At 71.0% G+C, this 53,136-nt stretch carries 50 protein-coding genes; 28 read left to right on the plus strand and 22 right to left on the minus strand.

What is annotated here, in order from left to right; all coding sequences use genetic code 11:
- Nucleotides 1-267 precede the first annotated feature (267 nt).
- The gene (locus tag VHW64_RS18200) at nt 268-861 is read left to right on the plus strand and encodes a hypothetical protein (protein WP_329651993.1); all 594 of its coding nucleotides are present in this window, start codon (nt 268-270) and stop codon (nt 859-861) included.
- A gap of 4 nt (nt 862-865) precedes the next feature.
- On the opposite strand, the gene VHW64_RS18205 is transcribed toward VHW64_RS18200, so the two are convergent.
- Nucleotides 866-1,930 (minus strand): class I SAM-dependent methyltransferase, encoded by a 1,065-nt coding sequence (locus tag VHW64_RS18205; RefSeq protein WP_329651994.1) that lies wholly within the window; start codon nt 1,928-1,930, stop codon nt 866-868.
- Nucleotides 1,931-1,985: 55 nt separating this feature from the next.
- Here VHW64_RS18205 and VHW64_RS18210 point away from each other — a divergent pair, with 55 nt between their 5' ends.
- Nucleotides 1,986-2,381, plus strand: a complete 396-nt coding sequence (locus VHW64_RS18210; RefSeq protein WP_329651995.1) for a DUF3054 domain-containing protein — start codon at nt 1,986-1,988, stop codon at nt 2,379-2,381.
- Nucleotides 2,382-2,655: 274 nt separating this feature from the next.
- Here the strand turns inward: VHW64_RS18210 and VHW64_RS18215 are convergent, their stop codons facing one another.
- Together VHW64_RS18215 and VHW64_RS18220 are read right to left on the minus strand one after the other, a co-directional pair.
- Complete coding sequence (locus tag VHW64_RS18215) at nt 2,656-3,612, minus strand: hypothetical protein (RefSeq protein WP_329651996.1); 957 nt, start codon at nt 3,610-3,612, stop codon at nt 2,656-2,658.
- A gap of 115 nt (nt 3,613-3,727) precedes the next feature.
- Entirely contained in the window at nt 3,728-5,920 is a 2,193-nt protein-coding gene (locus VHW64_RS18220; protein ID WP_329651997.1) for a CocE/NonD family hydrolase, read from the minus strand.
- 75 nt (nt 5,921-5,995) lie between these two features.
- Here VHW64_RS18220 and VHW64_RS18225 point away from each other — a divergent pair, with 75 nt between their 5' ends.
- Entirely contained in the window at nt 5,996-6,376 is a 381-nt protein-coding gene (locus VHW64_RS18225) for a DUF427 domain-containing protein (RefSeq protein ID WP_329651998.1), read from the plus strand.
- A 26-nt stretch (nt 6,377-6,402) separates the two neighbouring features.
- Here VHW64_RS18225 and VHW64_RS18230 read toward each other — a convergent pair whose 3' ends face one another.
- The gene (locus VHW64_RS18230; RefSeq protein WP_329651999.1) at nt 6,403-6,882 is read right to left on the minus strand and encodes a GNAT family N-acetyltransferase; all 480 of its coding nucleotides are present in this window, start codon (nt 6,880-6,882) and stop codon (nt 6,403-6,405) included.
- 60 nt (nt 6,883-6,942) lie between these two features.
- On the opposite strand from VHW64_RS18230, the gene VHW64_RS18235 reads away from it, so the two are divergent.
- Nucleotides 6,943-7,527, plus strand: a complete 585-nt coding sequence (locus tag VHW64_RS18235) for a TetR/AcrR family transcriptional regulator (protein ID WP_329652000.1) — start codon at nt 6,943-6,945, stop codon at nt 7,525-7,527.
- A gap of 143 nt (nt 7,528-7,670) precedes the next feature.
- Nucleotides 7,671-9,275 (plus strand): APC family permease, encoded by a 1,605-nt coding sequence (locus VHW64_RS18240; RefSeq protein WP_329652001.1) that lies wholly within the window; start codon nt 7,671-7,673, stop codon nt 9,273-9,275.
- A 155-nt stretch (nt 9,276-9,430) separates the two neighbouring features.
- Here the strand turns inward: VHW64_RS18240 and VHW64_RS18245 are convergent, their stop codons facing one another.
- Nucleotides 9,431-11,005, minus strand: a complete 1,575-nt coding sequence (locus tag VHW64_RS18245; RefSeq protein WP_329652002.1) for a S53 family peptidase — start codon at nt 11,003-11,005, stop codon at nt 9,431-9,433.
- Nucleotides 11,006-11,240: 235 nt separating this feature from the next.
- Between VHW64_RS18245 and VHW64_RS18250 the strand changes: the two genes are divergently transcribed.
- On the plus strand, nt 11,241-12,551 hold the full coding sequence (locus VHW64_RS18250) for a lanthionine synthetase LanC family protein (protein ID WP_329652003.1): 1,311 nt from the start codon (nt 11,241-11,243) through the stop codon (nt 12,549-12,551).
- Nucleotides 12,552-12,557: 6 nt separating this feature from the next.
- Here the strand turns inward: VHW64_RS18250 and VHW64_RS18255 are convergent, their stop codons facing one another.
- Both VHW64_RS18255 and VHW64_RS18260 read right to left on the minus strand, forming a co-directional pair.
- Nucleotides 12,558-14,546, minus strand: coding sequence for an alpha/beta fold hydrolase (locus tag VHW64_RS18255; RefSeq protein ID WP_329652004.1), 1,989 nt, complete (start codon nt 14,544-14,546; stop codon nt 12,558-12,560).
- A 48-nt stretch (nt 14,547-14,594) separates the two neighbouring features.
- On the minus strand, nt 14,595-15,101 hold the full coding sequence (locus VHW64_RS18260; RefSeq protein WP_329652005.1) for a DUF4234 domain-containing protein: 507 nt from the start codon (nt 15,099-15,101) through the stop codon (nt 14,595-14,597).
- 150 nt (nt 15,102-15,251) lie between these two features.
- On the opposite strand from VHW64_RS18260, the gene VHW64_RS18265 reads away from it, so the two are divergent.
- Both VHW64_RS18265 and VHW64_RS18270 read left to right on the plus strand, forming a co-directional pair.
- Complete coding sequence (locus VHW64_RS18265; RefSeq protein WP_329652042.1) at nt 15,252-16,397, plus strand: LLM class flavin-dependent oxidoreductase; 1,146 nt, start codon at nt 15,252-15,254, stop codon at nt 16,395-16,397.
- On the plus strand, nt 16,394-17,005 hold the full coding sequence (locus VHW64_RS18270) for an FMN reductase (RefSeq protein WP_329652006.1): 612 nt from the start codon (nt 16,394-16,396) through the stop codon (nt 17,003-17,005). Before VHW64_RS18265 ends, VHW64_RS18270 begins: the two co-directional genes overlap by 4 nt.
- Nucleotides 17,006-17,093: 88 nt before the next feature.
- Here VHW64_RS18270 and VHW64_RS18275 read toward each other — a convergent pair whose 3' ends face one another.
- From VHW64_RS18275 to VHW64_RS18285, 3 genes are all read right to left on the minus strand, one after another.
- The gene (locus VHW64_RS18275) at nt 17,094-18,212 is read right to left on the minus strand and encodes a hypothetical protein (protein WP_329652007.1); all 1,119 of its coding nucleotides are present in this window, start codon (nt 18,210-18,212) and stop codon (nt 17,094-17,096) included.
- An 8-nt stretch (nt 18,213-18,220) separates the two neighbouring features.
- On the minus strand, nt 18,221-19,354 hold the full coding sequence (locus VHW64_RS18280) for a hypothetical protein (protein ID WP_329652008.1): 1,134 nt from the start codon (nt 19,352-19,354) through the stop codon (nt 18,221-18,223).
- A 302-nt stretch (nt 19,355-19,656) separates the two neighbouring features.
- Nucleotides 19,657-21,147, minus strand: a complete 1,491-nt coding sequence (locus VHW64_RS18285) for an MFS transporter (RefSeq protein ID WP_329652009.1) — start codon at nt 21,145-21,147, stop codon at nt 19,657-19,659.
- A 58-nt stretch (nt 21,148-21,205) separates the two neighbouring features.
- Between VHW64_RS18285 and VHW64_RS18290 the strand changes: the two genes are divergently transcribed.
- The 5 genes from VHW64_RS18290 to VHW64_RS18310 all read left to right on the plus strand — a co-directional run bounded on the left by VHW64_RS18290 (nt 21,206) and on the right by VHW64_RS18310 (nt 25,099).
- Nucleotides 21,206-21,799, plus strand: coding sequence for a TetR family transcriptional regulator (locus VHW64_RS18290; protein WP_329652010.1), 594 nt, complete (start codon nt 21,206-21,208; stop codon nt 21,797-21,799).
- Nucleotides 21,800-21,838: 39 nt separating this feature from the next.
- Entirely contained in the window at nt 21,839-23,236 is a 1,398-nt protein-coding gene (locus VHW64_RS18295; protein WP_329652011.1) for a glutamate decarboxylase, read from the plus strand.
- Nucleotides 23,237-23,394: 158 nt separating this feature from the next.
- Entirely contained in the window at nt 23,395-24,009 is a 615-nt protein-coding gene (locus VHW64_RS18300; protein ID WP_329652012.1) for a Panacea domain-containing protein, read from the plus strand.
- Entirely contained in the window at nt 24,006-24,293 is a 288-nt protein-coding gene (locus VHW64_RS18305; protein WP_329652013.1) for a hypothetical protein, read from the plus strand. The genes VHW64_RS18300 and VHW64_RS18305 overlap by 4 nt, the downstream gene beginning before the upstream one ends.
- Before the next feature lie 323 nt (nt 24,294-24,616).
- Nucleotides 24,617-25,099, plus strand: coding sequence for a hypothetical protein (locus tag VHW64_RS18310; RefSeq protein WP_329652014.1), 483 nt, complete (start codon nt 24,617-24,619; stop codon nt 25,097-25,099).
- A gap of 69 nt (nt 25,100-25,168) precedes the next feature.
- On the opposite strand, the gene VHW64_RS18315 is transcribed toward VHW64_RS18310, so the two are convergent.
- Both VHW64_RS18315 and nrdR read right to left on the minus strand, forming a co-directional pair.
- Nucleotides 25,169-28,096: a vitamin B12-dependent ribonucleotide reductase gene (locus tag VHW64_RS18315; RefSeq protein ID WP_329652015.1), complete on the minus strand. Its 2,928-nt coding sequence runs from the start codon at nt 28,094-28,096 to the stop codon at nt 25,169-25,171.
- A 195-nt stretch (nt 28,097-28,291) separates the two neighbouring features.
- Nucleotides 28,292-28,786 carry a transcriptional regulator NrdR gene (nrdR, locus tag VHW64_RS18320; protein WP_329652016.1) on the minus strand — a complete coding sequence of 165 codons (495 nt, stop codon included), beginning with the start codon at nt 28,784-28,786 and terminating at the stop codon, nt 28,292-28,294.
- Nucleotides 28,787-29,143: 357 nt separating this feature from the next.
- Here nrdR and VHW64_RS18325 point away from each other — a divergent pair, with 357 nt between their 5' ends.
- Both VHW64_RS18325 and VHW64_RS18330 read left to right on the plus strand, forming a co-directional pair.
- On the plus strand, nt 29,144-29,503 hold the full coding sequence (locus VHW64_RS18325) for a hypothetical protein (protein ID WP_329652017.1): 360 nt from the start codon (nt 29,144-29,146) through the stop codon (nt 29,501-29,503).
- Entirely contained in the window at nt 29,503-29,922 is a 420-nt protein-coding gene (locus tag VHW64_RS18330) for a DUF3052 domain-containing protein (RefSeq protein ID WP_329652018.1), read from the plus strand. The genes VHW64_RS18325 and VHW64_RS18330 overlap by 1 nt, the downstream gene beginning before the upstream one ends.
- 182 nt (nt 29,923-30,104) lie before the next feature.
- Here the strand turns inward: VHW64_RS18330 and VHW64_RS18335 are convergent, their stop codons facing one another.
- A complete protein-coding gene (locus VHW64_RS18335) occupies nt 30,105-30,704 on the minus strand; it encodes a LysM peptidoglycan-binding domain-containing protein (protein WP_329652019.1) in 600 nt (199 codons plus the stop codon).
- Between the two features lie 662 nt (nt 30,705-31,366).
- Here VHW64_RS18335 and VHW64_RS18340 point away from each other — a divergent pair.
- From VHW64_RS18340 to VHW64_RS18355, 4 genes are all read left to right on the plus strand, one after another.
- Nucleotides 31,367-32,068: a hypothetical protein gene (locus VHW64_RS18340; RefSeq protein WP_329652020.1), complete on the plus strand. Its 702-nt coding sequence runs from the start codon at nt 31,367-31,369 to the stop codon at nt 32,066-32,068.
- Between the two features lie 95 nt (nt 32,069-32,163).
- Nucleotides 32,164-32,808, plus strand: a complete 645-nt coding sequence (locus VHW64_RS18345; protein ID WP_329652021.1) for a hypothetical protein — start codon at nt 32,164-32,166, stop codon at nt 32,806-32,808.
- A 108-nt stretch (nt 32,809-32,916) separates the two neighbouring features.
- Complete coding sequence (gene lexA / locus VHW64_RS18350; RefSeq protein WP_329652022.1) at nt 32,917-33,666, plus strand: transcriptional repressor LexA; 750 nt, start codon at nt 32,917-32,919, stop codon at nt 33,664-33,666.
- Nucleotides 33,667-33,809: 143 nt separating this feature from the next.
- Entirely contained in the window at nt 33,810-34,778 is a 969-nt protein-coding gene (locus VHW64_RS18355) for a phosphatase PAP2 family protein (RefSeq protein ID WP_329652023.1), read from the plus strand.
- 39 nt (nt 34,779-34,817) lie between these two features.
- Here VHW64_RS18355 and VHW64_RS18360 read toward each other — a convergent pair whose 3' ends face one another.
- Complete coding sequence (locus VHW64_RS18360; RefSeq protein ID WP_329652024.1) at nt 34,818-36,776, minus strand: ATP-dependent DNA helicase; 1,959 nt, start codon at nt 36,774-36,776, stop codon at nt 34,818-34,820.
- Nucleotides 36,777-37,013: 237 nt separating this feature from the next.
- On the opposite strand from VHW64_RS18360, the gene VHW64_RS18365 reads away from it, so the two are divergent.
- Complete coding sequence (locus VHW64_RS18365) at nt 37,014-37,715, plus strand: response regulator transcription factor (RefSeq protein WP_329652025.1); 702 nt, start codon at nt 37,014-37,016, stop codon at nt 37,713-37,715.
- 20 nt (nt 37,716-37,735) lie between these two features.
- Here the strand turns inward: VHW64_RS18365 and hflX are convergent, their stop codons facing one another.
- Nucleotides 37,736-39,247: a GTPase HflX gene (hflX, locus tag VHW64_RS18370; protein ID WP_329652026.1), complete on the minus strand. Its 1,512-nt coding sequence runs from the start codon at nt 39,245-39,247 to the stop codon at nt 37,736-37,738.
- A gap of 119 nt (nt 39,248-39,366) precedes the next feature.
- Here hflX and VHW64_RS18375 point away from each other — a divergent pair, with 119 nt between their 5' ends.
- On the plus strand, nt 39,367-41,820 hold the full coding sequence (locus tag VHW64_RS18375; RefSeq protein WP_329652027.1) for an FAD-dependent oxidoreductase: 2,454 nt from the start codon (nt 39,367-39,369) through the stop codon (nt 41,818-41,820).
- A gap of 121 nt (nt 41,821-41,941) precedes the next feature.
- Here VHW64_RS18375 and VHW64_RS18380 read toward each other — a convergent pair whose 3' ends face one another.
- From VHW64_RS18380 to VHW64_RS18390, 3 genes are read right to left on the minus strand one after another with little or no spacing between them, the layout of a single operon-like run.
- Nucleotides 41,942-42,850 (minus strand): NADP-dependent oxidoreductase, encoded by a 909-nt coding sequence (locus VHW64_RS18380; RefSeq protein ID WP_329652028.1) that lies wholly within the window; start codon nt 42,848-42,850, stop codon nt 41,942-41,944.
- Between the two features lie 12 nt (nt 42,851-42,862).
- Nucleotides 42,863-43,639 carry an SDR family NAD(P)-dependent oxidoreductase gene (locus VHW64_RS18385; protein ID WP_329652029.1) on the minus strand — a complete coding sequence of 259 codons (777 nt, stop codon included), beginning with the start codon at nt 43,637-43,639 and terminating at the stop codon, nt 42,863-42,865.
- A gap of 43 nt (nt 43,640-43,682) precedes the next feature.
- Complete coding sequence (locus VHW64_RS18390; protein ID WP_329652030.1) at nt 43,683-44,318, minus strand: helix-turn-helix domain-containing protein; 636 nt, start codon at nt 44,316-44,318, stop codon at nt 43,683-43,685.
- A gap of 75 nt (nt 44,319-44,393) precedes the next feature.
- Here VHW64_RS18390 and VHW64_RS18395 point away from each other — a divergent pair, with 75 nt between their 5' ends.
- A complete protein-coding gene (locus VHW64_RS18395; protein ID WP_329652031.1) occupies nt 44,394-45,815 on the plus strand; it encodes an MFS transporter in 1,422 nt (473 codons plus the stop codon).
- A gap of 18 nt (nt 45,816-45,833) precedes the next feature.
- Here VHW64_RS18395 and dapF read toward each other — a convergent pair whose 3' ends face one another.
- Together dapF and miaA are read right to left on the minus strand one after the other, a co-directional pair.
- Entirely contained in the window at nt 45,834-46,637 is an 804-nt protein-coding gene (gene dapF / locus VHW64_RS18400; RefSeq protein WP_329652032.1) for a diaminopimelate epimerase, read from the minus strand.
- Nucleotides 46,634-47,602, minus strand: coding sequence for a tRNA (adenosine(37)-N6)-dimethylallyltransferase MiaA (gene miaA, locus VHW64_RS18405; protein WP_329652033.1), 969 nt, complete (start codon nt 47,600-47,602; stop codon nt 46,634-46,636). Before miaA ends, dapF begins: the two co-directional genes overlap by 4 nt.
- A 55-nt stretch (nt 47,603-47,657) precedes the next feature.
- Here miaA and VHW64_RS18410 point away from each other — a divergent pair, with 55 nt between their 5' ends.
- From VHW64_RS18410 to VHW64_RS18430, 5 genes are all read left to right on the plus strand, one after another.
- Nucleotides 47,658-47,942, plus strand: coding sequence for a hypothetical protein (locus VHW64_RS18410; protein ID WP_329652034.1), 285 nt, complete (start codon nt 47,658-47,660; stop codon nt 47,940-47,942).
- A gap of 65 nt (nt 47,943-48,007) precedes the next feature.
- Nucleotides 48,008-48,172 carry an antitoxin gene (locus VHW64_RS18415; RefSeq protein ID WP_329652035.1) on the plus strand — a complete coding sequence of 55 codons (165 nt, stop codon included), beginning with the start codon at nt 48,008-48,010 and terminating at the stop codon, nt 48,170-48,172.
- Nucleotides 48,173-48,219: 47 nt separating this feature from the next.
- Nucleotides 48,220-48,675, plus strand: coding sequence for an NUDIX domain-containing protein (locus VHW64_RS18420; protein WP_329652036.1), 456 nt, complete (start codon nt 48,220-48,222; stop codon nt 48,673-48,675).
- A gap of 21 nt (nt 48,676-48,696) precedes the next feature.
- Nucleotides 48,697-48,954, plus strand: a complete 258-nt coding sequence (locus tag VHW64_RS18425; RefSeq protein ID WP_329652037.1) for a hypothetical protein — start codon at nt 48,697-48,699, stop codon at nt 48,952-48,954.
- Nucleotides 48,951-49,304, plus strand: a complete 354-nt coding sequence (locus tag VHW64_RS18430) for a hypothetical protein (protein WP_329652038.1) — start codon at nt 48,951-48,953, stop codon at nt 49,302-49,304. The genes VHW64_RS18425 and VHW64_RS18430 overlap by 4 nt, the downstream gene beginning before the upstream one ends.
- Nucleotides 49,305-49,426: 122 nt before the next feature.
- Here VHW64_RS18430 and miaB read toward each other — a convergent pair whose 3' ends face one another.
- Nucleotides 49,427-50,923, minus strand: a complete 1,497-nt coding sequence (miaB, locus tag VHW64_RS18435; RefSeq protein ID WP_329652039.1) for a tRNA (N6-isopentenyl adenosine(37)-C2)-methylthiotransferase MiaB — start codon at nt 50,921-50,923, stop codon at nt 49,427-49,429.
- A 65-nt stretch (nt 50,924-50,988) separates the two neighbouring features.
- Here miaB and VHW64_RS18440 point away from each other — a divergent pair, with 65 nt between their 5' ends.
- Nucleotides 50,989-52,032 (plus strand): SIS domain-containing protein, encoded by a 1,044-nt coding sequence (locus tag VHW64_RS18440; RefSeq protein ID WP_329652040.1) that lies wholly within the window; start codon nt 50,989-50,991, stop codon nt 52,030-52,032.
- Nucleotides 52,033-52,119: 87 nt separating this feature from the next.
- Here the strand turns inward: VHW64_RS18440 and murQ are convergent, their stop codons facing one another.
- Entirely contained in the window at nt 52,120-53,037 is a 918-nt protein-coding gene (gene murQ / locus VHW64_RS18445) for an N-acetylmuramic acid 6-phosphate etherase (RefSeq protein WP_329652041.1), read from the minus strand.
- Nucleotides 53,038-53,136 lie beyond the last annotated feature (99 nt).

Here is a 53,136-nt window from a genome sequence, read left to right on the forward strand (position 1 = left end):
TTTCAACTTCGGCTGGCGCCGATGAGCGGCTCGTGGGTGGTCACCGAATTCGTTCAGGTGGCGATCTGAATGCGGTGGGTCCTGCCGTTCCCACTCCTTCTTGCTCTCCTATGGACAGGAAGTCCAGCTGTTGCCAGTGGCGTGACTTGCGTTGGATCCGGCGACGCCAACACAGTCAACGTGGGATGCCTTCATTCAGGGGCTGAGACCAGCGAATACATCGCTGAGCACCCGGGTCATACCTTCACGGTCCGCGCGGCTTGCGCCTTGAGCGGCACAGCTCGATGCGTCAAGGGCGACCCGTGCTCGGTAGATGGTCACGACGGCCTCCTCTACAACGTGTACGAGGACGGCGCCAAGGATCCTCTTCCCTGGCAGGCATGCCTGACCGACCAGGAGGCTCAGCAGATAGGCGGCCTCACACCAGGCTTCGTGGAGCGCGCCTACAAACGCCTGACCTGGCCGGCCTCGGCCCTGGTCGTGCAGCCTCCGAAGGGCAAGACCCTGGTCAACTTCGACACGAACTTCTACACCTCCAACACCGACCCCACGACCCAGAGCGTGACCCTGCTGGGCCAACGGGTGACGATCGAGGCGACACCGACGTCGTACACCTGGCACTTCGGCGGCGACGAGGCCGCTGTGACGACCACCGATCCCGGCGCGCCCTACCCCGACCTCCAGGTCACCCATCGCTACTCCCGCGTCGGCGACGTCCGACCCAGCGTCGACACGACGTACTCCGGGCGGTACCGCGTCGGCACTGGCGCCTGGCAGACCATTCCCGACACCCTCACCGTCCCCGGCGCGGCCGTCGACCTCCAGGTGGTCAGCGCGACCCCCCACCTCGTCGGCTACTGACTCATCAACCCAGGGCGTCGACCCACACGCTGGGGAAGCCGCGCTCGCGACCGCCGCGGATCGGCTGCCGGGTGCGACCGGCCACGACGAAGCCGGCCCGCGTCACCTGGGCCTCGGCCGACCGGCTGCTGGGCGGGTCGCCGTACTCACTGAGCACGAGCCGCCCGCCGGGTGCGACGACGTGGTCGAGCTGATGCCGGATCAGCTCGGGATGCGCCGACGACGGGACGAAGTCCAGCAGCACGTGGACGAGGTCGAAGCGGTCGCCGGCCGGATGGACCCACGACAGCGCGTCACCGACGAAGAAGTGCGAGGCGAGCCCTGGATGCTCCGCCTTCGCCTCCGCCACCAGCTCAGCGGCGATGTCGGCACCGTAGGGGTCGAGCTCCACATCCCGCTCCCGCGCCCACAGAGCCATCGAGACCGCGAGATGACCGTTCGCGCAGCCGTGGTCCAAGAAGCGCACCCGCGAGCGAGCCGGGTCCAGAGCGTCGAGCAGCACCCCGCGGGCCTCACGCCACTCCTCGTCGGAGCCGCCGAACCCCGAGCCACCCTCGGGCGTGGCGGCCGAGAGATAGGCACCCACCAGGGTGCGGTGCTCGTCGGCGACCCGGCGCTCGTAGGTCATCGCCGCGCGTGCCGCTCCGGCAGCCTCCGCCAAGGCCGCCGGCGCGTCGTCGCCCTGCGCCCTCAGCAGCGCGGCGCCGTCGGCGATCGACCCCGTCCACCACGGCACGTCGGGCGCGTGCAGCCGCGTGCCGGCGTACTTCCCGCCGTTCACCCAGAACACGGCGTGCCGCCCGTCGCTGTCCAACGCGAACGGATGGGTCTCCTGACGACGGAACCCCATCGTCTCCAGGGGGATCCGCAGCACGGCGTCGTCCCAGACGTCCTCGTCCGGCGTACGCCGACCGGTCGGGATCGCCCACCGCCCTTCGCGCGCGTGCAGCACGAGCACGACGCCACCCGTAGCGTCGTCGTCGTCGACGAAGCAGACGACGCTCACCTGGGTGACCCGGCTCCAGTCGACGTCGTCAGGGTCGTCGACGGCACGGAACTCGGGAGGCATCGGACCGATGGTAGGCCGACGAGTCCCCAGGACGACGCAGTGGAAGACTCGCGCCATGCCGCTCTCCGCCCGACGTCACGCCTGGCCGCTCGCGGTGACCGCCGACGCGGTCGCCGTCGTGCTCTTCGCGACGATCGGCCGGGCCAACCACCACGAGTCGACCGGCATCCACGGCATCTGGCACACCGCCTGGCCGTTCCTGCTCGGGACCGCGCTCGGCCTCGCGATGACGGCGTACTCCCGGCTCCGTCCCACCACGATCCGCGCCGGCGTGCGGGTGTGGGTGTGGACCGTCGTGCTCGGGCTGGTCGCCCGGTCGGCGAGCGGCGGAGGCACGCCGCCGGCGTTCATCGTCGTCGCGGCGATCGTGCTCGGGGCGTTCCTGGTGGGCTGGCGCGCGGTGCTCACCTGGCGCACGTGGAGCTCGCGCTGGCGCCGGCTCCGCGGCTGACCCTGGGCTGACCCCGGGGGGGCGCACAATCCACCCTTCGGGATGGACCGCGGACCTGGCACCTCGACCTACCGTTCGCTCACGTCCGCAGGACGCCATACCCGGTTTCGACACGCTCGGGGGTGTGGCGCTCGATCGGGCGGACGCTGCACGAGGGCCCGGCTCCACGGGGAGACCGGGCCCTCGTCACGCCTCGGGCCCCTACACGTGGAAGCCTCCCCCGACCGTCCGACGGTCGAGGGAGGCTCGTCTCGGTGAGCCCGGGTACGCCGGCTCAGCGCAGCGCGGCTGCCAGGGTTCGGACCGAGAGGTTCTGCGGGTAGCTGATGGTGGTCGCGTCGCGGGTCAGCTCGGGCTTGAGCGGCGAGTGCAGGCGCACCCAGCGGCGGTACCCCAGCGCGGCCATCGAGTGGTACTCGAAGCTCCGCTCGCGCAGTCCGCGCTCGACCTCGAGGCTCAGCCCGTCGGCGATCAGCATGCCGTGCACCTGTCCCGGCCGGGACTCGGCGCGCAGCCAGTCGACCGACAGCGCGAGCTGGTCGAGCGCGCCGATGCCGACGGCGGTCGTCTTGTTCTCCAGGACCAGCCAGTCCTCGGAGGAGCCCTTCTCGCAGTCCGCGGTGAAGCGCAGGACGACGTCGGCACGGCGGCCGTCGACGTACATGTGCTGCTGCCCCCGGACGCCGTCCATCTCCTGGTTGGCGAGCCGGACGGAGTAGCCCTGCTTGTGCAAGATGTCGAGCCGCGCGAGCAGCCAGCCCTCGAAGGCGTCACGACCGGGCAACGGCCAGACGGAGTACGGCGTCGGGCGGCCGTCGTTGTCCGGCTCGAACACCGCCAGCCACGCGTCGAGGATCCGCAGGTAGCGCTCGGCGTCGGCGTCGGCGATCATCAGCCGGTCCATGCAGCGCGCCAGCAGCCCGAAGCGGCCCACGAGCGGATAGCGGGCGACGGTCTCGATCGGGAGCATCAGCGTCTCCGCGAGCTCCGCCTCGGTGACGTCGACGCTCTCGGGCAGCTCCCACTGCCCGTCGCCCAGCCGCAGCAGCAGCCGGTCGAGAACCGGGCATCCCAGCCGGCCGATGACCAGCGGCGGTGCCACCACCGAGATGTCGTCGGTCAGGCACTCGTCCACGGTCTCGTGTGCGACGGCCGTGAACGTGGACACCTTCTCGTAGTTGTCCCCCGTCGCCTTCATGACGACCTTGATGACCTTGTCGGACTCAGCCATGTGCGCCACACCCCCCCAGATGTTCAGTTGAGGGTAGTGGCCGATCGGAGGAAAACACCTGACCATCTCAGGCCAAGGGATTTCCTTTACCTTGGCGTCCTGGTGTGCGGTCCGTTCAGTCGTGATAGGTCCGGCACGGCTGCGAACGAAGGGACCGGCAGGGCGGCGCCTTCGCCGGCACCCTCACGCCGGGAACCGTCGTCAGCACCAGCGACGAGGGGTGGCGACGGTCGGTCGCGACCCACACCCGCTGGCCGTGGTCGAGGGTGCGGAACGCCCACAGCGGCTTCGCGCCGCCGGGCGCGTCGAGCGTGATTCGCAACCGGTCGCCCTTGCGGAAGGGCTGCGCGAACGCCGGGATCTCGATGCGCAGCAGCCGGAGCCTGCCTCTGGGCATCGGCTTGGCGTCGGACTCGAGGTCGGTGTGGACCGGGTGGAGTGCGGTCGAGGACGGCGCGAGCCTGCGGTGGCTGGCCCGCAGCCAGCCGGTCTGCACGTAGACCTCGCGGCCGCTCGGCCGGACGTCGCTCACCGTCGCCTCGAGGTCGACGTCGGGGGCCCGTGTCTTGACCCAGACGTTGAGGGACCCGCCGCCGAGGTAGACCTTCGTCCTCGGCATCGGCGCGGTGATCCAGCCGAGCCCGGTGCCCTTCGGGATCTGCTTCCAGTGGTACGCCGGGTGGGCCTGCCAGATGGCGTCGGAGGACCCGGAGTAGTCGGTGGCCGGCAGCGCTGACGGATCGGCCGAGAACGAGTGCGTCCGGTGGTGGCCGGGCGAGACCCGGCCGCCGAGCAGGCCGTCGGAGTGCAGGAAGTAGTGCACTCGATGCCGGCTGGGCACCGGCCAGGAGCGGAAGGAGTGCTCGAACCGCGGCAGCGGGGCGCCGGACGGCTCGCCCTTGGCCGCCCCCTCCTCGAAGAGCACGCGGATGTGAGGCTCGGACTGGTACCGGCGCAGAGCTCGACGGTAGGACAGGCCGAACAGCGGGTCCGTCGGCATCGTCAGACCGGAGACACCGGTCAGGGCGGCGGTGACCTGGGGTCCCACCACACTCGCCCAGCCCGTCGGCGCCCGGTGAGCGACGTAGAGGTCGAGGAAGTCGGTCCAGCGGGCGAACTCGCCAAGGCTGGTCAGCGACTCCGTGTGCGAGCCGTTGACCATGGTGGCGTAGAACTGCGGTGAGCCGTGGAAGCGGTTCAGGAACGCCGGGAAGTGGCCGCCGGTCTGCTCGTCCTGCCACGCGCCGGCGAGGTAGACGGGGACGTCGATGCGATGGACGAACCGGCTCGGGTCGATCTGCTGGTAGTAGGCCTTGTTGTAGAACTGGTTGTCCTCGATCAGGGCGACCGGGTCGGGGTTCTGGAGGCGGACGAGCTGGTTGTCGTCGCACTCCTGGCTGTTCATCCCGGCCTCCCAGCCCTCGCCGTCCGGCTGGGACTGGAGACCCCGCTGGGACGCCCAGGGCTCGGCGAACCCGGTGTTGAGGATGCCGCCCGGCCACAGCGTTCCACGGTAGCTGTCGTCGATCACCGACATCGGAGAGATCGCCGCTAGGTGCGGAGGCTGCGTGCGGGCGACGTAGAGCTGCTCGATCCCGGGGTAGGAGATACCGGCCATGCCGACCTTGTGCGACTTCACCCACGGCTGCGCCGCGACGGTCTCGATCGCGTCGTACCCGTCGAGGCTCTGCACCGGCTCGAAGGGCACGTAGGACCCGCCCGAGCAGCCGGTGCCCCGGATGTTCACCCCGACGTAGGCGTAGCCGAGGCTGGTGACGATCTTGGAGAACGACGTCTCGGCGGGGTTGCTCGGGTCGTAGCCGCTGTACTCCATGATCGTGGGGTAGGGCCCGGAGCCGAAGATGAGGGGGTTGGGGAAGACGACGTTGGCCGACAGCGTCGTCCCGTCCCGGGTCTGGATGAACCCGAAGCCCTCCCCCAGGGCCTGCGCGTCGTAGAACGACTGCGCCGGCGGCGCGGCTCTGAGGCCGCGAACGGCGAGCGGGGCGCTGGTGAAGGACCGGTCCGTGGTCTGCACCTCGTAGTGCCCGCTCGGCAGCTGGCGCCACATCAGGCTCCCCTGCGAGTCGACGGTGCCGGAGTGCACCACGGTCGAACCCTGCACCAGCTGGAGGTCGGTGCCCCGCGTCGCCTGGAGCACCTCGACCTGGTTGGTACCGGGCCGCAGCAGCCCCCACGGCGGCGGGACCGCCGAAGCCGTCTGGCCCACCGCCAGGGTCGCCAGCGTCAGGGCAAGCGTGGCGACGACCGCGAACAGGGCGCGGGTCAGGTTCGTGCGTGGGGGCATGGTCGCGATCGTGTCATGACGCAGGGACAAGGGCCACGGGGGAATCGCCGAGGCCGGTACGAGGTTGCTCCGGACATGAGCGAGAAGACCGACAAGCCGGTACTGAGCCCCGGCCCGGACCACCCGATCTCCGTCACGCCCGCCGGGCAGGTCGTCACCGTGAGCCAGCGTGGACGGGTCATCGCCCGCACCGACAGCGCGCTGGTGCTGAGGGAGTCGACCTACCCTCCCGTCTACTACCTGCCTCTCGTGGCGGTGGATGCGGACGTCCTCAGGGCCACGGACCACGCGACGTACTGCCCCTACAAGGGCGACGCGTCCTACTACTCACTGGTCGACGGAGACTCCGTCGTCCAGAACGCCCTCTGGTCCTACCTCGAGCCCTACGAGTCGGTCTCGCCGATCGCGGGCCACGTGGCGTTCTACCCCCAGCACGTCGAGGTCACCTCCGGCTGACGGGGTCGTCGGGTGACCACCCGGCGTCAGAGTTCGCGGGCGTAGGTCTGGCCGACGAGGTCGACGCCGTAGCTGTGGTGCGGCGCCTCGTCGACCAGCTCGAATCCGGCCGCGAGGTACACCGACCGCGCGGCGACCAGAGGATGGTTGGTCCACAGCACGATCCGCCGGTAGCCCGCGCCCCGCGCGAAGTCCAGGCACCGGTCGACCAGAGCGGCACCCAGGCGCTGGCCGCGCGCTCGAGGCTCGACCAGCAGGATCCGGAGACGCGCGGTGGCGTCGTCCTCCCGCACGCAGAAGACGCAGCCGACCCGACCCTCGCCGTCCTCGGCGATCCAGGCGCCCTCGCGCGTCGGGTCGTCGCAGGCGGCCCAGTCACTGACGATCCGGGCGACCAGAGCCTCGAACGTCGCGTCCCAGCCGAACTCGTCCGCGTACAGCTCGCCGTGGGCCATCACGACCCAGCCGAGGTCCCCGGGTCTTCCGAGCCCACGGATCTCAGCCACGCGGCCACCACCCTTCCCGCTGCACTGACACGACTGTATCAGTAAGGCAGGATGGCCTTCGTGGAGCGCGGATCCGAGCAGCAGAGCGTCAGACGGGTAGAGCTGGTCGACGCGGCATACGCGTACGCCCTGCAACACGGACTGGCCGGTGCGTCGCTGCGCCCTGTCGCCGAGGCGATCGGCTCGAGCACGGGAGTGCTGCGCTTTCTCTTCGGCTCCAAGGACGGGCTCGTGCGAGCCGTGCTCGCGCGGGCTCGGGCCGGCGAGCTGGAGCTGCTCGCCGCCCTGCCCGCCGACGGCGGGCTCGAGGAGGTGGCGGTCCGGACCTGGCAGTGGCTGGCCGATCCGGCGCACGCCCCTGTTCTGCGGCTCTGGGTCGAGTCCTACGCGACGGCGCTGATCGAGCCGGACGGCCCGTGGGGCGGCTTCGCGCGGCAGACCGTCGACGACTGGCTCAGGTTGCTCGCCCGCGCCCAGCCAGCCCCGGTACGACGTACGGCAGCGGGCGCGGCTCGGCGTACGGCGGTCCTCGCGGTCCTGCGCGGCGGGCTGCTCGACCTGGTGGCCACCGGCCAGCGAGCACGCGTCACCCGCGCCGTCCTGCTGGCCGTCGACGAGGTCACGACGGGCGAGCGCCAGGGCTGAGCCCCTTTCCCGCTCTGTCGTGGCGGGTCTATGTTTCGGTTCGCCGCGCGCCACACTCGGCGGAGGCGGGCGGGGCTCGACCCGGGGGGAGCCAAGCCTGGTTGCTGCGGCCCGGAGTCGCAGCCGAGATCACCGGAGCGACCGTGACACACGCCGCCAACGTTCCCGAGCACGACGACGACGCCAGGCTCGCCAGCCTGGGCTACCAGCCGCAGCTGCGTCGCGTGCTCGGGCTGTTTGCCAACTTCTCCGTCGCCTTCACCTATCTCTCGCCGATGGTGGGGATCTACTCGCTGTTCGCCTTGGGACTCGGCACCGGCGGACCGGCGTACATCTGGCTGAACCTCATCCCGATCGCCGGGATGCTGTTCGTCGCCCTGGTCTTCGGCGAGCTGGCCAGCCACTACCCGGTCGCAGGCGCGCTGTACCAGTACTCGAAGTTCTCCGTCGGCCCCGGCTACGGATGGTTCGTCGGCTGGTTCTACGGCTTCGCCCTGCTCATCACCGTCGCCGCGGTCGACACCGGCGTCGTCACCTACTTCGCGGCGCTGACGCACAACTGGTTCGGGTGGAGCCTCGACCCGGCCGACCACGTCACGATCTTGTGGATCACGGTGCTGCTGCTGCTCATCCAGACCGCCCTGAACATCACCGGGGCCAAGGTGATGGGCCGAGTCGCGCAGTTCGGCGTCTACGTCGAGATCCTGGGCACCTTCGGGATCGCCGTCATCCTGGCCGTCCACGGCTTCCACCACGGGCTCGGCTACCTCTTCACCACCCAGGGCGTGCAGCACGCCGCCAGCAACCCGCTCGGCCTGAACTTCCACGGGAGCTGGTTGGGCGCGGCCCTGATCGCCGTGCTGGCTCCGGTGTACATCTACTACGGCTTCGAGTCGGCCGGCGACATCTCCGAGGAGACCGTGGACGCCGGCCGGCAGGTGCCGCGAGCCATGCGCCTGGCCGTGATCTGGGGCGGCATCGGGTCGATCGTGCTGACCGCCGCACTGCTGCTCGCGGTTCCCGGCCACGGCGCCAAGGGCGTCGGGGACGCCGTCGGCGGAGGGGTGCCGTTCATCCTCGGGCAGCTGCCCTCGGGCGTGCAGGACATCTTGCTGCTGCTGATCATCTTCGCGTTCTTCTCGTGCGGTACGTCGATCCAGGGCGCCGGGAGCCGGCTCATGTTCTCCTACTCGCGCGACCAGGCGCTGCCCGGGTCATCGTGGCTCGCCCGCGTGCACCCCCGCTTCGGGACGCCGGTCAACGCGCTGGTCGCGGGCTCGATGGTCACCGTGCTGTTCGTCCTGCTGGTCTTCGCCTCTCCGGCCCACGACAAGCACTTCCTCTTCATCACCTACCCCGGTGGCGTCAACGCCCTGGTGGCGCTGGTGTCCTTCGGTGTCAGCGGGATCTACCTGTCGTTCCTGATGACCGTGATCGCCTCGTGGGTGGCGAGGTCCCGGGGCTGGGTACCCGAGGGCCGGTTCACCCTCGGGCGGTGGGGCAACGTGGTCACCCTGATCGCGGGGGCGTACCTCGCGCTCATGCTGGTCAACGTCGTGCTCCCGACGGGCCTGTCGTCCCCGCGCGCGTACTTCAACATCGACTGGATCACGCTGCTGGTGATGTTCCTGATCGCCGTGGTGGGTGCGGCGTACTTCCTGGCTGCTCGGCCCGACCGCGGCGTGCGCCACCATCTCCACGACGACCGGGAGCCGACCGGCGCGGAGCGCGAGACGCCGCCTGCCTAGGGAAGCGCCGATCACTCCCCTGCTGCGCGCCACGGCGCCACTGACCAGCACTTCCCTACGTCTCGGGTGGGCCCGGACAGGAGTCGGCCCCGGCCTCCTCGGGACGAGGAGACCGGGGCCGACGGTTCAGCCGGACCAGCCGGTGTTCGTGAGGACTACTTGAACACCTTCAGGCCCTTGGGCGAGCCGACGCCGGAGACGCCGTCGTACCCGGGCTGGGCGTAGCACTGCCCGCGGTTGGTCTTGGGCTTGTTGCCCGTCTTGCCCCACGCGCAGTCCAGCAGCCCACCAGGCCCGGTGTTCGGGTTCTCCGCGTAGTGGGTCGTCGGAGGACCGTAGACGATGTCCTGGAGGAACGTCCCACACGCCTTGGGCGACTGGTCGAAGCACCCACCGGTGCCACCGACGGTCACGTCGTAGGTGTCCGACTTGTGCTTCTTGTAGTTGGCGTACAGCGTCTGGGCGGGGTACGCCACGTGCTTCGACGGACCACCGGCCAGCCCCCACATCGCTGCGGTGACCGGCGAGGCGAGCGAGGTGCCGCCGTACGTCGACCAGCCGTCGTCTGCCGAGGTGTACGGGCAGACCGAGGTGTCGGGGTTGGTGCACCAGTCGAAGGTCTCGTAGATGTCGAAGCCGGTGAACGGGTCGGCCAGCGCCGCGATGTCCACCTCACTGCGCTTCGAACCACAGCCCAGCGACTTGTAGCCCTTGACCGACTTCTGCCACTTCGGCGCGTTGTACTTCGCGCTGCACCCGCTGCCGGCCGCTCCCGGCTCGTAGCCGTAGGTGTACTCCGAAGCCGAACCGAGGAAGTCCGCGGGACCGTTGCGGTTCCACGCCTGCTCGCTGGTGCGCTTGCCGGCCTGGCTCGTGTACAGCGTCGTGCCGCCGACGCCGACCACGTGCGGGTAGCTCGCCGGCGACTGGGACATGCCGCTCGACGCGACGAGGCTGTTCACGTTGTCCCAGTCGTACCAACCGTCGTCACCGCTCGACGCGAGGATCGCGGTGTGCTTGTGGCTGTAGGCCTTCTGGATCCACTTCGGGTCGGCCGGGCTCTCGGGACCGCCGTAGGAGTTGCTGACGATCGTGGCGCCCTTCTTGATCGCCTCCTTGACCGCGTTGGCGAGGTTGTTGTCGTTGTTGTCGTTGGCCTCGACCAGCAGGATCTTGCAGTGCCGGCAGATCGCGCGGACGCTCTGGACGTCGAGGGTGATCTCGCCCGCCCAGCCCTCGTCGCTCGTGGCCGGCGGTGCGCCGCCGTCCTGACCGATCACCTTGAAGCTCTTGGTGGTCTCCTTGTGGAAGCCGTAGTGCTTGTCGAAGGCGTTGAGGTCCGAGCGGACCGACGGGTCGTCGAAGGCGTCGACGATCGCGACCGTCTTCTTGGTCTTGGCGTTCTCGTTGATGCCGTAGGCCTTGGCGAGCCCTGCCGGCGAGAAGCCGCCCTCGGGACCGGTGCCGACGCGCGGCGCGCCGGTTGCCTTGGCCAGGCCCTGGCTCTCGAGCTTCTTGGCGTTGGCGGGGGTGACCTTCTTCGTCACCATCCGCAGGGCGTCACAGGCTCGATGGCCAGCCGTCGCGGTCTTGCAGACCCGCAGCGGAACCCGAATGGTGCTCGAGCCGGTTGCTCCGGCCGAGGTGGTCGTCGCGGCCAAGGTGGCGGCGACGAGGCCGGCTGCCGCGAGTGATGCGGCTGCCGCCGTGCGCATGCGTGATGTGCGCAAGAGGGATACCCCCGATTTCTGTTAAGGAGGATGACCCCGAGATGAGGTCGCTGGGGACGCTAACCGCCACTGAACGATGTCCGATACGTCCGTAAGGGCGTTTCTTAGGTTTTTCTCAGGTTCGTGTCCTGATCAAAACCCTGTCAACCGTCCCGACAGGTCTAGTCAAGTCTTTGCACTGGACGTGCGCCGGGGCCGCCCTGCGGCAGCCGGGACGGCGTGCCAGGATCGCTGGGTGCCCCACGATGCCGCCGTCTACCGGGACCTGGCCGAGCGGTCATGGGCCTGGGTACGGAGCCAGGTGCGGACCCGTGGTGAGGAGCTGTGGCTCCCCGAGTCACCGGAGCAGAGCGAGCCCGGCGAGTACCCGTACGGCATGCACAGCGGCGTCGGCGGGCTCGCGCATGTGCTGTCCGAGCTCCGGCTGACCCGCGAGCTGTCGGCGCAGGAGCAGCAGCTGGCCCAGGGCATCGCCGAGACCCTGCTGCGCCGGGTCCCCGCCGAGACGGAGCTCGACTACTTCGACGGCCTGGTGAGCACGATCGGGGTCTTGCTGGCCCTGGACTCCCCCGGCGCGGCCGACGCCGTCGCCCGACTCCGCGAGCTCGCGACCGTGGACGGGTGGCCCTCCTCCTGGATCGAGCCACCGGACGTGACTCCCGAGGGCCGCTGCAACGACGCCACCCTGGGCACCGCGAGCGTGCTGCTCGGCGCCCTCTGGGCCCTGCGCTACGGCGTGCCGGGCGCGGACGAGCTGTCACAGCTGGCCGCCCGCATCCTGATGGCCGAGCACGAGCAGACCGATGCCGGGCTCGACTGGCTGTTCATCCCGCGGCGCTTCGTGCTCGAGCCGCGAGGCCGGATGCCGAACTGGTCACACGGCCTGGCCGGCGTCGCCGGGTCCCTCGCCGCGGCCGGCGTCGCCCTCAACCGGCCGGACCTGGTCGAGGCGGCCCGGCTCGGGGCCGAGCACCTCGTCACGCTGGCCGACACCGGCGAAGGCGGGATGCGCATCCCGCACGTCATCCCGCCTCGAGACGACCTCGACACCTACACCTACACCTGGTGCCACGGGCCGGCCGGCACCTCCCTGGCCTTCGCCGCGCTCGCCCGGGCCGGCGCGGACCACGTCGCCGGCCGCACGCCGTACGACTGGGAGCGCGCGTGCATGCGCTCCCTCCAGACCTCCGGCATCCCCGAGCGGACCTACCCCGGCTTCTGGGACAACGACGGCCGGTGCTGTGGCACCGCCGGCGTAGGCGACGTGGTGCTGAACGTCTGGCAGCGACACGGCGAGCAGCGCGACCTCGACTTCGCGGTGCGGCTCGGAGACGCCCTGGTCGAGCGCGCCGTCACCGATGGCGACGACGTGTACTGGCGCTTCGTCGAGCACCGCGCCGAAGAGCCGCTGCTGCCGCCCGGCCCCGGCTGGATGCAGGGGGCGGCCGGCATCGCGGCGTACCTCTTCCGCCTGGCGCGAACCCTCGGCGACGGCCGCGCGGCCCCCGCCGTCGCCCGGATGGACACCTGGTGGGCCCTGCCCTGACCTTGCCTAGGGGGCGGGTGCCCGCAGGCGGACGCCGCCGACCACGGCGGTCGCGAACCGCCCACGACCCCACTCGACGACGACGCGGCGCACGGCTCCACCGGGGCCGGTCACCCGGAGGACGCCGTGGGCACCGGTGGGCGTGAGCCGCACGCGTCCGGAGAGCCTGGTGTCGATCGTCCAGCGAAGGCCGTGCAACGTCTCGTCACCGGCGTGGTCGTAGCGGATGCGGCCGCCACGAAGGCCCAGGTCGCGATACCCGTCGACGTAGTTGAAGCGGATCAGCCCGTCGCCGGCGGCGCTGACCACGACATCGGCCAGTCGGCGCAGGCGTAACGGCGCCCTGCCGGTCGCGGGCCGGGCCTGGCCGAGGGTGCGTGGGAAGCGGGGCACCGCCCTGATCGGTGGGATCCGGCCCAGACACCCGTGCCGCAGCTGCGCGCGCGGCGCCCGGACGAAGCGGCGGAGAACGCGTGCCCCGCACTGCCCGTCATGGGTCAGCGCCACGAGGTGCACGTTGTTCTGGGCGAGGTAGGCGTGCGCCGCGCTCCCGATCTGGCGCGCGACGTGGGCGCCACCCGCGGCGGGCGTGAGCGAGTCGACGGAGCCATTGAGGACCAGCACGGGCACCCGGTCGGGGTTCATCGGCCCGCGTGGGATCGGCGGGTCGGCCCGGTGGGTCGTCCGCGGCCAGGTCAGGCACGCGCGGTAGGCCTCGGTGTAGCCCAGCACGCGAGACCACTCCTGCGGCGTGAACGGCGCGAAGACGCGACGCGGCGCCCGAGCGAGCCGCGCTGCGAGCTGGTGACGTCGTAGGCCGGGCGACCGGTGCATGTCGAACAGCTGCCGGTAGTCGGTGCAGGCGATCGCGAAGTAGACCGCATCGGAGTAGTAGGTGGGCGCCGTGCGGACGTAGTCGCTGTAGTCGTAGCCCACGTCCTGGGCGTAGAGGCGCAGCAGCGGCGTCGGGTCGCGGTGGCGGAGGTACGCCCGCATCGCGGCGTCGAGCTGCCGGTAGGGGTCGGTGTCGTAGCCCGCGTCGTTGACGATGTCGACCAGCGCCGTGAGGTCGACGGTGTAGCGGTGGCGATGCGCGTCGGTCCCGACCGCCCAGCCCGTGACCGGGTGGGTGCGCAACAGCCTGGCGAGCGTCCCGACACGGCGCCACGACGAGCCGCGGGCGCAGCCGACCGCGCGTCGGCAGACGGCGTCGAAGGCTCGCCGGGCGGTCTCGGGCGTCGTGCGGTAGAGGGGGTCGAGGTCGCGTGCCTCGTACGCCGAGTCGAGGACGACCGAGCGCAGCCGGCCGGGGTAGCGCGCGAGGAACGTCTGGGCGAAGAAGGTGCCGTAGGAGTCGCCGTAGAGGTCGACCTTCGACAGGTGCAGAGCGTCGAGCACCCGGGCGACGTCGCGCGCGGTGTTGGCCGTCGTGAACAGGTCCGCCGCGTGCACCCACTGCCCGTCGCGTCGGCGCCACATGTGGTCCAGCTGCCGCCCACAGGCGGTCAGGGCGGCCTGGAAGCGGGGCGAGGGCGAGGGCAGGCGTTGGAGGCGCCGGCAGTTCAGTGGCGTCGACCGGCCCGTCCCGCGGGCGTCGACGAGGAGCAGGTCGTGGTTGCGCGTCAGCCCGCCGTACATCGCCACGAAGTCGCCGGAGGTACCGGTCGAGGGGTACCCCGGCCCGCCCTCCATCGCGACCAGGGTGCCCCTGGGCCGGCCCGAGCTGGGCACCCAGCCGAAGCCGACCCTGATCGTCGCGGCCCGCGGGTGGCGGTAGTCCAGGGGCACCCGGAGCGAGCCGCAGTACGTCGTGCGACCCGCGCCGATGTGGCAGCGGTGCAGCTGCTTGCCGCCGACGGTGATCCGCGCGGCGCGGTCAGGCGGGGACGGCGCGTGCGCGTTCGCCGTGCCCCCTGCTCCGGCGACCAGCATGGGCAGCATGGCCAGCATGGCCAGCACCGTGCTGCCCACGGTCAGCGCTCCTCGACGTCCCACGGACGCATCGTGTACCGATGCACCACCTCGGCGCCATCTGGGTGGGACTCAGGCGGCGCCCAGTGACTTCCAGTAGGCGTTCAGCGCGCCGTTGGTCTTCACGAACCAGACGATGCCGCCAGCCAGGGGAAGCAGGATCCACAGGCCGGTGAGCGCGCTGACAGGAGGCTTCTGCTGACGGCGCTCGTAGAGCCTGCCGACCTCGTGCGGGGTCAGGAACACCATCACGATGGAGATGAAGAAGCCGAGAATCAGCGCCAGCACGCCGCCGATCCCCTCACCGCAGCTGCGCTTCATCTCCTCGTGGGTGTTGTAGTACCAGAAGAGGCCGTAGATCCCGAGGGTCACGATGAACAGCAGGATGCACAGGCCGGTGCCGCGGACCTTGCCGACCGGACCGCTCTGTGCGGGCACACCGGCGTACTGCTGCGTCGCCGGCGGCGGCGGGGCCCAGCTCTGACCGGCCGGCGCGTCCGAGTACGCGGGCGCGGCCTGCGCCGGGTCGGGCGGCGGGGGCTCGGACTGCGGGTAGGGCGAGGTGGGCTGGTCGGTCATCGGGTCCTCCGTCGGATGCGGTCGCGTCAGCGTAGGGGGTCGCCGACCGCCCGTCACCCGTTTGGGGACAACGGGGAATTCCGGATCGCGACAAGGCGTTGGGTGACTAGTTGAAATCGCAACCATTGAGCGAAGGCGAGAGTGAGCACCATGCAGTTCGGCATCTTCACCGTCGGTGACCTCACGCCCGACCCGACGACGGGCCGGACGCCGTCCGAGCACGAGCGGATCAGGGCGACCGTCGAGATCGCCAAGAAGGCCGAGGAGGTCGGGCTGGACGTGGTCGCCGTCGGCGAGCACCACAACCCGCCGTTCGTCGCGTCGGCACCCACCACCACACTGGCCTACATCGGCGCCCAGACGGAGCGCGTGATCCTCTCGACCTCGACCACGCTGATCACCACCACCGACCCGGTCCTGATCGCGGAGAGCTACGCGAAGCTCCAGCACCTCACCGACGGCCGGGTGGACCTGATGATGGGCCGGGGGAACACCGGACCCGTCTATCCGTGGTTCGGCAAGGACATCCGCGACGGCATCAACCTCGCGATCGAGAACTACGCGCTGCTTCACCGTCTGTGGCGCGAGGACGTCGTGGACTGGGAGGGCAGGTTCCGCACGCCGCTTCAGGGGTTCACGTCCACGCCGCGACCGCTGGACGACGTGCCGCCGTTCGTCTGGCACGGCTCGATCCGGTCGCCGGAGATCGCCGAGCAGGCGGCGTACTACGGCGACGGCTTCTTCGCCAACCACATCTTCTGGCCGGCGTCCCACACGCAGCGGATGGTCTCGCTGTACCGCCGCCGCTTCGAGCACTACGGCCACGGCTCGGCCGACCAGGCCGTCGTGGGCCTGGGCGGTCAGGTGTTCATGCGGCCCAACAGCCAAGACGCCGTCCGGGAGTTCCGCCCCTACTTCGACAACGCGCCGGTCTACGGTCACGGCCCGTCGCTCGAGGACTTCACCCGCGAGACCCCGCTCACGGTGGGCTCACCGCAGCAGGTCATCGAGCGCACCCTCGGCTTCCGCGAGTACGTCGGCGACTACCAGCGCCAGCTCTTCTTGATGGACCACGCCGGACTGCCCCTGAAGACGGTCCTCGAGCAGCTCGACATCCTCGGCGAGGAGGTCGTGCCGGTGCTGCGGCGGGAGTTCGCCGCCCTCAAGCCCGCGCACGTCCCCGATGCCCCGACCCACGCGTCTCTCGTGGCCGCCCGCGACGCCGCCGACGACTCCGCGGTCGAGGCCTCGCCTCCGTCGGTCGAGCTCGTCGAGACCACGGAGGCGAAGCGGTGACCACGATCGCCGTCGTCTCCGCGGGCATCTCGGTCCCGTCGTCGACCAGGATCCTCGCCGACTCACTCGGGTCGGCGACCCAGCGCCGGCTCGCCGCGCTCGGCCAGGCTGCGTCGTACGACGTCATCGAGCTTCGCGGCCTGGCCCACCTCGTCACCGACAACGCCCTCACCGGCTTCCCGACCGGCGCCCTCGCCGACGCCGTACGCCGGGTGTCCGAGGCGGACGCCGTGATCGCGGTGACGCCGATCTACACCGGGTCGTACTCCGGGCTGTTCAAGACGTTCTTCGACGTGCTCGAGGACGGCACCCTCGCGGGCAAGCCGGTGCTCATGGGCGCCACCGCCGGCACCGCCCGGCACTCGCTGGTCTTGGAGTTCGCGATGCGCCCGCTGTTCGCCTACCTGCGCGCCGACGTCGTCCCGACCGCGGTCTTCGCGGCGAGCGAGGACTTCGGAGCCGGCTCGGTGCGCGGCTCGTCTCTGTCGGACCGGATCGACCGGGCGGCCGGCGAGCTCGCCGACAAGGTCCTGCGTCGCGGCACGGCGCTGCCGGCCGACCCCTTCGAGAACCCCACGCCCTTCGAGGACCTCCTCCGCGACATCTGACATCCGGACACCCGATCCGGACACCCGATCCCGCGGCGGACGGTGCCCCCGGCTGACGCATGGCGCGACCCGGGTGCGGTCGCAGGGTCTACCCGTCTTTCAGCAGCTCGACGAGTCGTCTGCCCACGATGTCGGTGGGCGGCGCCACGATCTCGCTCAAGCGCCTCACCACCTCCACGTCCTCCGCGGTGGCGATCTCCGGCACCCGGGCCACGACGCTCCTGCTCGACAGAGCGGCTCGCACACAGGACCACCGGTCTACCGAGGCCGGGCCGGCCGAGACCGCACCATCGAGGCACTCCCTGGCGGTCTCGAGCGCGCGGCGGGCGAGGCTGGCACTGCACTCCGAGAGCGCCGCGGCGGAGGGAGACCGGGAGAGCATGGCCTCCCACACCGGAGTGGGGACGTCGTGCAGGACCGCGGGCTCGAAGCCCAGGGTCTCGATCTCGGCGCGAGACTCGCGGATGGCCGTCAGCCACGACGACGGATCCGCGGCGACCTTGGCGGCGACCTCCTCCGGCACGACCAGGGGGGCCCCCTCGAGCATCGTTCCACCGAGGATCGGAACGACCCGTCCGAGCACGCTCTCCCCGACCTCCACGAAGATGGCGCTTCCGATGTTGGCGTGCTCCAGGAGCTCGCCGGTGTCGAGGCGCGCCCAGGTGACCGAGCTGGCCGACAGCGAGACCAGCCGCAGCCCACTGATCGGCGCCCGTGCCCAGTCATGGATGCGGTCGGCGCGGGCGACCAGCTTCGGCCCGGCGTTCGACCGGACGAACCTGGCCAGGCCGCCCAGGTCGTAGGTGAACACCTGCCGGTAGACCCAGTTGCGGTCGATGAGCTGGCACCGGGCCTCGGTGTCGCCTCGGCGAGACACCCTCTCGAGCCCTCCCACCACGTCGAGAGAGAGCTGCTCGGCGCGTGTGCGCCATCGGTCACGCGGTCGGTACAGGGCGTTGTGAGCCTGCGCCACCAGCCATCGCGACACCGCCCAGCCCGGTAGATCCGATCCGAGCAGCAGCACCTGGGCGAGCCGCTCGAAGCGGCAGGGGCGCCAGAACTGCCGGCCCGCCTGGTCCACCGCGTGCGCCTGCATCAGGCGCAGTGCCTCGTCCGCGTCGCCGTCGGCCTCGGCGCGGTCCACCGCGAGCATGACGTCGATCCACGGGGCCAACGCCTCCGACTCGGGGCGGGAAGGCTCCCGCACGGCGCCCCTCATCGGTCCGCCTCGGCCGATGCGCCGGCGAGGCCCAGCAGGCGACTCCGCGCGGGATCCGTGGAGAGATCGGCCCAGTGTCGCCAGTGCTCGGCACGGCCAGGCGGGGCGAGCTTGCGTCGCGCCTCGTCGTAGGCATGCGGGTTCAGCACGGCGGATGCCACGTAGGGCGCTGCGGCGTCGTCGAGGTCTCCCACGGAAGCGTCTCGCAGGACCCGAAAGGCAGCGCGCCCCACTTCGTCACGGCCCTGCTCCAGCTGCGTCCAGACGCGAGCGAGCTCCGTGGGCGCCGTGCCGAACTCGAGCAGTCCGAGCGACAGCACGTCGCTCATCAGCTCGTAGTCCTCGCGCAGAAGGTCTCCGCCGTCGAGCCGCCCAGCCTCGATGCCGGCCATCAGGGCATCGATCCAGCCGTCACCCGTCGACCACGCGACATCGCGTGCCGTGGTCTCGTCGACGGCGAGCGGCGCCATGTCGAACATCAGCGCCGGAGTCGTGTCGCTGGGCACCAGCCGACCGATGACACAGCCCTCGGGTCCTGCGAGCGCCGCCGCGCCGAGGTCGAGGACCTCGAGCGAGGCTCCCGCGGTCTCCTCGTGGGCGAGGTCGCACACGGCCAGCCTGCCCGGCCCACCACGCCCCTCGATCCGATAGCCGGACATCGCGCATCCGATCCAGCGGCGCGCCAGGTCGGCATGGTCCAGGAGCCCCTCCCCGGCCAGCTCGTCGAGGAACGACTCGAGCACGCCGTACTCGTAGGCGGCGAGCTGGTGGAAGGCCCAGGACTCACCCATCACCCGCGCCACCACCTTGACCGGATCGCCGCCCTCGTCGTACGCCGTGTCCAAGAGGTCGCCGTGGAGCGAGTCGCCGGCGTCCTCCCGGGCGCGACGCAGGCGCTCGGCCGTGGCGCTGCCGGGGTCCTCCGCTCGGAGCGCGAGGTAGACGATCCAGCGCGCCCACGTCCAGGGGGTCAGCTCACCGGTGGCCGCCACGAGCTGGGCAAGCAGGCCGCGATGCCGGCTGCGGCGGAACATCGGGATGCCCGAGCAGTACTCCCAGGCCTCCGCGGCGTCCCCCTCGCGCTCCGCCTGGGTGGCCCGCAGGTGGAACGACTCGAGCTCGTCGGTCATCAGGTCGGCGACGCGCGTGCCGCGCCGGAATCCGCGCGGTTGACGTGGGGCTGGCGTGGGAGGCGGGACGATCCGCGGGTTCCGAGACATGCGAGGAGCCAACCGCAGACCGCCGATGCCGCGCGCGGTCCGTCGGTCCGCCTGTGGAGGAACTGTCTAGGCCTGCCTCTGTGGACGACTACCGGCGCGGGCGCCACCGACGCGCGGCACCCGGAGGAGGCAGCGGCGGCGACGAGCGCCCGCCGCTCGGGCTCGTCGGGCAGGCCGGACCGCATCCCGAGCCTCGACAGCAGGGACGCGGACTACGACGAGGGCGGACGCCCCGGCTTCGGGATGGTCAGCACGAGCACCGCCGCGAGCACGCCGGCAAGCGCGCACACGGCGAACAGCCAGCGGTACGCCGTGAGGCTCGGCGCCCCGTCGACGACCTGACCGTCGACGACGTGGTGGACGAGCGAGGACGCCAGGATGCTGGTCCCCAGCGCCGTGGCGAGCGTGCTGCCGAAGCTGCGGAAGAGCGTGTTCAGGCCGTTCGCGGCGGCGATCTCGTGCCGCGGCGTGTAGGCGTTGATCAGCGAGGGCATGGCGGCGTACCCGATCCCGGTGCCGATGCCGATCACGGCCGTGGCCACGATGATCTCCCACAGCGAGCTGGTCAGCACGATCCGGATCACCCAGCCCGCAGCGACGATCCCTGCGCCCAGCGCCAGGGTCTGGGGGGCACCACGCACCGCGATCATCCGCGCCGCGACCGGGGCGAAGAAGAGCATCGCCAGGCCGCTGGGCAGCAGGGCCAGGCCGCCGGTGAGCAGGCTCGAGCCGAAGCCGTAGCCGGTCCACCTGCCCGCCTCGACGAACGTCGAGGTCCCGATGAACGACGCGAACAGGGCGAAGCCGAAGCAGATCGAGGCGAGGTTGGTGGTGACGATCGGCCGTCGGCGAAGGGCGGCGAGGTCGACCAGCGGCTCGTCGCGTCGCAGCTCGTAGGCCGCGAACGCAACCAGGATCGTCACTGCGGCGACCAGCAGCAGCCAGACCCGCGCCGACCCCCAACCCCACTGCGAGGACTGCTCCAGGGGCAGGATCAGGCACACCAGGCCGCCGGACAGGAGCACCGCGCCGACAAGGTCGACCCGGCCACCCTCGCGGTGGTGCGACTCGGGGACGACCAGCAGGACTCCGAGGAACGTCAGGACGCCGGCCACGCTGTTGATCCAGAAGAGCACGTGCCAGTCCCAGTGCTCGGCGACGAAACCGGCCAGCGGCAGTCCCAGCGAGCCGCCCACGCCGAGCATCGCGCTGATCAGGGCCACCGAGGCGGCCACGCGCTCCCGGGGCATCAGCGTGGCCAGCAGGCTGATGCCGAGCGGGATCGCAGCCGAGGACGCCCCCTGGATCGCTCGTCCGACGATGAGCCAGCCGAGGTCGTGGGAGATGGCGTCGACCAACGAGCCGACGGTCAGCGCCCCGATCGAGATCAGCAGCATGAGGCGCTTGCCGAACATGTCTCCCAGCCGACCCAGGATCGGCACGCTGACCGCGGCGACCAGCAGGGTGGAGGTGAGCAACCAGTTGGCATTGCTGCCGAAGTCACGCTGGAGCAGCCCGAGCACCGGCACGAGCACCGACTGCGTGAGCGAGACGACCAGCGCCCCGAGCCCGACGAACAGCAGCTCGAGGTTGGCCCGGGCACCCGAGGTGTGAGCTCGGACCTCCTCGTCCTCCACGTCGGCGCCCGTGGCCAACGGGGCGACGGGCTCGACGAGGTCGGGTGGCTCGGTGGACTCGGTCACTGTGACATCGTACGCCGTCACTGGCACTCGGTGTCAAACGTGGCGTATAGTCGCAGGCGTGACCTCCTCCCCGAGCACGTCGCTGCGCGACGTGGCGCGCAACGCGGTACGCGACGAGGTCATGCGGGCCGCCTGGGAGCTGTTCGCCGTGCACGGCTTCGAGGCCACCACCGTGGAGCAGATCGCCGAGGCGGCCGGCATGTCGCGCCGCACCTTCTTCCGCTACTTCAACGGCAAGGACGAGCTGATCCTCGACAAGCTGCTCGAGGTGGGCGACCGCGTCGCTGCCGCGCTGGCGGCGCGACCGCCGAAAGAGGCGGCCTGGCCCGCTCTGCGAGCCGCGCTCGACGTCGTCGTCCTGGCTCAGGACCAGGCGCCGGAGCCTTCACGCCGGCTGGGACAGCTGCTCCGCGACGAGCCCAGCACGCGCGGCAGCATGGAGGAGCGGCGGCGGCGCTGGACCGACGCCCTCGGCCCGCTGGTCGCCGAGCGCCTCCCCGGGCACGGCGAGGCCGCCGGCCGCGCGGTCGCCGGCGCGGCGCTGGCCTGCTACGACGCGGCCACGGACGCCTGGATCGACGCGCCCGGCACGGCGTTCGCCCGGCACCTGGACACCGCCATGGACGCCTTGGCCCACGCCGCGCTCGCCTGATCGGGTCGCGGGTGACCCACCGAGTGGTTGACTCGCCGCATGACCCATGCGCGCGGGGGGAGCGACCCCGACCCGGCCGTGTTCGGTGGCCGGTTCCTGACCCAGGACCCGCCCTCGACGGCGTTCCCGGACACGGGCATGAGCCCGACCGACGCCGGCCGGCTCCTCGACGACGACCTCGCGCTCGAGGGCGACCCGTGGCGCAACCTCGCGACGTTCGTGACGACCTGGATGGAGCCGGAGGCGCGGCGGATCATCTCCGACAACCTGCACCGCAACTTCATCGACCACGCGGAGTACCCCATCTCCGCCGAGATCGAGCAGCGCTGCATCCGGATGCTCGCCGACCTCTTCCACGCACCCGGCGAGACCACCGGCTGCCGCACCCAGGGCTCCTCCGAGGCGATCATGCTCGGGGCCCTGTCGCTGAAGTGGAAGTGGCGCGAGCGCCGGCAGGCCGCAGGCGCCTCGGTCGAGGCGCCCAACCTGGTCTTCGGCGGCGACGTGCACGTCGTGTGGGACAAGTTCTGCCGCTACTTCGACGTCGAGCCCCGCGTCATCCCGCTGGCGGAGGGCAAGTACACCATCGGCCCCGACGACGTCGCGCCGTACCTCGACGAGAACACCATCGGCGTCGCCGCCGTGCTGGGTACGACGTTCACCGGGCACATGGACGACATCCGCGGCATCAACCAGCTGCTGCTCGACACCTTGGCCGAGCAGGGCCTCGACATCCCGCTACACGTCGACGGCGCGAGCGGGGGCTTCGTGTGGCCCTTCCTCTATCCCGACTCGGCGTGGGACTTCCGTCTCGAGCAGGTGCGATCGATCAACGTCTCGGGACACAAGTACGGCCTGGTCTACCCCGGCATCGGCTGGCTGATCTTCCGCGAGACCGCAGACCTCGCCGAGGACCTGGTCTTCTATGAGAACTACCTCGGCAAGACCGACGCCACGTTCACCCTCAACTTCTCCACCGGCGCCTCGATGGTGCTCGCGCAGTACTACAACTTCGTCCGGCTCGGCCGTGAGGGCTACGGCTACGTGATCGGCCAGATGAAGGAGAACGCGCGGGCCCTCGCGGCGAACCTGCGCGAGACCGGGCGCTTCGAGATCATCGGCGACGACCTCGAGCAGCTGCCGCTGGTCGCCTTCCGCCTGGCGGGCGGCGCGGCGTCGAGCGGCGGGCGGGCCTACGACGAGTCCGACGTCGCCTGGCAGCTCTCCGCCGAGCGTGGCTGGATGGTCCCGGCGTACACGCTCCCGCCGAACGCGCAGGACGTGAAGATCCTGCGTGCCTTGGTCAAGGAGACGCTCAGCCGTGGCCAGGTCGACCGCCTCACCCAAGACATCGTCGACGCGTGCAAGACGCTCGACGCCAAGGGCGGCGCCCACCCGGCCGAACGGGCCCAGGTCAAGCGGGGCCCCGGCTACTGACCAGCTCGGCAGTCAGTGCCCGACCAACGCTGCGGGAAGAGCGAACAGGAGCATCGCCGGCGCGAAGCACCAGCTCCACGCCACCAGCCGACGTAGCCGACGGGCGTTGTGTAACGTGACAGGCCCAGCTGTCGGCAGGCCCGAGTAGTATCGAACACATGTTCGATACGGTGAGTCTTCCACGCACCGCAGTGGCCGGGGTTAGCATGATCTCCATGGCGTTTTCGGCACATGAGGTGGCTCAGGAGATCAAGCGCCGCATCCCCGGGGTAGGGAGTCTCAAGGTCCACAAGCTGCTCTACTACTCTCAGGGTCATCATCTCGCGTCCCTTGGTCGACCGCTGTTCCGCGACACGATTTCGGCCTGGGACATGGGTCCGGTGGTTGGGACCCTCTGGTACGAGGAGCGGACTGGTTCCGTGGAACCGGCGCAAGAGGACTGCCTGGATGAGGCTGCGCTAAACACCATCGGCTACGTCGTAAGCCGCTATGGCGGCCTGACGGGCGGCGATCTGATCCGACTCTCGCACTCCGAGCCGCCCTGGATCGAAGCCAACTCTCGTCGTCCAGCAGGCCAAAGTGCCCGCATCGAACAAGACAGCATCCGTACTTACTTCGCGCGCGTCGAGGACGAAGACGACGAAACTGGCCCGCGCTTGGATGCCCAACTGCTCAAAGAGTTCCTCAGCGGTGCCGAGGAAGTGGCCTGCGGGTCGGACACGGTCGACTCTCTCGACGAGATCGCCGCGCGACACGCTGCCCTCATCGGGTGATCCGCTACGAGCTCGTCAACTTCCTTCCCCGGTTCGATGAGTGGGTGGACCTTGAGTCGCCGGCTGACGAGATCCGCGCCGCCGTGCTGTCGTGGATGTTCACTCGGGCCGAGAACCCCTACCTAGGGGTTAAGCGCACCGAAGGCTTCGTCAACCTCTGGTATGGCGCAGTGCCGCACACGGAACATGGCGCGGGTGACGTGGTCGTCTGCTCCTACTTCATCAACGAGTCTGAGCGGGCCGTGAAATGCAATGGGTTCGCCACCCTCAGCACGCCGATCTGACGGCCAGTCCTGGTCGGACTCGTCGCCTGGGTCTGTGTCGCGGTCCGGCTCGTCGTAGGGATCCATGGCGAGCGGCACCTCAAGCAGGTCTCATCCTCTTCGGGCGGGATCGCCCATACCGATCCGAATGGTCCCGAGGTCCCGGAGATTCGCGAGCCCCCGGGCGTATCCGCGGACCTCTTGCGTACTCCTAGGTCAGTGGCCGGCCCGCTCGGACCGGCAAGACATGCACCTGGGAATCAGGCAGACTGACACCATCGATACCGGCGCTGGACATCGACCAGCTTCGGCCTGAGCATCAGCGACGGGGAGAAGAAGGAACCATGCGCATCAAGACTGGGATCGGGTCAGTTGCCCTCACCATGACCGCCAGCCTTCTCGCCGCCTGTGGCGGTGGTGGCGGCGGCTCTTCGCACTCCGCAGGAAGCTACTGCGACGAGCTGAAGACCGACAAGACCTACTTCGAGAGCTTCAGTGGCAGCAACCCCGACCTCAGCAAGCTGGGCGACGTGTTCACCCGGATGCACCAGCTGGCCGGGGACGCCCCGAGCAATGTCGCCGCCGACTGGAAGACCCTGGACGGCGCGATCACGACCCTCGAGAGCGCGCTCAAGGCTGCCAACATCAAGCCCAGCGACCTCGCGGCGATGCAGAACGGTCAGATGCCGCAGGGTGCCAACCTCCAGAAGCTCCAGGCCCTCGCGCCGAAGCTCGAGGCCCTCAGCAGCAGCGGCGTCAGCAGCGCAGCCGACCGGATCAGCGCCGACGCGAAGAAGAGCTGCGGCATCGACCTGTCGTCGAGCTGACCCTCTCCGGGCTCACCAGACCGCGAAGGCGACCCGTCTCGCAGCGAGACGGGTCGCCTTGCTTGCCGCTCAGCTGCAACCGCTGGTGCTGCCGCACCCTTCGCAGACGTAGCAGGAGCCGGCGGGGCGCATCTTGGTGCCGCAGGTCATGCAGAGCGGGGAGTCGACGGCGGTACCGGTGATCTTCTCCAGGAGCTCGGCTGAGGTGTGAGCCTCCTGGGTGACCTGGGCGGGGACCTCGCGGTCCTCCGAGCCGTGGGTGTCCGTGGTCTCCGTGCTCTCGACAGGTTCGTCGGGCGACCCGTGCTCGACCGACGAAGGAGCGCTGAGGTCGCCGATGACCTCCGAGGCGTTGCCGACCTCGTCGTCGCCGAGCTCGTAGGAGCCCGTCTCGAGGTAGCGCTGACGCTCCTCGGCGGAGAAGATGCCGAGGGCCTCGCGGTCTTCGAAGGACAGGTAGTCCAGCGCCAGGCGGCGGAAGACGTAGTCCATCAGAGAGCGGGCCATCCGGATGTCCGGGTCGTCGGTCAGACCGTTGGGCTCGAAGGAGAGGTTGCTGAACTTCGAGACGTAGGTCTGGAGCGGCACGCCGTACTGGAGGCCGATCGACACCGCGATCGAGAACGCGTCCATCACGCCGGCCAGCGTGGAGCCCTGCTTGCCGAGCTTGAGGAACAGCTCGCCGAGGGACTTGTCGTCATGAGCGCCGGAGGTCATGTATCCCTCGGCGCCGCCGACGGTGAACGACGTGGTGCGAGCGACGCGCGACTTCGGCAGGCGCTTGCGCAGCGGCTGGTAGACGACCTTCTCCACGACCTTGGTCTGGGCCGGCTCGACCGACGAGGCTCCGGCGCGCGCCTGGTCCTTCTTCGACGAGTCCGACTTGCCGTCGGCCAGCGGCTGGCCGACCTTGCAGTTGTCGCGGTACACGGCGGTGGCCTTGAGCCCGAGCTTCCAGGACTGGAGATAGATGTCCTCGATCTCCTCCACCGATGCGGTCTCCGGAAGGTTCACCGTCTTCGAGATCGCGCCGGACAGGAACGGCTGGGCGGCCGCCATCATCCGGACGTGGCCCATCGGGGCCAGCGCGCGCGCACCCATCGCGGTGTCGAACACCTCGTAGTGCTCGGTCTTGAGCCCGGGTGCGTCGATCACGTGCCCGTGCTCGCCGATGTAGGCGACGATCGCCTCGATCTTCTCCTCGTCGTAGCCCAGCTTCTCCAGGGCCCGCGGGATCGTCTGGTTGACGATCTGCATCGAGCCGCCGCCCACCAGCTTCTTGAACTTCACCAGGGAGAAGTCGGGCTCGATGCCCGTCGTGTCGCAGTCCATCATGAAGCCGATGGTCCCGGTCGGGGCGAGCACCGAGGCCTGCGCGTTGCGGAAGCCATGGGTCTTGCCGAGCTCGACGACCTCGGCCCAGGCCTTGGTCGCGAGCTTGAGCACCCGGGAGTCCTCGAGGTGCAGGGTGCGCACGGTGTCGTTGGCGGCCTGATGCTTGCGCATCACCCGCTGGTGGGCCTCGGCGTTGCGCGCGTACCCGGCGTAGGGCCCGACGATCGCGGCCAGCTCCGCCGACCGCTTGTACGACGCACCGGTCATCAGTGAGGTGACTGCGCTGGCCATGGAGCGCCCGCCGTCGGAGTCGTATCCCAGTCCCATCGCCATCAGCAGCGCCCCGAGGTTTGCGTAGCCGATCCCCAGCTGGCGGTAGTCGCGCGTGGTCACCCCGATCGACTCGGTCGGGAAGTCGGCGAAGCAGATCGAGATGTCCATCGCGGTGATGATCAGCTCGACGGCCTTCTCGAACAGCGCCGCGTCGAAGGTGTCGTCGTCCTTGAGGAACTTCAGAAGGTTCAGACTGGCCAGGTTGCACGAGGAGTTGTCCAGCGACATGTACTCCGAGCACGGGTTGGACGCGGTGATCCGGCCGGTCTCGGGGTTGGTGTGCCAGTCGTTGATCGTGTCGTCGTACTGGAGGCCGGGGTCGGCGCACTCCCAGGCCGCGTTGCTGATCTTGTGGAACAGCTCGCGGGCGTCGACGGTCTCGATCACCTCGTGGGTGTGGCGCGCCCGCAGCCCGAACGACGTGCCGTCCTCGACCGCGCGCATGAACTCGTCGGTGACCCGCACCGAGTTGTTCGCGTTCTGGTATTGGACCGAGTGGATGTCCCGCCCGCCGAGGTCCATGTCGAAGCCGGCATCGCGCAGCGCGCGGATCTTGTCCTCCTCGCGCGCCTTGGTCTCCACGAACTCCACGATGTCGGGGTGGTCGACATCGAGCACGACCATCTTGGCCGCCCGTCGCGTCGCGCCTCCCGACTTGATGGTGCCGGCCGAGGCGTCCGCGCCGCGCATGAAGGAGACCGGACCCGACGCCGTACCGCCCGAGGAGAGCAGCTCCTTGGACGACCGGATGCGGGAGAGGTTCAGCCCGGCACCCGAGCCGCCCTTGAAGATGAAGCCCTCCTCCTTGTACCAGTTCAAGATGGAGTCCATCGAGTCGTCGACCGACAAGATGAAGCACGCCGAGACCTGCTGCGGGCTCGGCGTCCCGACGTTGAACCAGACCGGGGAGTTGAACGAGAAGTACTGGTGGACCAGCAGCCAGGTCAGCTCGTGCTCGAAGGTCTCGGCGTCCTCGGGGCTCGCGAAGTACCCGAAGTCCTCACCGGCCTTGCGGTAGGTCTTCACCACTCGGTCGACGATCTGCCTCAGGCTCCACTCGCGCTGGTCGGTGCCGACGGCGCCGCGGAAGTACTTCGTGGTGACGATGGTGCTCGCGTTGACCGACCAGAAGTCGGGGAACTCCACACCGCGCTGCTCGAAGACCGTCTCCCCGGTCTTCCAGTTCTGCTGGACGACGTCGCGACGCTCCCAGGTGATCTCGTCGTAGGGGTGCGCACCGGCCGTCGAGAACACGCGGTCGATGGTCAGGCCGCCACGCGTTGGCGCGCCCTGCTTCCCCTTCACCTTCGGGTCTGCCGTCTCGGTCATCTGGGCTCCTCGTGTTCCCGATCTGATGGCGCTCCGGTGGCTGGGAGGCGGTCGTGGAGCGACCGCCCTGCACCAGCGGAGCCTTTCTTCTCGGTCGGTGGCCCATGGTCTCAGCGACCACCGACATGCCTCGATGAGAGGCGGGGTGATGCACCCGGCGCGCAGCTTCCCCACTACGCGCCGGGTGGTCTGGGGTTATCCGGTGCGCACGGCGCGTGGCGCCGCACCCGACGGTGCTGCCGCTGCCTGCTCCATCCGGAGCAAGGAGATCTCGTCCTCGAAGTCGTCGGCCGAGCTGAACGCCTTGTAGACGCTGGCGAACCGCAGGTAGGCGACCGGGTCGAGCGCGCGCAGCGGGCCAAGGATCGCCATCCCGACCTCGTGCGCGGGCACCTCCGCGGCGCCTTCGTTGCGCAGGGAGTCCTCGACCGTCTGGCCCAGGCAGGCCAGGTCGTCCTCGGACACGGGTCGGCCCTTGCAGGCCTTCCGCACCCCGGCGACCGCCTTCTCGCGGTTGAAGGGCTCGGTCGCACCGGACCGCTTGAGCACGGTCAGCTGCATGAGCTCGACGGTCGTGAAACGCTTCTCGCAGCTCTCACAACGACGCCGCCGCCGGATCGCCGCGCCGTCCTCCGACACGCGGGAGTCGAGGACCTTCGTCTCGCTGTGCCGGCAGTAGGGGCAGTGCATGGGTCGGTCCTCCTCTCGTCGTCACCTGCGCTGGTAGAACGCATTTCGGGCGCGCCAAAGTCCCCGGACGGGGGGCGTGTCTGCTGTGGACTGTCGCCCGCTTGCTGTGGACGACCGGCCGGTTTCTGTGGGTTTCCGGGCCCCTTCTGTGGGCCTACATGTGGAAAACCACAACGTTGTAACTACTAGATGTAGTGGTGACCTTACGTCGGGTGACGAGGCTTGGCAAGCGGTTCGTCGAGCCAATTGGCGGTCCGGCCGAGCCGATCCCAAATGCACAGGTCAGAGCCGTCGGGACCACCGAAACTGCTGGCGCATCGGCGTGTCGCGGACGCCGCGATCGGCCACAATGGACCGATGGCAGCGGGCAAGCGGGCAGCGCCGGGCAGGCACTCGGGGCCCTCGCGCCCCGAGCCCGACTCCCCGGCCGGCCCGTCGTCGCCAGCCGGCTCGGGCCCGCTGCTCCTGCTGGCCCTCGGCATCACCGCAGCCGTCGTCGCCTGGGGATATCTGGTCTACCTCGCCATCGACTTCGGAACGACGGCCCGCGACGGCAACGACAGCGCGTGGTGGTTCCTCGCGCTGGCCACGCTCGGCGCCATCGCCTGCCTGTTCGCCGGCATGATGCTGGGCGTGCGACTGGTCGCGCGGCTGCGCGCACAACGCCCTCCTCCGGCTCCACCACGGCCGCCCGGCGGCCGGCGGGCGGCTCGCTGATGGCGCGACCCGAGGCGGGGTACGCCGGGACCCCGCTGGCCGAGAAGCTCGGGGTCAAGCACGGGCACGTCGTGCTGCTCGACCGGCTGCCCGGGGGTCTCGACCTCGACCTGCCACCCGGGGCGAGGCTCGTCCGACGCGTACGACGTGGCCTCGACGTCACGCTCACCTTCCACACCCATCTCGCGACGTTGACCCCACGGCTTCCGACGTTGTTCGAGCACACGGCGACGAACGGGATGGTCTGGATCTGCTGGCCCAAGCAGGCGGCAGTCAGGAGGCTCGGCATCGACGCCGACCTCGGCGAGATGGGCGTGCATCGCCTGGGGCTCGACCTGGGGTGGGTCGACGTGAAGGTCGCCGCGATCAGCGAGGTCTGGTCGGGGGCCAAGTTCGTCCGGCGGTTGGCTGACCGGTAGATCCCGGAAACGCCGAACGTCAGACCAGGGAGCCACGGGAGACAGCGCGCGTGGGGCGCGCTGTCTCCCGTCTTCCCCGGCTCTCCGTGCCGACCGGGGTCGAAGCGGCCGGACGGAAGTCTTGGGTCGTGCGGGGTCGAGCTGGTCGAGTCGACGTCAGCGCGACGACCCGACCGGCGCGATCACTTCGGGAGGCGCAGCGTCTGGCCCACCTGGAGCGTCGCGGAGTCGAGATGGTTGATCGTCTCGATGTGGGTCATCATCGAGCGGACGTCACCGCTGCCGGTCTGGACGGCCGCGCGGGACGCGAGGTCCCACAGGGTCTGACCGGGCTGGACCATGACCACGCGGGTGGGCTCGGGCTTGTCGTTGGCCAGCGATCCGGTCGCGGCCACGAACGCCACGCCCAGCGCGGCGAGCAGGCCGGCGCCGACGACCACGAGTCGTCCTCGGCGGGTCAGGCGCACCGAGCTCGGTCGAGGCTGCGCCACCCGCACCGACACGTCGTCGCCGTCGTACTCCGGGGCGAAGAAGTCGTCGAGCGCCACGCGCCGGATCGGCTCGGGAGAGCGCTCGGGCAGCACCCGGGTCACGACCGGAGCGCTCTCGGCGTCCGCGAGGATCCGCAGCACCGGGCGATCGGCCCGACCGACGACCCAGGCGCCCTCCGCCACGGTCCGCCGCTGCGTCGACCGCTTGCGGGTCGGGGGCGTGGGCGGCGTGAGGCGCGGGGCTCGGGCGGTGGTGCTCGGGGCCTGCTTGGTGGCGGTGCTGGTGCTCATCGTCGTGACCTCCTGGGGAAGCGCCACCGTCGTTCGGCGGCTCTGGGTCTCTGGGTCTCTGCTTTCGATCCCTGTTCTAGGGGCGGCCACCGACAGTCGCTCAGGTGAGCGGCCGGCGGGGCACTCGATCAGACGTTCGATCGAACATGTGTACGACGTTAGAGCACGTGTTCGAATGACTCAAGGAGCGACACGAACAATTGTTCGAACGTGTCGCAACGCGCCGAGCAGTGACCTCACCCTCTTAAGGAAGTGCTGATCAATGGCGCCGTCGCGAGCGCCGCGACGCGTGTGCGATGGCAAGGCGGGGTCGCGACGGCACGCTGGGCGCACGTCGAGCGGCTGCCACGCAGCCGGCGTGCGCGCATCGCGCCGCAGCAGGCGGGATTGACCAGCGCTTCCTTAAGACAGAATTAAGACGTTCGCCGGACAGCGCGCCCTCCAGAAGGCAAGGTCTGCCTCGGCACCGGCCATCAGGGCCCGCCGACGTCATGGGTCGGGTAGGCCGGCGTGATCTCGGGACACGCCGGCCCACCGGAGGCACCCCAAGCACCAGATTCCCTGGGGGTCTGGTTCGCAAGACCGTCCCCGATCGACCCAGGAGCGGGTAAGCGTCTTCGGTGACGGGCACTCGGGTCCGTCCTCACCGAGGAGCACCTGTCGTGAACCCACACCTCCCTGGCCGGATCCTGCCCGTCGTCATCGGCGCAGCGGCCGTCGTCGGCGGCGCGAATCTCGCGTCGTACGCCGCCGACGGTCACGCCTTCCGGCTCGGCGCCAAGAACCACGAGGACCACGCCACCACCGTCACCAACGACGGCGCCGGCCCGGCCTTCCGCTTCGCCACCGCCGACGGCGTCGCGCCGTTCGCCGTCAGCAGCAGCACCAAGGTGGCCCACCTCAACGCCACCCGCGTCGACGGCCTCAAGGCCGGCGACCTGTCTCGCTCCTACCGCTACGTCGTGCCCACCGGCACCTCCGGAGACACCGGGTTCCAGGCCACCGACCTGCCGCCCGGGCACTACAACGTGTCCTTCGACCTCGTCACCGACAACCACGCCCCCGCGGGCGCCCCGCCGCCGCTGTGCTTCGTCACCGACTCCCGGCGAGAGTTCGCCGTCGTCGCCGGCGCCCAGGTCGTCGCGGGCACCGCCATCATCGACGGCACCGGTCCGGTCACGGTCCTCGAGACCGGCGCGGCGGCCCTCGTCTGCGAGGCGAACGGCGGGCTGACGAGTCCCGTAGGCGTCCGGTTCCGCAACACGCTGACCTTCACCCTGGTGCGGTCGGTGCATCGCGGCACCCTCCGCTCCCTGGCGTCGGCCCAGGTCGAGGGTGATGCGCGGCAGTGGCGCGGGCGCTGACGCCCAGCGTCCCCCGCCCGCCGTGAACGGCGGCATTGTCCAGACATCGCCCAGGCATTACCCAGGCGTTACGCCGGACCGGGAGCCTGGCCGGCATGACGTCGTACGCACGTGGTCGCCTCGTCCCGGTCCTGCTCGCGGTCGCCGTCCTGGTCGGCGCGGCCAACCTGGGGGCGTACGCGGCCTCGGGCCGGCCACTGCTGCTCGGGCACCGCAACCGTGCTACGGCCACCACCAGCCTGGCGACCACGGGCCGGTCCCCCACGCTCACGCTCCGGTCGGCGCATGGGGCGCCGCCACTGGCGGTCTCGAGCTCGAAGGTCGTCAAGCACCTGAACGCCGACCGAGTCGACGGCAAGGACGCCGCCGAGCTCGGGGCACCCGCCCTGACCTACCGGCTGCCCAACGGGCCGACCAGCCAGAGCCTCACCGTGCCGAAGCCGGGCACCTACCTGCTCTCGGTCAGCGTGACGCTCTCCGCAGCGGACGCCAGCGGTTGCTTCCTCGAGGAGATCTCCGGCTCGTCGTCCGTCGACCCGATCTCCCTCAACGGAACCATCAGCGGCGGCTATACGACGGTCAGCGGCAGCTCGATCATGAGGGTGACCAAGAAGGTCCAGGACCTCAACTTCCGGTGCTTCTCGCCGATCTACAGCACCTCGGCGTACAGCAGCACCCTGGGGCTGGTTCGGCTGTCGGCCAGACACCAAGGCCGACTGGTCGAACGCCGAACCCACTGACTCGGCTCCATGGACTCGCGCCGCGGTCGGCATCGGAGTGCGGGCGCGACACGCCCGATTCGAACAGGTGTTTGATCGAGGGTGCCGCTGCGCCGTACGGTGTCGGCCATGACACGGAGCACATCCCGGGGCACCACAGGTTCGTCCCGGGTCGCCGAGCTTCCCGACGGAGCCCCCGACGCGACCGGGCTCACGCCCCGTCAGCAGCGGGTGCTGGCCACCATCAAGGAGGCCATCGAGAAGCGCGGCTACCCGCCGAGCATGCGGGAGATCGGCCAGGCGGTCGGCCTGACCAGCAGCTCCAGCGTCGCCCACCAGCTGCGCGTGCTGGAGGAGAAGGGCTTCCTCAGGCGCGACCCCAACCGGCCCCGCGCACTGGAGGTCTTCCTGCCCGAGGTGATGGCTGCGCGTCGCTCGCTGGGTGGCGCCGTGGCCGACGAGGAGTCGTCGTACGACGAGACCGGCGTCGGCGACGCGCGACCCGAGGCGACCTACGTGCCGATGGTCGGCCGGATCGCTGCCGGTGGTCCGACCCTGGCCGAGGAGACCCTGGAGGACGTGTTCCCGCTCCCCCGGCAGCTCGTCGGGGAGGGCACGCTGTTCCTGCTCGAGGTGCGCGGAGACTCCATGGTGGAGGCCGCGATCTGTGACGGCGACTACGTCGTGGTCCGGCAGGAGCAGACCGCCGAGAACGGCGAGATCGTGGCGGCCCTGATCGACGGGGAGGCGACGGTCAAGACGTTCCAGCGCAAGGACGGCCACGTCTGGCTGCTGCCGCACAACGCGTCGTACGCCCCGATCGACGGCTCCCAGGCGACCATCCTGGGCAAGGTCACCGCGGTGCTGCGGCGCGTCTGACCCTGAGATTCCCCCGAGACACCGGGAAGTATCTGGTGCCTGTCGGTGCTCTCCTGTAGACCTGTGCGTATGTCATGACGACGGCCGCAGGTGCGTCATGAGGGTGGTGCAAACCCTTTGCGCCTCCCTGAGAGGATGAGCGGGTGAGCGTTCGGTCGAGCGTGGGGTCGATCACCGGGGGAAGGCTCCTCCGGGGCCGCGGCCTGCGCGAGATCGTCTTGATCGGCGTTCTCTACATCTTCTACTGCATCACCCGCACCTTCGCCAACGGCGACCTCGGCCCCGCGCAGGACCGCGCGGGTGACCTGCACTCCCTCGAGCGTGTTCTCCACCTCGACTGGGAGCACAGCATCAACAACTTCTTCGTGGCCCACAGCTGGGCCGCGATCCCTGCCTGCTACTGGTACGCCGCGGCTCACTACACCGTGACCCTGTTCGTGTTGGTCTGGCTGTGGCGCAAGGGCCCGCAGCACTACGCGCCAGCCCGCTGGGCTCTGGTGGTGTCGTGCCTGCTGGGCCTGGCCTGCTACCTCCTCCTGCCCACCGCACCGCCGCGGATGCTGAGCGGATACACCGACGTCCTGAGCCAGCATGCCAACGACGGCTGGTGGAGCACGGACGCCTCGGCGCCCAAGGGGATGGGTGGGCTGACCAACGAGCTGGCGGCGTTCCCGAGTCTGCACGCCGGCTGGGCGCTGTGGGTCGCCCTGGTGGTGCGGCGCAGCACGCGCAGCTACTGGGCGCGCGGGCTGGCGTGGCTGCACGCCGTGGTCACCGCCGTCGTCGTGATCGGCACCGGCAACCACTGGATCCTCGACGTGTGCGCCGGGTGGGCGCTGGTGATCGTGGCGATGTGGCTGGTGGACCCGTGGTTCGCCGACAGCCGCCAGCTGGTGAAGGCCAGGCGGCTGGAGTTCAACCGCCGGGTCGCCGGCACCCGAGCGCCGGCCATCGAGTCGATCCCCGACGAGCCGGTCGGCCTCGCCACGAGCGAGGAGCCCCCCAGCTCACCGAAGGCCGAGCCACGGCCACCGCTGGCCGCGGAGCCGCTCACGACCGAGGCGCTGGATGCCTGGGCCGAACCACCGCGAAAACGTCCCTTCGAGTGCTGATGTCGCTCCGCGCCGCGACGTAGTGCGCCCGGGGACGCCTCAGCTCGCGGCCTCGGCCCGCGCCAGTCGCGAGAGCGCCTCGCGGACCAGGTCGCCGTCGTACGTCGTCCACATCGGCGGCAGGCTGGCGCGCAGGTAGCCGCCGTACCTCGCGGTGGCCAGCCGCGGGTCGAGCACCGCCACGACGCCGCGGTCGGTGGTGGTGCGGATCAGGCGTCCGGTGCCCTGCGCCAGCAGCAGCGCGGCGTGGGTGGCCGCGACCTGCATGAAGCCGTTGCGGCCCTCGCGCTCGGCCGCGCGCTGCCGCGCGCTCATCAGCGGGTCGTCGGGGCGGGGGAACGGGATCCTGTCGATGAGCACCAGCTGGCACGTCTCGCCCGGGACGTCGAGCCCCTGCCAGAGACTCAGCGTGCCGAACAGACATGTGTGCGGGTCGCTCACGAACTGCCGGGACAGCTCCGGGAGCTGCGCCTCGCCCTGGGCCAGGGTCGTCAGATGGGGCAGCCGCTCCCGGATGGCCTCGGCCGCGGCCTCGGCGGCGCGACGTGAGCTGAAGAGTCCGAGGGTGCGGCCGTCGGCGGCGTCGACCAGGCTCGCGATCTCGGCGAGCTGAGCCTCCCCGAGCCCGTCGCGACCGGGGGGCGGCAGGTGACGCGCGATGTAGAGGATGGCCTGGCGGCCGTAGTCGAACGGCGAGCCGACGTCGAGGCCCACCCACGGCAGGGCGCCCTCGCCGTGCGCCACCTGCGCAGCGGCCTCGTCGGGCCCGACGACGCCGACCCGCTCCTCGGGCCGAAGCCCGACCGAGGTGGCGATGGCGTCGAAGTCGCCGCCGAGCATCAGGGTCGCCGACGTCAGCACGACCGTCTTGTCGCTCAGCAGCTTCTCGCGCATCGGGCCCCAGACCTCCAGGGGCGCGACGCACAGTCGCGGCGGGATACGGCTCTGCCCCACAGTGCCGCCCTCGCGGAGCCACAGCACGTCGGACTCCGACCTGGCCGCCATCCGCTCGACGGTCGCGAACACCTCCTGCACCGAGCCTCGGGCCTGGGTGCGCGCGGCGTCCGCCTCCCCGCCACCGTCACCCTCCTTCGGGAACGCCGACAGGCACGCTCGAGCCGCGTCGCGCACCAGGACCAGCGCGTCACCGAGGTCGTCGGGCAGGTCGTCGAAACGGCCCGGGCTGCACGACGCGATGGCCGCCGTGAGCGCGTCACCCGCGTCGGCGAGGTCGTCGGCCGCGGAGGTGCCGCTCGCCGACGACTCGCCGTCGACGTAGCGACGCGCCCGCCGTGCCGCACGGTCGACGTCGGAGGCCATCAGCTCGTCGGTCGCCGCCTGGGTGACGCGGGCGACGACCTCGTGCGCCTCGTCGACCACCACCACGTCGTAGTCGGGGATCATCGGGACGCCCTCGATGGCGTCGATGGCCAGCAGCGAGTGGTTGGTGACGACCAGGTGCGACCGATGGGCCTGCTCGCGGGCCACCTCGACGAAGCACTCCCCGCCGAACGGGCAGCGGGACGCGCCCAGGCAGTCGCGATGACTGACGCTGACCTGACGCCACTCGCGGTCGGTGTGCCGCGGGGCGTGGTCGCGCTCGCCGCTGCCACCGCTCTCGGCCTGCTGCTCGGCCCAGGCCCGCAGCTCCAAGACCTTCTTGCCCAAGGAACTCTGGGGGACGTCGACCAGCGCGCCCTGCTCGTCGTCCGGCGCGCCCTCGCGGATCCGGTGCAGGCAGGCGTAGTTGGAGCGCCCCTTCAGCACGGCGTACGACGTGTCGACCTCGGGGTGGGCGGCCGCGACCGCCTCGACGAGACGAGGGATGTCACGCTCGACCAGCTGGTGCTGGAGCGCCAGCGTCGCCGTCGCGACGACGACCCGACGGCCGTGCAGAAGCGCCGGCACGAGGTAGGCCAGTGACTTGCCGGTGCCGGTGCCGGCCTGTACGACGAGGTGCCGATCCAGGCTCAGGGCTTCTCCCACGGCCTCGGCCATGGCAACCTGACCTAGTCGTTCCTGACCACCCAGAGCACCAACCGCGGTGTCCAGCACCGAGGCGATGGGTAGACGGACGGCGGGCACTGGTGCACCCTATCCGCGACGGGGCAATCGGGTTTCTCGCGAAACCGCGCCAGGGGACAACCATCCTTTCTCGGGATGGCGACGAAAAGCCTGACGGGGTTACTTGGGGCGCCCGGGCCATGTCATCGACCCCGAAAGTGTTGCCACCACATGACCAGCATCCTCGTCATCGAGGACGACCCATCCATCCGGGCTGCCCTCGACCGCGGGCTCTCCGAGCGCGGCCACCACGTCCAGACCGCGGCCTCCGGCATCGCCGGACTCGAGGCCGTGCTGGGCGACCGGCCAGACGTCGTCCTGCTCGACCTGGGCCTGCCCGACGTCGACGGACTCACCGTGATCGGCATGATCCGAGCCGCGAGCGCGGTGCCCGTCATCGTGATCACCGCGGTCGACGACGACCCGACGATGGTGCGTGCCCTGGACTCCGGCGCAGACGACTACGTCGTGAAGCCCTTCCGCCTTGACCAGGTCACCGCCCGGATCCGCGCGGTGATGCGACGGTCGCAGCGAGGGGCCACCACCGAGCCGATCCGGGTCGGCGAGCTGCTCATCCACGAGCCCACGCGCACCGCCACCCTCGCCGGCGAGCAGCTGGAGCTCGCCCGTCGGGAGTTCGACCTCTTGTTCGCCCTGGCCGAGCGGGTCGGCGTGGTCGTCAGCAAGCGCACCCTGCTGGCCGAGGTCTGGCAACAGGTCGACGGGTCCGACCGCACGGTCGACGTCCACCTCTCCTGGCTCCGGCGCAAGCTGGGTGAGACCGCTGCCGAGCCGCGCTACCTCGACAGCGTGCGAGGCGTCGGCGTCCGCCTCATCGACCCCACCGACCGAGCAGACCGCAAGACCTCCTGACCGCGCCAGGGGACTGGTGGCTAGACGGGGTACGCCGCGAGCTCGCCGGCGAGGTCGGCGTGCGCGCGGCCGCGGACGACCGTGCCGTCGCCGGTGTGCTCCAGCGACTCGATCTCGCCGTGCTGGTGCAGCCGGTCGAGGAGGTCGCCGCGGGAATAGGGCACCAACGCCGCGAACTCCACCCCGGGCCGCGGCAGGTCGCCCTCCACCCGAGCCAGCACCTCGTCGATGCCCTCGCCGGTCTTGGCGCTGACGACCACGGAGTGCGGCTCGCGCTGCTTGAGGCGAGCCAGCACCAGCGGGTCGGCCGCGTCGGCCTTGTTGACCACGATGATCTCGGGGACCTTGTCGGCGCCGATGTCGGCGAGGACCTCGCGCACCGCGGTGATCTGACCCTCCGGGTCGGGGTGCGAGCCGTCCACCACGTGCAGGATCAGGTCGGAGTCGGCCACCTCCTCCAGCGTCGACCGGAACGCCTCGACCAGCTGGTGCGGCAGGTGCCGGACGAAGCCGACGGTGTCGCTCATGGTGTACACCCGGCCGTCGGCGGTCGTCGTACGCCGGGTGGTGGGGTCGAGGGTGGCGAAGAGCGCGTCCTCGACCAGGACCCCGGCCCCGGTGAGGCGGTTGAGCAGGCTCGACTTGCCGGCGTTGGTGTAGCCCGCGATGGCGACGCCGGGCACGTGGCGGCGACGCCGCTCCTGCCGCTTGGTGTCGCGCGTGCCCTTCATGTGGGCGAGCTCGCGTCGCAGCCGGGCGATCTTGGTGTTGATCCGACGGCGGTCGGTCTCGATCTTGGTCTCGCCGGGGCCGCGACCGCCGATGCCCGCGCCGGCGGCGACCCGGCCACCGGCCTGGCGCGAGAGGTTGCCGCCCCAGCCGCGCAGGCGCTGCTTCATGTAGGTCAGCTGGGCCAGCTCGACCTGCGCCTGGCCCTCCTTGCTCTTGGCGTGCTGGGCGAAGATGTCGAGGATCAGCGCCGTCCGGTCGACGACCTTCACCTTGAGCCGGTCCTCCAGGTTGCGCAGCTGGCTGGGCGCCAGGTCGCCGTCGCAGATCACGGTGTCGGCGCCGGTGGCGCGCACGATCTCACCGAGCCCGTCGACCTTGCCCCGGCCGACGTACGTCGCGGGGTCCGGCTTGTCACGCCGCTGGTAGATCGCGTCGAGCACCTCGGAGCCCGCCGTCTCGGCGAGCGCGGCGAGCTCGGCCATGGAGTTCTCGGCGTCCTCGACGCTCCCCCCGGTCCAGACCCCGACGAGGACCACGCGCTCGAGGCGCAGCTGGCGGTACTCGACCTCGGAGATGTCCTCGAGCTCGGTGGACAGCCCCGCGACGCGACGCAGGGCGTACCGCTCGGCGAGGTCCTGCTGGCCGGTGGTGAGCTCGGGGTCCTCACCGTCGGCGTCGCCGGCGTAGCCGGAATCCCGGCCGTCGTCGGTGTCGGCCGGGTCCTGGAGATCGTCCTCGACGTCCCAGTCCCTGGTCTGCGCCAGCTCGGCGTCGAGGGAGAAGTCGCGTGCGTTGGTCATCCGGGTCCCAGGGTAGGTCGGCGCCGGTCCCCACGCGAACCCGTTTGCCCGCGACGTCATCGGAAACGTGGCCCATAGCGCTCGATTCGGATGACGTCCGGGCCCGCTAGGTTGTGCCGGTGACCCCGCCGCCTGCCAGCCCAGCGCTTCCGGACCGGGCCCGCGTCGTCGTCGTCGGGGGCGGCGTGATCGGGTGCTCGGTCGCCTACCACCTCGCCCACGAAGGCTGGACCGACGTCGTCGTCCTCGAGCGCGACCGGCTCACCAGTGGCACGACCTGGCACGCCGCCGGGTTGATGACCTGCTTCGGCTCGACGTCCGAGACGAGCACCGGCATCCGGCTCTACAGCCGTGACCTCTATGGCCGGCTCGAGGCCGAGACCGCAGTGGCGACAGGCTTCAAGCCGGTCGGCCTGATCGAGGCCGCCGCGGACACCGATCGCCTGCACGAGTACCGCCGGGTGGCGGCGTTCCAGCGACACCTGGGGCTCGAGGTCGAGGAGATCGGGCCCAACCAGATGTCCGAGCTGTTCCCCTGGGCCAGGACCGACGACCTCCTCGCGGGCTTCTACGTGCCCGGCGACGGGCGCGTGAACCCCGTCGACCTCACGCAGTCCCTCGCCCGCGGCGCGAAGAACCTCGGCGTCCGGGTCGTCGAGAGCGTGCGGGTCCAGGACGTGCTCGTGGCGGACGGCGAGGTCTGCGGCGTGGTGGTCGAGGACGGCACCCGTATCGAGTGCGAGTACGTCGTGAACTGCACCGGCATGTGGGCGCGCGAGCTCGGTGAGCGGAGCGGCGTGGTGATCCCCAACCAGGCCGCGGAGCACTACTACCTGATCACCGACACCATCGAGGGGATCGACCCCGACGCGCCGATCTTCGAGGACCCCGCCTCCTACGGCTACTACCGCGAGGAGGGGGGCGGGATGATGGTCGGCCTCTTCGAGCCGCACGCCGCGGCGTGGTCGGTCGAGGGGATCCCGCGCGACGCGACGTTCACCAGCCTCAAGCCCGACTGGGACCGGATGAGCCCGTTCTTGGAGACCGCGATGGCGCGGGTCCCGGTCACGCTCGAGGTGGGGGTGCGCACGTTCTTCTGCGGCCCCGAGTCGTTCACCCCGGACCTGATGCCGGCGGTCGGCGAGGCGCCTGCCATCCGCGGCTACTTCGTCGCCGCGGGCATGAACTCGGTCGGCGTCCTCTCCGCGGGAGGGCTGGGCCGGGTGCTGGCCCACTGGATCATCGCCGGGCTGCCGGACGTCGACGTGACCGCGTGGGACGTCGCCCGCTTCCGCGCCGACCAGCTCGACCCGTCGTACCGTCGGGAGCGCACGACGGAGATCCTCGGCACGGTGTACGCCGCGCACACGCCGGGCAAGCAGCTGCGCACCATGCGCGACCGGCGGCTCTCCCCGGTCCACCAGCGGCTCGTCGGCAACGGCGGCTACCTCCGCGAGGTCTCCGGCTGGGAGGGAGCGGACTGGTTCGCCGGTGCGGGTCGGACCGCGAGTGCCGACCCCACCTGGGGCCGGGCGCCGTGGTTCGCGCGATGGGAGGCCGAGCACCGCGCGGTGCGTGAGGGCGTCGGGCTCATGGACATGTCGTTCATGGCGAAGCTCGCGGTCACCGGCCCGGAGGCCGGCGCCGTGCTCGGCCAGCTCTCGGCCGGCGACGTCGACGGCGAGCCGGGCTGGATCACCTACACGCAGTGGCTCAACGACGACGGGCGGATCGAGGCCGACCTGACGGTCTCGAAGCTGGACGAGGAGCGCTTCTGGGTGGTCGCCTCCGACACCGCGCACGGCCACGTCGCCGGGATGCTCGAGCGCGCCTCCCGCAACCGCGACGTCAGCATCTGCGACGAGACCGAGGCGTACGCCCAGCTCAACCTCCAGGGTCCGCTCTCTCGCGACGTCCTCGGCGGGCTCACCGACGCCGACCTGGCGACCTCGGCCTGGCCCTTCCGCGGCGTCCGCGAGATCGAGGTCGCCGGCGTGCCGGTCACCTGCGCACGGATCACCTACCTCGGCGAGCTGGGCTACGAGCTGTACGTCGCGGCCGACCGCGCCCTGGACCTGTACGACGCGCTGGCGGGCGGAGAGGGTGTGCGCCCGGTGGGGCTCAAGGCGCTGGCCTCGCTGCGGATGGAGAAGGCGTACCGCGACTACGGCCACGACATCGACAACACCGACTGCCCGCTCGACGTCGGACTGGGCTTCGCGGTCGCGTGGGACACGGACTTCCGCGGCAAGGAGGCCCTGCTCGCCCGCAAGGCGGCGTTCCCCTCGACGCAGCGGCTGGTGCAGATCAAGCTGGAAGACCCCGAGCCCCTGCTCTACCACGCCGAGCCGATGCTGCGTGACGGCGAGGTCGTCGGGTACGTCCGCGCCGCGTCGTACGGCTGGACGCTCGGCGCGTCGGTGGGCCTGGCGTTCATCTCGTCCGACGAGAAGGTCACCGCGGACTGGCTCGGCGGCGGCGCCTGGGAGGTCGACATCGCCGGTCAGCACTACCCCGCCGAGGTCTCCCTGCGCCCCCTCTACGACCCGTCCTCCGCCCGCGTCCGGGTCTAGCGGGCTTGGTCAATTCCCCCGCTTCAGTGGGGGAGTTGACACTTATTGGGGGTTGCAGCGGCCAGGAAGTGCCAAATCCCCCGCTGAAGCGGGGGATTTGGCAGCCGCAGACCCGCAGCTGTCAGAGGGTGATGACGAGCTTGCCGCCGACGCGCCCCGCCTCGAGCCGGCGATGGGCATCGGCGGCTCGCTCGAGGGGGTAGGTGTCGGTGACGTGGGGGCGCAGGCCGCTGGACACGGCGGCCGACAGCTCGTAGAGCCGGTCGCGGCCGGGCCTCACCAGGACGCCGTGCACGTCGATGTTCCGGTCGATCGCGAGGTCGAGGTCGCCGGCGAGGTCGACGACCGTCGCGGCCTGGCCGCCCTCGCGCACCGAGGGCAGGGACGAGGCCAGCCGACCCCCCACCAGGTCGACGACGGCGTCCAGCTCGGCGCCGAGCCGCCGCGCCGCCGCAGCAACCGGTGCGGGCTCCGCGCGGTCGACGACCAGGTCGACGCCGAGCTCCTCGAGACGGCGACGCTCCTCCGGTCGGCCGGCGCCGGCGACGTGCAGCCCGCAGCTCCGGGCGAGCTGCACCAGCAGGTGCCCGACACCCCCGGTCGCGCCGTGGACGAACACCCACGAGCCGGCCGGGAGGGGCAGCCGCTGGAGCACCTGGAGCGCCGTGCACCCTGCCAACGGCAACGCCGCCGCGACGATCGGGTGCAGCTCGGGCGGTCGCGGCGCGACGTACTCGCGGGGTACGGCGACCCGGTCGGCGAGCGCGCCCCTCGTGGTGCCTCGCACCGGCAGCAGCGCCCACACCGGCTCCCCGCTGTCGACCGCGTGTCCGGCCAGCTCGTAGCCGACGACGTACGGCGCGCGGAGACCGGCCCACGACGGGTCGGCGCGGTTGCCGGCGTCGACCGGGTTGACCCCGACCGCCTCGACGTCGACCAGCACCTCGTCAGGCCCCGGGCGGGGTCGGGGGACCTCGGCCAGGACCAGGGCCTCGGGCCCACCGGGAGCGCGCACGACGACCGCCCGCATGTCAGACGCCGGTCACTTCGGGGGCATCCTGATGCCGCCGTCGACGCGCACGACCGCGCCGTTCATGTAGGAGTTCCGCAGGCACTCCAGCACCATCGACGCCAGCTCCGAGGGATCGCCGAGCCGCTGGGGGAACAGCACCGACTCCCCCAACCGCGCCTTGAACTCCTCGGCCTGCTCGCCCTCGCCGTAGATGGGGGTGTCGATCAGGCCCGGCGCGACGGTGTTCACCCGCACCGCGATCGCGGCGAGGTCGCGGGCGACCGGGAGGGTCATCCCGACGATGCCGCCCTTGGACGAGGAGTACGCCGCCTGCCCGATCTGGCCGTCGAACGCCGCCACGCTGGCCAGGTTCACGATGGCGCCACGCTCGCCGCTCTCGAGCGGCTCCAGCCGCGACATCGCCGTGCCGGCGATCCTGATCAGGTCGAAGGTGCCCACGAGGTTGATCGCGATGACCCTCTTGTAGAGATCGAGGTCGTGGGCGGACTCATAGGTGCCGTCGCGGCCGACCGTGCGCGCCGCCGGGCCGATGCCGGCGCAGTTGACCAGGATCCGCAGGTCGCCGAGCTCAGCGGCACGGTCGACCGCTGCCTGCACCGCAGCGGTGTCGGTGACGTCGACGTGGGCGAAGCCGCCGCCCAGCTCGTCGGCCAGCGCGCGGCCCTTGTCGTCCTGGACGTCGGCGAGGAGCACCCGTGCGCCGGCCTGCGCCAGCTGGCGCGCGACGGCTGCGCCGATGCCAGACGCCGCCCCGGTGACCAGGGCCGAGGAACCTGAGATCTCCACGAGGCGGAGCCTAGTGGCGGCACCCGCCGGACGCGTCGGGGCCTCAGCGGGAGAGGTCGAAGACCTTCTCGAACGTCCGGACCGCCGCGCGGGTGCCCGAGACCTCCAGCTCGCCCTCGACGTCGGCCAGGGAGGACCCGCGCACCCACCGCATCATGGCCGCCGCGCTGCCGCTCACGCGCACGTCCTCGCGCATGCCCGGCCCGGGCCGCACCAGCTGTCCGTCGTCCACGCCCACGACGACGTCGTGACCGTCGAGCTCCAGCAGGACCGTCAGGCACGCATCGCGCGCCGACGCGGCGTCGAAGCGCGTCGTCAACGCGCTGGCCGCGACCTGATGGCGCACGCGCCCCTCCTGCGGCTCACCGAGGAACGGCTGGCCGAACGCCGAGAGCGCGCGCAGCACCGGCAGCACCCGGTGTCCGTCGTGGGTGAGGGCATAGACGGTTCGCGCCGCGGGCGGCGGCAGCTCGCGCTGCTCGACCAGACCGTCGGCCTCCAGCGCCCTCAGCCGCTCGGTGAGCAGGTTGGTCGCGATGCCGGGCAGCCCTGCCTTGAGATCGGTGAAGCGCTGCTGGCCGAACGCCAGCTCGCGAAGCACCAGCAGCGTCCACCGGTCGCCCACCCGGTCGAGGGCGGCAGCGATCCCGCAGTACTGGTCGTAGGTCTTGCCGGGCATGCAGCCACCCTACGGCGGTATCATTTCTAGATCAACTAGTTGCTTTTCTCAACTCCACTGTCGTAGGGTCCTGTCGTGCCCACCGACGTCACTCGCCTCGTCCGCCCCTGGCCAGCGCTGGTCGTGGCCAGCCTCGCGTCGTTCATGGTGTTCCTCGACACCCAGGTGCTGTTCGTCGCCTTCGGCGACATCCGCGCCAGCTTCCCGACGGTCTCGCTCGCGACCATGTCGTGGACCCTGTCGGCGTACACCATCGCGCTCGCCGCGGCGCTGGTCCCGGCGGGCCGGATGGCCGACCGGTTCGGGCGCAGGCGCACGTTCATGCTGGGTCTCGCGCTGTTCACGCTCGCGTCCCTGCTGTGTGCCCTGGCTCCGACGCCTGCCGCCCTGGTCGGCTTCCGGATCGTGCAGGCGCTAGGCGCCGCCGCGCTGATCCCGTCAGCACTGGCCTTGGTGCTGACCGTGTTCCCGCCGGCGAAGGTCCCGGTCGCCGTGGCGATCTGGGGCTCGATCTCGGCGCTCTCGGCGGCCCTGGGCCCGATCGTCGGTGCCCTGCTGGTGCAGCAGTGGGACTGGCGCGCGGTGTTCGTGGCCAACCTGCCCGTCGGCCTCGTGGCCCTCGTGCTGGCCCCCCGGCTCCTGCCCGAGGCTCGGGAGCACACCCGACGGGCCTTCCCCGACCCGCTCGGCGTCCTCCTGCTCGCGGGGGCCCTCACGCTGGTCGCCCTGGGCATCGTGCAGGGCCAGCAGTGGCAGTGGTGGTCGGTGCGCACGGTCGGGGCGATCGTGCTCGGCCTGGTCGTGCTGGCCGCCTTCGTGCGCCGTACCGCCTCCGTGGCAGCGCCGGCGATCGACCTGCACCTGTTCAACGACCCATCGTTCCGGTGGGCCAACGTCGCCACCGCGGTCTTCACGATCGGCTTCACCGCGATGTTCTTCGCCTCGATCCAGTTCACGACGCAGGTGTGGGCCTACTCCATCGTGCGAGCGGGTCTCGCGATGATTCCGGGTCCGGTCGTCGTGGTCCTCCTGGCGCCTCGGATGGGCGGGCTGGCCACTCGGTTCGGCCAGCGGGCGCTGCTGGTTCCGGGTGGGCTGGTCTACGCCGCGGGCGGGCTCTGGCTGCTCATCGCGATGTCGACGACGCCTCACTACCTCACCGAGATGCTCCCGTCGGGGCTGCTCGCGGGCCTCGGGGTGAGCCTGGTGATGCCGCAGCTCATCAGCGCCGCCGTACAGCACCTGCCCGCCGACGAGCGCGCCGTGGGCTCGGGGATCAACCAGGCCGTGCGTCAGTTCGGCGCGACGTTCGGGGTCGCGCTGACCGTCGCCCTGCTCGGCACCTTCCAGCAGACCGGCGCCATGACGCACTTCCACCATGTCTGGTGGCTCCTGGTCGTGAGCGGCGCGGGCACGTCGGCGGCGGCACTGGCCCTCCCGCGTCCGGCGCACGCCGTCGCCAGCCCCGAGGTGGTCAGCGGAGCCGAAGCCGCGTGAGGGCGGTCGCCGGTGGGCTCAGAGATCGGTATCGCCGCGGGCGACCAGGACCGCAGGGCCGGTGAGCGACACTGCGCCCGTCTCGTCGCGCGAGACCTCCAGGGTGCCGCCGGGGACGTCGACCCGCCATCGCCCCGGTCCGTCGCCGTCGGCGCTGGCCAGCGCGGCGGCACAGGCGCCGGTGCCACACGACCTGGTCTCGCCGGCGCCGCGCTCGTGCACCCGCATCGCGATGTGACCGGGCGCGCGGCGCGACACGAACTCCACGTTGACCCCGTGGGGGAACAGCTGGTCGTCGACCTCGGGCGGCTGCCTCAGCGACCCTGCCTCGGCCAGGTCGTCGAGCAGGACCACGGCGTGCGGGTTGCCGACGACGATGTGCGTGGCCGGCCACGAGCGGTCCCCGACCGACACCTTCGTCTCGCCGTGGAACGTCGCGGGCCCCAGCTCGGCGGTCAGCAGGCCGCCCTCACGGCGCACCGTCTTGACGCCGCTCCGGGTGGCGATGCGCACAGGCCCGTCGGGGACCAGCCCCTCGTCGTACAGATGGCCCGCGAAGACCCGGATGCCGTTGCCGCACATCTCCGCCACGGAGCCATCGGCGTTGCGGTAGTCCATGAACCACTCGGGCGCCCCGGCGCCGCCGGTGAGCGCCAGCGAGCGGATCACGCGCAGGACCCCGTCTCCCCCGATCCCGGCGCGGCGGTCGCACAACGCGCGCACGCGCTCGACCGGCAGGTCACCGTGGACCGACCCGTCGTGGTCTGGCAGCAGCACGAAGTCGTTCTCGGTGCCGTGGCCCTTGAGGAAGGCGTACCTCACGCGTCCAGTCTGACAGCCTCCACGGCTTCCACCGCCCGGGAGACGCGCTCGGGGTCGTCGTACCGGACCCAGACGACGCGAGGGTCCTTGCGAAACCAGCTGTCCTGACGCCGCGAGAAGCGGCGGGTCGCGACCGTCGTGCTCTCGACGGCCCGGTCGAGCGTGATGTCGCCGGCGAGGTGGCTCACGACCTCGCGATAGCCGATCGCGGTGCGCGCGGTCCGCCCGTCGGCCAGGCCGGCCGCGAGCAGGAGACGCACCTCCTCGACGAGCCCCGCCTCGAACATCGCGCGCACGCGCTGGGCGATCCTGCCGTCGAGCGTGGGCCGGTCGATGTCGACCCCCACCTGGACGCTCTGGGGGTCGTCGTACACATGGGCGGGGAGCGTGGCCCCGAACGGGCGCCCGGTGAGGCGCACCACCTCGAGGGCGCGGACGACCCGCCGGCCGTTGTCCGGCAGGATCCGGGCGGCCGCGCCGGGGTCGACCAGCGCCAGGCGTGCATGGAGCGCCAGCGCACCCAGCTCCGCGAGCTCGGTCTCCAGCTCGCGTCGTACGCCGGGGTCGGTGCCGGGGAACTCGAAGCGGTCCAGCACGGCCCGGGTGTAAAGAGCGGAGCCGCCCACCAGGACCGGCGTACGGTCCCGGCCACGGATCTGGGCCACCGCGTCGCGGGCCCAGCCCTGGAACTCGGCGACCGTCAGGGGTTCGGTCACCTCCAGCAGGTCGAGCAGGTGGTGCGGGACGCCGCGGCGTTCGGCCTCGGGCGTGGTGGCGGTCCCGATGTCCATGCCGCGGTAGACGGCCATGGCGTCGGTGTTGACGATCTCCCCGCCGAGGCGCTCGGCGAGGTCGAGGGCAAGCTCGCTCTTGCCCGCGGCGGTCGCGCCGACCACGGCCACGATCGGGTGCACGACCGGGCCGCGCGCCGACCCTCCGGCCGGGCTCGCCGTCACGCTCGGCATGGGGCTCAGTCTGTCAGGCGGTGGCGGATTGCGGCCCACGCCCTAGGGTGGTGCCATGGCGGGGGCCCTCGAAGACGAGTTCGACGAGGACTACGCGCCCGACGACCCTGCGCACGACGTCGCCCCGCCGTACTGGTTTCCCGGCACCCGGATGCCCGACGAGGCTCGGCGGATCGGTCTGACCCATCACGTGCCGGACGGCGCGCTCCTCGACTTCGCCGGTCATCTCGACCCCACCCGGACCTACCACCGGGTCGTGGCGTGGGTGATGCTCGTGGTGTTCGGGCTGCCGGTCATCTTCTACGTCATCCGGCTGGCTCAGGACCTCGGGGTTCATTGATCGGCCGCACGGCGCTAGCGTGCTGGTAGCGGTCGCCGATCGACGGCCCCCACGGAGGTAGCGGCATGGGATTCATGGACGACGCCAAGAAGTTCATCGACGAGCACGAGGACAAGGTCGACGAGGCGATCACGAAGGCCGGCGACATCGTTGACGAGAAGACCGACGGGAAGTTCGAGGGCCAGGTCGACAAGGCGCAGTCCTTCCTCGAGGACAAGACCGGCAACTGAACCTCGTCCGACGGGGAGCCCGTCAGGGTGCCCCTACAGTGACCGGCGTGGTCGATCGCTTCCGGCTGGTCCCGGCGTCGTACGTCTACCTGCTGCGTCCGGGAAGCCGCGGCGACGAGGTTCTGCTCCAGCTGCGGCGCGACACCGGATACATGGACGACCACTGGGCTGCTGCCGCGGCCGGGCACGTCGAGCAGGACGAGACGGCGTACGACGCAGCGCGCCGTGAGGCGGCCGAGGAGATCGGGGTCGAGGTCGGGTCTCTCGGCTTCCTGACCGCGATGCAGCGCACTCGCCACGCGGACCCGATCGACGAGCGGATCGACTTCTTCTTCGCCTGCCGGGAGTGGGACGGCGAGCCGCGGATCGTCGAGCCGGCGAAGTGCGCCGGGTTGGGCTGGTTCGCGCTCGAGGGGCTGCCCGACCTGGTCGTGCCGTACGAGCGATTCGTTCTCCAACGCCTGGGTACGACCCTGGAGAGCTACACGACGTACGGGTTCTGACGCCGCTGACGGGAGAACGACGTGACCGATCTCGGAGAGCAGCCGAGTCCGGAGATCGAGCCTGCCGAGCCACCCCCGGGCGGCGTCGATGCGGTCGAGGAGACGTTGTACGACTCGAAGCCTCTGGTTCCCGACCTCTCCCGGCTGGGCAACGAGGGCGGCCGGGAGATCCCCGACGAGATCAGCGACGAGATCACCGAGCCCTCCGACAGCGACACCGAGGCCACGCGAGGCCAGGGCGGCGAGGACGAGCAGGGCCAGAAGGAGTCGACGGCATGAGCGACCAGGCAGAGGGCACCGACAACGAGCAGCCCACCGAGCTGCGCGACTCCAACCCGAATGCCGGCGGTGATCAGCGGGCGGCCGGCCAGATGGGAGTCAGCAGCGAGCGGGTCGGCCCGGTCGGTGGTGGGTCGTCCGGAACCGACGGGGAGAAGGACACCTCCGCAGCGCGACGTCCCGACCAGGCCGGCGACTGGGTGGGATCGGACGCCGAAGGTGGCCCGGAGGCGGAGGGTCCGGGAGTAGACGCTCAGGAGCCGGAGGAGAACCCCGAGGGCCTCGACCCGAAGGCTGGCTACCCGTCGCTCGACCCACGCAGCGCCGACCACCCCCACAACACTTTCTAGGGCTCCGCGGCTGCCAAATCCCCCGCTTACGCGGGGGATTTGGCACTTCTTGGGGGTTGCAGCGGCCAGTAAGTGACAGAAGCCCCGCTTCAGCGGGGGATTTGACGACGGCGGCCCGTCGCTCAGGGGGTGGGAATGCTGGTGGTGGGGGCCCCGATGGTTGGCATGCCGAGGCCCACGGTGCTGGGAGGGGGCGCGAGCGTGCGGGCCTCCCACGCGTCTCCCGAGCGAGTACGTCGGTGGGCCAGCAGGGGCCCGTCGGCCACCAGATGGTGCGGCGCGGCGTAGGTGACCTCCACCTCGACCACGTCGCCCGGGCGGATCGGCGACGGCTGCTCAGCCACCGCAGCCGGCGGCGGGGCGAAGTGGACCAGCCGGTTGTCGCGGGCCCGGCCCGTCATCCGCCGGGTCGCGAGATCCTTGCGGCCCTCACCCTCCGCGACGAGCAGCTCGACCCGGCGGCCCACCAGCCGCTTGTTCTCCGACCAGGCGACGTCGTTGACGACCTCGACCAGCCGGTCGTACCGCTCGCGAACGACGTCCGGCGGCACCTGGTCGGGCATCGTCGCCGCAGGTGTGCCGGGCCGGATGGAGTACTGGAAGGTGAACGCCGCGGCGAAGCGCGCCTCGCGCACGACCTCCAGCGTCTCGCGGAAGTCGTCCTCGGTCTCCCCCGGGAAGCCGACGATGATGTCGGTCGAGAGTGCGGCGTCCGGCATCGCGGCGCGCACGCGCTCGATGATGCCCAGATACCGCTCGCGACGGTACGAGCGCCGCATCGCCCGCAGCACGCGGTCCGAGCCGGACTGAAGCGGCATGTGCAGCTGGTGCATGACGTTGGGGGTCTCGGCCATCGCCGCGATCACGTCGTCGCTGAACTCGGCGGGATGCGGACTGGTGAAGCGCACCCGCTCCAGCCCGGCGACGTCCCCGCACGCCCGCAGCAGCTGGGAGAAGGCCCGCCGGTCTCCGAACTCGACGCCGTAGGCGTTGACGTTCTGCCCCAGCAGCGTGACCTCGCTGACGCCCTCGTCGACCAGCGCCCGCACCTCGGCGAGGATGTCGCCCGGACGGCGGTCCTTCTCCTTGCCGCGCAGGCTCGGGACGATGCAGAACGTGCAGGTGTTGTTGCACCCGACGCTGACGCTCACCCATGCGGCGTACACCGACTCGCGTCTGGTCGGGAGCGTCGAGGGGAAGACCTCGAGCGACTCCAGGATCTCGACCTGCGCCTCCTCCTGGACCCGCGCGCGCTCGAGGAGGACCGGCAGCGAGCCGATGTTGTGGGTGCCGAACACGACGTCGACCCAGGGCGCCTTCCGGGTGATCGTGGCGCGGTCCTTCTGGGCGAGGCAGCCACCGACGGCGATCTGCATGCCCGGCCGCCGCGCCTTGACCGGGGCGAGGTGGCCGAGGTTTCCGTAGAGCTTGTTGTCGGCGTTCTCACGCACCGCGCAGGTGTTGAGAACGACGACGTCGGCCTGGTCTCCCTCGGGCGCGGCGACATAGCCGGCGGCCTCGAGCAGCCCGCTGAGCCGCTCGGAGTCGTGCACGTTCATCTGGCACCCGTAGGTCTTGACCTCGTAGGTGCGCGGGGTGGCGGTCTGGGTCGTGCTCATGACAGTCGCCAAGCGTACGGCGCCTCGCGAGATCCCCCACCTCGGCGCATTGGTATAGTCCAATTGTGACGCGGACCTGGATGCGGACTGAGATCGCCGAGCAGAGCCAGGCGGTCGCCGCGACCGTCGAGGAGGTACGCCGCCGCGCCGAGCAGGTACGGACGGCGATGACGGGCCGGCGCCGGATCCTGCTCGTCGCCCGCGGCTCCTCCGACAACGCCGCGGTCTACGGTCGCTACCTCGTCGAGACCCGGCTCGGCATCCCCGCGGCGCTGGCCGCCCCCAGCGTCGCGACCCACTACCACGCGCGGCTCGACCTCTCCGACACGCTCGTCGTCAGCGTCTCGCAGTCGGGCCGCACCGAGGAGATCGTCGCCGTGCAGCGCTGGGCGGCCGAGCTCGGAGCGGCGACGATCGGCATCAGCAACGACGCGAGCAGCCCGCTGGCGACCGAGTCCGACGTACCCCTCACTACGCAGGCCGGCGTCGAGCGCGCCGTACCCGCGACCAAGTCCTACTCCGCCCAGCTCGCGGCCCTCGCCGGGCTGGCGGCCGCCCTGGACGGCGGCGAGGTGCTCTGGGAGCTCCTCGCGCGCGTCCCTGCAGAGCTCTCCCGGCTGGAGTCGGCCGAGGAGGGTGTGGCCGGCGCGGTCGACCTGCTCGCGGAGTCCGACGACGTGCTGGTCACCGGACGGGGCCTGGGGTTCGGCACGGCGCTCGAGGTGGGGCTCAAGCTCGAGGAGACGTGCCTGCGACCGGTGCGGGGGCTGTCGTACGCCGACCTGCGTCACGGTCCGATCGCGGTGGTCGGGCCGGGGCTGACCGCCGTGGTGGTCGCCGCCCCCGACGGGCCGATGCTCGCGCCCATCGTGGAACTGGCCGGCGACCTCGCGGGCCGGGGCGCCCGGGTGCTGGGGGTGGGCGGCGACGCCGCGCTGGCCGCCGCCTCGTCGTACCACGTCCCGGGGCCCGAGCTGCCCGAGCCGGTGGCGCCGATCGGGCTCATCGTCCCGGCGCAGCTCGTCGTGGAGTCCCTCGCCCGACGGCTCGGACTCGACCCCGACGCGCCTCGCGGCCTCAGCAAGGTCACGGCCACCGACCCGCGCTGACCGGCGATCGCGCCGGCCCACCCCACCGGGGTAGTCCCTGACAAAGACGCTGCCCGGGGAGCCCTCAAGCGACAGCTCTGTCAGGGACTACCCCCCCGATCTCAGGGCCTCCCGCACGCTCCGACCCAGGGCCAGCCGGCCTGCCGCGTCCGCGGCGGACACGTCGCCCAGGAGCATCACCACCGCGACCTTGACCGACCCCTCGGCCTGCTCGAGCGCCGCGGCAGCCGCATCGGAGGACGCACCGGTCGCCGCCTCCACGATCCGCCGCCCCCGGTCGCGCAGCTTGCCGTTGGCCAGGGCCAGGTCGACCATCAGGTTGCCGAAGGTCTTGCCAAGCCTCACCATCACCAGCGTCGAGAGGGCGTTGAGGACGATCTTCTGGGCGGTGCCCGCCTTGAGCCGGGTGCTTCCGGCAACGAGCTCGGGACCGGTCGGCGTCTCGATCGCGATCTCGGCGACGTCCGAGGTCTCCGCACCCTGGTTGTTGGCGACCGAGACCGTGAGCGCCCCCCTCGCCCGAGCCGATCGCAGACCCGCCACGACGTACGGCGTGCGACCACTGGCGGTGATCCCGACCACCGCGTCCGCCTCGGTGACACCCAGCTCGTCCAGCGCCGCCACCGCCGCGTCACCCTCGTCCTCGGAGTGCTCGGTCGAGCGGACGGCGCCGACCGCACCACCGGCGACGACCGCCACGACGACCTCCGGGGGGACGCCGTACGTCGGCGGGCACTCGGCCGCGTCGAGGGCCGCGAGCCGGCCGGGGGTTCCGGCGCCGAGGTAGATCAGGCGGCCGCCGCGCCGCATCCGCTCGGTCACCGCGTCGACCGCGGCGACCAGGGCGTCCGCGCCGTGCTCGAGAGCCGCGTCCACGGCCAGGTGCTCGTCGATGGCGAGCCGGACCAGGTCGGCAGTCGTGCGCTGGTCGAGGTCGTGCAGGTCGGGCCGCACCGCCTCGGTCCCCAGCCCGGCCAGCCGGGCGGTGTCATGTGCCTGGGTCATCGTCTGCTGCTCCTTCTCTGCCTGGCTCTGTCGGGCACTGCCTGGCTCCGTCGGGGCCTGTCGGGCTCTGTCGGGCTCTGTCGGGCTCTGCCTGGCTCC

Origin of the sequence: Nocardioides sp., assembly GCF_036267815.1 — a bacterium.
In the GTDB taxonomy this organism is placed as follows: domain Bacteria; phylum Actinomycetota; class Actinomycetes; order Propionibacteriales; family Nocardioidaceae; genus Nocardioides.

Coding starts and splice junctions, on each gene's coding strand:
- VHW64_RS18205 (WP_329651994.1), bottom strand. CDS start 1,930: ATGCCTCCCGAGTTCCGTGCCGTCGACGACCCTGACGACGTCGACTGG.
- VHW64_RS18210 (WP_329651995.1), top strand. CDS start 1,986: ATGCCGCTCTCCGCCCGACGTCACGCCTGGCCGCTCGCGGTGACCGCC.
- VHW64_RS18215 (WP_329651996.1), bottom strand. CDS start 3,612: ATGGCTGAGTCCGACAAGGTCATCAAGGTCGTCATGAAGGCGACGGGG.
- VHW64_RS18220 (WP_329651997.1), bottom strand. CDS start 5,920: ATGCCCCCACGCACGAACCTGACCCGCGCCCTGTTCGCGGTCGTCGCC.
- VHW64_RS18225 (WP_329651998.1), top strand. CDS start 5,996: ATGAGCGAGAAGACCGACAAGCCGGTACTGAGCCCCGGCCCGGACCAC.
- VHW64_RS18260 (WP_329652005.1), bottom strand. CDS start 15,101: ATGACCGACCAGCCCACCTCGCCCTACCCGCAGTCCGAGCCCCCGCCG.
- VHW64_RS18265 (WP_329652042.1), top strand. CDS start 15,252: ATGCAGTTCGGCATCTTCACCGTCGGTGACCTCACGCCCGACCCGACG.
- VHW64_RS18280 (WP_329652008.1), bottom strand. CDS start 19,354: ATGACCGACGAGCTCGAGTCGTTCCACCTGCGGGCCACCCAGGCGGAG.
- VHW64_RS18295 (WP_329652011.1), top strand. CDS start 21,839: ATGACCCATGCGCGCGGGGGGAGCGACCCCGACCCGGCCGTGTTCGGT.
- VHW64_RS18300 (WP_329652012.1), top strand. CDS start 23,395: ATGTTCGATACGGTGAGTCTTCCACGCACCGCAGTGGCCGGGGTTAGC.
- VHW64_RS18310 (WP_329652014.1), top strand. CDS start 24,617: ATGCGCATCAAGACTGGGATCGGGTCAGTTGCCCTCACCATGACCGCC.
- VHW64_RS18315 (WP_329652015.1), bottom strand. CDS start 28,096: ATGACCGAGACGGCAGACCCGAAGGTGAAGGGGAAGCAGGGCGCGCCA.
- nrdR (WP_329652016.1), bottom strand. CDS start 28,786: ATGCACTGCCCCTACTGCCGGCACAGCGAGACGAAGGTCCTCGACTCC.
- VHW64_RS18325 (WP_329652017.1), top strand. CDS start 29,144: ATGGCAGCGGGCAAGCGGGCAGCGCCGGGCAGGCACTCGGGGCCCTCG.
- VHW64_RS18330 (WP_329652018.1), top strand. CDS start 29,503: ATGGCGCGACCCGAGGCGGGGTACGCCGGGACCCCGCTGGCCGAGAAG.
- VHW64_RS18335 (WP_329652019.1), bottom strand. CDS start 30,704: ATGAGCACCAGCACCGCCACCAAGCAGGCCCCGAGCACCACCGCCCGA.
- VHW64_RS18345 (WP_329652021.1), top strand. CDS start 32,164: ATGACGTCGTACGCACGTGGTCGCCTCGTCCCGGTCCTGCTCGCGGTC.
- lexA (WP_329652022.1), top strand. CDS start 32,917: ATGACACGGAGCACATCCCGGGGCACCACAGGTTCGTCCCGGGTCGCC.
- VHW64_RS18360 (WP_329652024.1), bottom strand. CDS start 36,776: ATGGCCGAGGCCGTGGGAGAAGCCCTGAGCCTGGATCGGCACCTCGTC.
- VHW64_RS18365 (WP_329652025.1), top strand. CDS start 37,014: ATGACCAGCATCCTCGTCATCGAGGACGACCCATCCATCCGGGCTGCC.
- hflX (WP_329652026.1), bottom strand. CDS start 39,247: ATGACCAACGCACGCGACTTCTCCCTCGACGCCGAGCTGGCGCAGACC.
- VHW64_RS18380 (WP_329652028.1), bottom strand. CDS start 42,850: ATGCGGGCGGTCGTCGTGCGCGCTCCCGGTGGGCCCGAGGCCCTGGTC.
- VHW64_RS18390 (WP_329652030.1), bottom strand. CDS start 44,318: ATGCCCGGCAAGACCTACGACCAGTACTGCGGGATCGCTGCCGCCCTC.
- miaA (WP_329652033.1), bottom strand. CDS start 47,602: ATGCCGAGCGTGACGGCGAGCCCGGCCGGAGGGTCGGCGCGCGGCCCG.
- VHW64_RS18410 (WP_329652034.1), top strand. CDS start 47,658: ATGGCGGGGGCCCTCGAAGACGAGTTCGACGAGGACTACGCGCCCGAC.
- VHW64_RS18415 (WP_329652035.1), top strand. CDS start 48,008: ATGGGATTCATGGACGACGCCAAGAAGTTCATCGACGAGCACGAGGAC.
- VHW64_RS18430 (WP_329652038.1), top strand. CDS start 48,951: ATGAGCGACCAGGCAGAGGGCACCGACAACGAGCAGCCCACCGAGCTG.
- miaB (WP_329652039.1), bottom strand. CDS start 50,923: ATGAGCACGACCCAGACCGCCACCCCGCGCACCTACGAGGTCAAGACC.
- murQ (WP_329652041.1), bottom strand. CDS start 53,037: ATGACCCAGGCACATGACACCGCCCGGCTGGCCGGGCTGGGGACCGAG.